The organism is Paenibacillus diazotrophicus, assembly GCF_042610465.1.
In genome coordinates this window covers 1-53,089 of sequence record NZ_JBGJZN010000015.1, presented here as the reverse complement: position 1 = coordinate 53,089, position 53,089 = coordinate 1, and the positions used below count along the sequence as shown (strand labels likewise).

Below are 53,089 nucleotides of genomic sequence, written 5' to 3'. Positions count from 1 at the left end.
CCTTCAGCATGGGATCGGCGAATGCCACCCTCTATGCGAAGTGGACAGCGAATCCGACCTACACCGTAACGTATAACGGAAACGGCAGCACCGGCGGTACGGTTCCGACCGACAGCAACAGCTATCAGCAAGGGAACACAGTGACGATACTGGGGAATACCGGAACGCTGGTGAAGACGGGTTATACGTTCGCAGGCTGGAATACGAAGGCGGACGGAAGCGGCACCGACTACGCGTCGAATGCCACCTTCAGCATGGGATCGGCGAACGCCATTCTCTATGCGAAATGGATCTCATCAAATGCACTGTTGTCCAGCTTGTCAGTGGATCAAGGGACATTGACACCAGCATTTACAGCAGCAACTATGAAATATAACGTGAATGGTGTAGCTAATTCCGTTTCAAGCAGCAATCTTTCTTTTACCACAGCGGATTCTCATGCGACGTTTACCGTTTCGGGAGCCGTATACAGTTCCGTAACCGGCAATATGTATACGTATAGAGCCAACAATTTACAGGTAGGCGCGAACCTGATTCAGATTAGCGTAACGGCCCCAGACGGGACTGGCAATACGTATATGGTAACTGTGAATCGGGAGGATGTATCCTGGCAGCCATCACCGGGTGGTACGCCGGCGGACAGTATAACGCCAACAGTGACACCACCTGGATCTACGAAACCAGCAGTTGATGTATTTAATAGCAGCATTGTTAATGTAATAAACTTAGTTAATGCTTTCGAGTCCAAGGTAGAGGAAGCTAAGAAATCTAATGTTAAGGTTGAATTTGCTGATACGAAAGGACACTGGGCCGAAAAAACTATCGATACTTTCGTGAAGCTACATGTGATTGAAGGTTACAAGGATGGTACGTTCAAGCCGGATGGTGAGATCACACGCGCTGAATTTGCAGTGATTCTGAGTCGGGTATTCGATATCAAAGGCGGCAGCAATACTGGTGTTGTTTTTAAGGACGTCGGTAACCACTGGGCTAAAGGCGCCATCGAGAAGCTCGCAGAGGCAGGAGTTATCAGCGGCTACGAGGATGTTACGTTCAAGCCAAATAAAACAATCACCCGCGAGGAAATGGTTGTCCTTTTGTCCCGCGTCATAAACCTTGGCAACCTAACAAAGGACACCACCAAAGGCAATTTCGATGACCTGAAGGGCTCCTATGCAGCAAACGAGATCAAAGCTGAAGCACAAGCTGGTATCATAAGCGGCAAAGCGGATGGGAAATTTTATACTAAGAGCAATGCCACACGCGCAGAAGCAATGCAGATCATCCTGAATGCGTTGAAGCTCAACCCACAATTAAAGACGCTGTTGGATTCACTTAACTAATGCCGGTTCTCCGGGAAAAAGAGACAAGTGTAATTTGGGGCTGTTAACGGAAGGCAGTTTTATTCATTCTTAAAACCACAAAAAGTGAGCAGAGCAGCGATTCTCCAGTTATTGAAGGATCGCTGCTCTGCATTTTTGATCATGGGTGGCTTGCTTTAGCGGAGAGGACGGACAGATTGCGGAAAAGCGGCAGCTATCAGCTTTGTTTCCGGATTTCGACCCGGCTGTCAACACCGTAAGCGCCTAAGGTGTATAGTGCGTGTGCCTTGGCTTCGGTCATTGGGAGAGCTTGCGAGAAATGGAGCAAAAAGGAGCAAATCATCGGCCGCTTAAGAGCGAAACCAAAGAATGCGCATTCATACGTGAAGGGGCGGCATTTTTGGTTTCTTTTGTCATCCGCCATGTTTTACAATAAATGGCCACAGGCGTAAGATTCAAATCAACAACCGAATGTAATATAACTGTTCTCAAATGGCTGAATTCCGGCAACGGGAACGGGGGAACCAATGGTGAATACGGCTTTTGCTCAGATAGCAGCCGCTCACCCTGGGGTGAATCCTTGCTGCATACTGAATAACACAGTACCAGCAGGGTAGGGCAATCTCGCTGCCCGAATCCGTCAGCTAACCCCGTAAGCCTCGAAGAGAGAGGATGAGCGCCATGATCGATTAACCGACCACGGAGAGCCCTGCCGCTTCTGTGGTCTTTTTGTTGCGCATACAGAGAGGAAAGGCGGTCTGTATAAGGAACTTAAAATCTTATAACAACGGGAATTAGAGCGATTGAGCGTTATTTTAAATGCTTTAAAGGGGGTGTTATTATCGTTACTGTGTTTATCGTGTGCTTCTGGGTTGGACTATTGCTCCTCCTCAGCGGAGGATTTCATGGGCATGGCTTGGCGGGTCATCTTCATGCGGGAGGCGCCGATGCTGGCGGTCCAGGCTTTGTGCCCATACTCCCTCTGATGGTGTTCGTCACGGTCTGGGGCGGGACTGGTTATGTGCTTACCCGGTTTACAGGAATGAATCTACTTGCAGTGGTACTGATCTGCACCGTGGTTGCCTTGCTGCTCGGCAGTTTGATGTATGCGGTGCTGGCCCGGGTGATGACCCGGTATGACAGCAGCATGAATGAAATGGATTATGAGCAGGTTGGGCAACTCGGGTACATCAGCATACCTGCGGTGGATGAAGCCGTTGGAGAAATGAAATATGTACTGCACGGGACGATGCGCTCTATTGGAGTGCGGGCAGAAACCGGCCAGCAGCTTGCCAAGGGCGACAGGGTGATTATTTTGAAGGTGGATAAGGGAATGGCGACAGTAACTCTCTTCGAGAGTGAAATCGAACAATTATAATTAATGGGGAGTGTCGGACATAATGGTTATTCTTTATTTAATCTCGGGAATCGTTGTTGTAATTCTGCTGGCTTTGTTCAGTATCGTGAACGCTTATAAAAAGGTTCCGCCCAATCAGGCAATGATTGTGTACGGCCTTGGCGGAAAAAGAGTAGTTCAGGGCGGCGGGACGTTCGTTATCCCCGGTTTCCAGAACAATAAGACCATCTCAATGATGCTGATGAGCTTCGATGTTATCCCGGCGCAGGCGATGTTCTCCAAGCAAGGCATCAAGCTTAACCTGGAGGCGGTAGCCCAGATAAAGATTAAGAGCGATCCTACGGCTATTCTGACTGCCAGTGAGCAGTTTATCGACCGGCCGGAGGAAGACCGCGAGACGATTATTCTACATTCGGTGGAAGGTCATTTGCGCGGCTTGATCGGACAATTAACGGTGGAATCTATTCTAAAAACTCCTGACGAGATCAACAGCAAAATGCGGGAGACCTGTTCGGAAGACCTCGACAAGATGGGGCTTGAGGTAGTCAGCTTCACCATTAAGAAGATTACTGATGACAAAGGATATATTGACAATATGGGGGTTCCGGAGATTGAGCGCATCCGCCGCGATGCCAGCATCGCCAAAGCCGAAGCGGAACGCGACATTCAGATCAAGCAAGCCGAGGCGGAGAAAGAATCCTCCATTGCCAAAGCCAATGCACATCAGGCTACCATTGAAGCAGGAACTGCCGCACGCGCCAAGGAATCCCAGTTCGAGAAGGAATTGAACATTAAGCAGGCAGACTTTAAGCTGGAGACAGAAGTGAAGAAAGCGCAGGCGGATCTTGCGTACGAATTGCAGCAGAACAAGATCAAACAGTCGCTGGTTACCGAGCAGGTCAAGATCACGCAGATGGAAGCAGAGGCTAACCGGACCGTCCGGGAAATCGAAGTTGAGTTGAGACAGAAAGAACTGGAGGCGACGGTGATCAAGCCTGCTGAGGCCGAGAACCAGGCTACGATCATGAGAGCGGAAGCCGCCAAGCAGCGGCAGATTCTTGAGGCGGAAGCAGAGGCAGCCACCATGACCAAGCGGGGGCTGGCGACCGCGGAAGCAGAACTGGCAAAGGGGAGAGCCAACGCGGAAATTGTTCAACTGGCTGGAGCGGCAGAAGCGGGGGCGCTGGAGAAGAAAGCTGAAGCGTACAAACAGTTCACGCAAGCCGCGCTTACAGTGGAATTCTTAAAGGTTCTGCCAGAGTTGGCTGAAAAGATCGCTTCTCCGCTGGCCAAGGTGGATAAGATTACAGTGATTTCCCAGGATGGAACATCATCCGGCGTGAACAAAATTACCGGTGATATCGCCAAAATCATGGCCCAGGTTCCTGAATTAACTCAGACCCTTACCGGTATGAACGTGACAGAGGCTCTCAGTGGGCTGCTCGGCCGGAACAAAGAGCAGTAATTTCACGGCTTTGTATTTCTATACTACAAGCGTTCCTACTCATAATACTGCTGGGGTGTCCCACTTACGGGACATCCCTTATTTTACTGCTGCCGAAAACGTTACCATTGGACAATGTACTATCTCATCTATGACCGTTATACTAAAACTACTATGTGATTAGATTGAATAGGTACTTAATATAGGGAGGCTAAATAATGATTAGAGCTACAGAAGACAATGAATATGTTGAATTGACGAGCCCCACTCAGCTCCCCAAAGCTTCAGGGTTTCTATGGAACGAGAAGATGATGATTCACGTCAATTGCCGCGGGTATGCGGTCGCGCAGTTTATGCAGCCTGAGCCTGCCAAGTATTCCTATGCGCCGAATCTGGAAGCGAAGACCTTTATGCAGCCGGAGCAGCCTTACTATGCCCATCATCCCGGCCGGTTTCTCTATGTGAAGGATGAAGAGACGGGTGAGATTTTCTCGGCGCCATATGAGCCTGTTCGCGTTCTGCCGGATCAGTATACTTTTGCGGTTGGAAAACACCATATTGTCTGGAAGCTTGAACATCTTGGCATTGCTGTAGAAATGACGCTTAGTCTTCCCAAAGACGAGGCCATGGAGCTATGGCGTGTAAAGGTGAAGAATCTCTCGGACCGGAAACGGAAGCTGAGTATCTATCCATATTTTACGGTGGGCTATATGTCTTGGATGAATCAGTCGGCGGAGTACCACGAGGAGCTGCAAGCGATGGTCTGCTCCGCAATTACCCCGTATCAGAAATATCAGGACTATGCGAAGATCAAGCAACTTAAGGATAAAACTTTTCTTCTTGCCGACCAGCCGCCGCGCGCCTGGGAAGCCAGCCAGGAAGCCTTTGAAGGGGAGGGCGGGATTGGTATGCCATCGGCCGTTCAGCAGGAAGAGCTCTCCAAAGGGGATGCCCGCTATGAGATGCCGCTGTGTGTTCTGCAATACAGTCCTGAACTTGCGCCAGGTGAAGACAAGCTTTACCGCTTTATTTTTGGTCCAGCCAAGACGGAAGAAGAGGTCGCGCAGATCCGCCAGCGGTATTTCCTGAATGCGGAGTTCGGCGGTGAGGACGGATTTGCTGTGGCGGAGCGGGAATATGCCGGGTACATACAGGAGGGCAAAGGCTGCATTGAGATTAAGACGCCTGATCCTGATCTGGACAACTTCGTAAATCACTGGCTGCCGCGGCAAATGTATTATCATGGCCAGACCAACCGTCTGACCACCGATCCCCAGACCCGGAACTACCTCCAGGACAATATGGGAATGAGCTACATCAAGCCGCAGATGGCAAGAAATGCGTTTCTTACGGCATTAAGCCAGCAAAAGGCAAACGGAGCTATGCCGGATGGAATTATTCTGCATGAAGCGGCTGAGCTGAAGTATATCAATCAGGTTCCGCATATGGATCACTGTGTCTGGCTGCCGATTTGCCTCAGCACCTACCTGGATGAAACGAATGATTACACCATTCTAGAGGAAGAGGTTGCTTTTGCGGGCGGAGAAGAAACGGCTACTGTATTGGAACATATTAACCGGGCGATGTTCTGGCTGATGGAGGCAACGGATGAGCGCGGTTTGAACTATATCGACCAGGGCGACTGGTGTGATCCGATGAATATGGTGGGCTACAAAGGTAAAGGTGTCTCCGGCTGGCTGACCATGGCATCCGCTTATGCCTTCTTGATCTGGGCGGACATCTGCAGCAAAAGCGGAGAGCCGGATCTTGGCAGAACACTAGTTGCGGCGGCGGACAAGGCGAATGAGGCCATTAACCAATATCTGTGGGACGGCAACTGGTATGCCCGGGGAATCACTGATGATAATGTGGTGTTCGGTATCAGCAAGGATACGGAGGGACGGATTTTTATTAACCCTCAGGGCTGGGCTCTGCTGTGCGGGGCTGCGGATGCCTCGAAGCAGGAGAAGCTGATGCAGGCGGTCAAGGAGCAGCTGGAAACACCTTATGGTCTGGAAAAGCTGGCGCCGTCCTACACCGCCATGCGCGAGGATGTGGGCAGAGTCACACAGAAGCATCCGGGAACCGCCGAGAATGGCGCGGTATATAACCATGCGGCAGCTTTTTACATCTATGCGCTTTACGCTGTGGGAGAACAAGAGGATGCCTACCGCCTGCTGCGCAAAATGATCCCCGGACCGGATACTGAGGATCTGGTCAGACGCGGCCAGTTGCCTGTGTTCATCCCTAACTATTATCGGGGGGCTTACAGACAATTCCCGCGTACCGCCGGGCGCTCCAGTCATTTGTTCAATACAGGGACAGTGCCATGGGTATACCGCTGCCTGATTGACGGCCTGTTTGGAGTGCAGGGGAATGAGGCAGGAATCCGTATCCACCCTCAGCTTCCTGCGCACTGGGAAGAGGCGTCGGTCAAACGGAGCTTTAGAGGAGCGGAGCTGCATATCGTGATGAAACGGGAAGCTGGTGTGAGTGCTGCGGAAGTGTACGTGAACGGCAATCGCATCGAAGATGGCATAATCAAAGATGTGGAAGCTGGAAGGGAATATGACGTTGTGGTGAAGCTGCCGCCTCAATAAACCGATATAATAGGAAGCCACAGAAATACTCCATGAAGGGAATTATTGAGCTTGAGAACGACGATTACAGCTTTCTTTTCCAGAGCCATACCCTTTTTTCTTCTTGCAGCAGCCTACTTTTTGTCTGTCCAAATGAATACTTTGTCTGATTCGCAGCTTGGGGTGTTAAGGCTCTCTCCTTATGTTATTTTTGGGGTGGGAGCCATATTATCCTGGAAATTTAACCGGAGCCGGGAATTCTACATTCTGGTTATTCTGGCGGTTTGTCTGGCCTCAACAACCTATTTACCGGAAATCCCAGGCATTGCAGTGCGGCCGGAGGATATTTACTCCATCATCTGCCTGGTGATTCCGCTGAATATTGCGTTGTTCTCGTTTTTTAAAGAACGGGGCATTATCAGTTTATGGGGAACTCTTCGGATCGCTCTGATCCTGGCAGAATGCCTGTTTTTCTTTTGGCAGATAAAATCAGGAGAGAGAGAATGGTTAAATCTATTAAATACTGAGGTAGTGCCGGTTAATCTTCACAATATGACACCCATACCGCAGCTGGCGGTTATTGCGTTTGTGGTCACTTTTGCCATCCTGATGGTTAGATTCATCATTCACCGGTCCTCCACACAGGAAATTTCATTCATTAGTGTCCTGCTAGCCATGTTCTACGTCCTGCACCAAAGCAGCAGTCCGCTACTGTATTCGATATTTTTTGCCATTTCAGGGATTGTTCTTATACTATCAATCATTCAGGACTCGTATTCGATGGCTTTTTCTGATGAGCTTACCGGATTACCCTCGCGGCGGGCCCTTAAGCAGGACATGATGAAGCTGGGGTTTAACTATGCTATTGCGATGCTGGATATCGATTTCTTCAAAAAATTCAATGATACCTACGGACATGACACAGGAGATGAAGTGTTAAAACTGGTGGCATCCACCTTACAGGACGTTTCAGGCGGAGGGAGGGCCTTCCGCTATGGCGGGGAGGAATTCACGATTCTTTTTCCGGGTAAAAACATCAATGATGTGCTGCCCCATCTCGAAGAGCTACGGGAAAAGATATCCAAACGGGCCTTCACCCTGCGCGCCAAAGGCCGATCCAAAAGCAAATCCAAAAAAAGATCCTCCGGCACAAAAGCCGCAAAGCAAATCTACATAACTGTAAGCATCGGGGTCTCCCAGAAGAACGAGAAGAACAAAACCACGGAAAGTGTAATGAAATCAGCGGACACCGCCCTATACCGCGCGAAGAAAAAAGGTAGAAATTGTGTGAGCAAGTAAAGGGGCAACTACATACTCGACTGGTTGACGGATATCGATCCAACAATCCGTATATTAAAAAGCGAACAGCGAAGAGGTGGACGGCCTCTTAACAGCGTTCGCTTCTTTTTTTTGTATGAAAATGTATATTCATAAATGAAAATCTTACATAATGTTTACATTGATAAGGTAACACTTGGCCTATCTATTTGTTTTCCTTAACTATTAGTGGAATTAATAACTTGCACAGGAAATATAATGGATGAATAAGGAGATCAAATACATTATATAGAAATAATACAAGGTAAAAAACGGGTAAAAAAGATATTGACGTAAGAAAATTTAACATGTAATATAAACCATAATTTATACGGGAAAGCTTAGCTTCCCTATAGGTGCTGTCCTGTAGCTAATTGACCTTCGGTCTATTCCAGCGGATAGCGGCTTAAGGAGTAAAAGATTCCTTGTAAGGTATTGTTACATACCTTGATGACACATGGCAAAAACGTTTGACTTACACAAGGGAGGTTGAACAAAGGTTTAGGACAGAGAGTGCGTTGCAACGGTATTGGCAGTTCAGATGTTACACGGATCTAACAAAAGGAGGAGTAAACAGGATGGCGAAAAAGAGAAAATGGTGGTCTGGCTTACTGGTTCTATCCCTTGTAGGGGTTCTATTCACAGGGTGCAGTACAAATAACACCGCAACTAATTCACCAAGTGCTACGGCAGAGAGTTCTGCTCCAGCCGCAAGTGAAGCTCCCGCTGCTTCTGAACCGGCTGCAGATGCCCCGGTGGATGGCGGTACGATGGTAATGAGCACATTTTCCGATATCGTAAATATTAATCCTCTTATGATTAACGACACCTCTTCGGGTGATCTGGCAGAATTCGTATTTGCCAAGCTTTATGATCTGGACCGTCAAGGAAACGTACAGGCAGAACCTTGGTCTCTGGCAGCGTCTTTGCCGGAAATCTCCGCAGACGGACTGACGTACACGATTAAATTGAAAGATACCATTAAATGGAGTGATGGTCAGCCGATTGTAGCCGATGATGTGGTATATACCATAGAAACTGCTAAGAATCCGGAAACCGGCTCACCACTTACGAGTGCTTTTGACAAAGTGAAGACCGTAGAGAAAGTGGATGACCACACAGTAAAAGTTACAATGTCCAAGATTTATGCGCCTTTCCTCTACGCGCTTTGCCAGGCTATTGTACCATCGCATATTTTGAAGGATGTTGCACCGAAAGAAATGCAAACCAATGCTTATGGTACTGACCCGGCCAAGACCGTCACAAGCGGACCTTGGAAATGGACTTCCTGGAAACAGGGTGACAGCCATACTCTTGATGCTGATCCCAACTACTGGGGCGAAGTTAAACCTCATATCGCACAGTTGGTATACAAAATCTATGCTGATCAGAATACCGAGGTTCAAGCTCTCCTGAAGGGCGACACGGATCATATCAGTGCTATTCCGGTTACACAGGTTGAGGCCGTTAAGGCCAACGACTCGATTCATATCATTCAGAAGCCGGGCGCTCAGTACGAATATGTAATGTTCAACTTCGATGCCAAGAACTTCAAAGACAAATACGGTTTATTCACGGGACAGAAGACCAGACAGGCCATTGCACACGCATTGAACCGCCAAGGGATGGTCGATAACATTCTGAAGGGTGTCGGAGCCCTAATGAACGCACCGTTCCTGCCGGATACTTGGGCTGATCCGGGGGATGCAGCTGTCAACTATGACTACAATGCGGAAACAGCGAAGAAGCTGCTGGCAGAAGACGGATGGGTTGCCGGTAAGGATGGCATTCTCACCAAAGACGGACACCGTTTCTCCTTCGAACTGCAGTATAACGCGGGCAACAGCCGTCGTGAGCAGGTCGCAGCAGTCATCCAGCAGAATCTTAAGGAAGTCGGTATTGAAGTAACGCCGAAAGCCATTGACTTTGCAGCCTGGATTGACCAGAACGTAACACCGGGTAAATTCCAAGCGTTGCTGCTGGCATGGTCTCTGAACACTCCGGATCCGGATGCAGAGAGCATCTTCTCCTCCAAGTACTTCCCGCCTGCTGGACAGAACAGCGGCTGGTATAAGAATGAGAAGCTGGATCAGCTGTGGGTAGATGGTTATTCTACGGTTGACCAAGAGAAGCGTAAAGAAATTTATAAAGAAGTAGGTAAAGAAATCTCTACTGACCTGCCTTACGTATTCCTGTATCAATACGGGCAAGCCATTGGTACGGGGCCTAGAGTTCACTGGGCAGAGGAAGATGCTCCTGAGCCGTCACTGGGCTATGGACAGTACTTCCATGCTCTCAAATGGTGGGTTACCGACTAAACGAGCAGACACAGGAAATAGAATTACGGGGAGGAAAGAGAATTCTCTTTCCTCTTCTCCTTTTGTCTTGGGGGAACGTGATTCTGTGCCTTACCATCTCTAGGAGGACATTAGATGACAGAATATCTGATCCGTCGCGTACTGCAATCGGTACTGGTGATCTTTTTGATTACGATACTTACCTTTCTTCTCATTCATGCGGCTCCCGGAGGGCCGACCCAGATGATGCTGTCTCCTGGACTTTCACCGGAAGTCTTCAAGCAGCAAGCACATAATCTTGGCCTGGATAAACCTGTCCCTGTACAGTATGTGCGCTGGATTAGCGGCTTGCTGCAGGGCGACTTGGGCTATACGTTTAAGAATCATCTGCCGGTTGCGGACTTGCTCTGGCCCCGTATAGGCAACACCTTCATTCTCATGGGAGCTGCGTGGCTGTTGTCTCTAATCATTGCAATTCCCTGGGGGATATATAACAGTACCAAAGTATATGGATTGTCCGATCAGTCGGCCTCCTTCATCTCGTATCTTGGTTTTGCTATGCCGACCTTCTGGTTCGGGATATTGCTGCAGCAGTGGTTCTCCTTGAAGCTCAATTGGTTTCCTCTGTCTGATATGCATACAAGGGGAAAAGAAGGAGACATCAGTGACCTGTTCATGCACCTTGTGCTGCCGGTAACCGTGTTGTCACTAGGATTTTTGGCCTCCTATATGAAGTATGCACGGGCAAGCATGCTTGAAGTGCTAGACCAGGATTATATCCGGACAGCACGCGCCAAGGGTGTCAAGGAACGCAAGGTAGTCTTCCACCATGCGCTGCGCAATGCACTTATTCCGATCATTACCATTCTGGGGTTGGATCTTCCTATCCTGGTGGCAGGGGCTGCCTTAACGGAGAGTGTGTTCAACTGGCCGGGCATGGGACGCTGGTTCGTGCAAATGGCGACCCAGCGCGAATATTCAGTGCTTATGGCTATAACCATTGTAACGGCGGTCATGGTTGTACTGGGCAATTTGCTGGCGGATATTTTATACGCAATAGTAGATCCCCGAGTCAAGCTCGGTAAGCAGGGAGGCAAAACAGCATGAGTACTGAGCCCTCACAATTGCCTGCTGATGCAATGCCTACTTTGGATCTGGAACAAGCGGCCAAATTCAAAAAGCCTCCCGGACCTTGGGTCATCCTATGGAAAAAGTTCTCACATAACCCATACGCGATGAGCGGACTTGTCGTGTTGCTCTTTTTCATAGTGATTGCAATGCTTGCTCCTCTTCTCACTAAGTATAAACCGGATGGCATTGACTTGATGTTCGCCAACCTGAAGCCCGGAGCTGAGGGGCATTTGCTTGGGACAGACGAGCTCGGCCGTGACATTCTCACCCGGCTGCTGTACAGTGCAAGAATCTCATTGATTATCGGGTTTTCAGTAGCCTTTGCTTCCGTAGCCATCGGTTCGATTATCGGGGCGATTTCAGGTTATTTCGGCGGCTGGGTGGATACCGTCTTCATGCGTATTGTGGACGTGATGAACTCGGTCCCTACGCTGTTCCTTAATATTCTCGTGCTGGCGATATTCGGCTCCCGGATCGAGTATATGATCCTGATTCTGGCATTGACCAGCTGGATGAGTATCGCACGGCTAGTCCGGGGGAACTTCCTGCAGCTTAGAGAAATGCAGTATGTGGAGGCCGCCAAGGCAATCGGGGTGTCAAGCTGGGGGATTATATTCCGCCACCTGCTCCGCAATGCGAGCTTCCCGATAATCGTAAATGCGACTCTAATGGTCGGAGGTGCGATTCTGAGTGAGTCGGCCCTGTCCTATTTGGGTCTTGGTATTCAGGCTCCGGCTACCAGCTGGGGACTTATGCTCAGTAATGCGCAGGAATTCATGCTGGTGGATCCGCTGCAGGCGGTTTATCCGGGGTTGTGCATCCTGCTTGTGGTACTGGCGGTTAACTTTATCGGCGATGGAATTCGGGATGGACTGGATCCCAGACAGCAAGTGACCAAATCCCGGAGGAGGCTGGACAAATGGCGGAAAAATTACTCGAAATCCGGAAACTGACCACCGGCTTTATTACAGAAAAAGGGATGGTTAAGGCAACCGACCAAATCTCCATTGCAGTGGATAAAGGTCAGACGGTGTGTCTGGTGGGTGAGTCCGGCAGCGGCAAAAGTGTCACTTCGCTTGCGATTATGCGGCTGATCGATTACGCAGGCGGAATGATTCTTGAAGGCAATATTAATTTCCACGGCAAGGATCTCGCAGCCAAGTCGCAGGAAGAGATGCGAAGAATCCGCGGCAATCAGATCGCTATGATCTTTCAGGATCCGATGTCCACACTGAATCCGGTGTTCACGATAGGCGATCAGATTGCCGAAAGCCTGCAGTTGCATCAGAATAAGAACGCCCAGGAAGCTGCCGAAATGGCTGTCGACCTGCTGAAGCTGGTTGGCATTCCGGCACCGGAAATCCGGGCAAAGCAGTATCCGCATGAGCTGTCAGGCGGGATGAGCCAGCGGGTGGTTATCGCGATTGCCCTCGCTTGTAATCCTGAGCTGCTGATCGCAGATGAGCCGACAACCGCCCTGGATGTTACGGTTCAGGCTCAGATTCTCGATTTGCTGCGCAAGCTTCAAGCTGAGCTTGGTATGTCCATTCTGCTGATCACCCATGATATGGGGGTAGCGGCTGAAATGGCGGACCGTATTGCTGTTATGTATGCGGGGGCGATTGTAGAAGAGGGTACTGTAGAAGAAATCTTTGATCATCCTAGTCATCCTTATACGATTGGTCTGCTGCAATCCATTCCCGGATTTGAGGGGGGACGCGGCGGAGAGCTGTATACGATAAAAGGAACCATTCCGCCAATCGGCCAGCTTCCGGCAGGCTGCCGCTTTCATCCGCGTTGTCCGCATGCGATGGAGGTCTGCACTATGAAGGAGCCGCCGGATTTCATGATCACGGATGATCACCGTACGGCCTGTTGGCTGTTTCAGGATAAGCCGGTTCAAGCTGACAACAAAGATGAGGTGAGACACGCATGACGAATGAGACAGCAGTCGAACCGATGATGGAGACAACCTCCACGGCTGAAGTTCTAGTGGATGTGAAGAACATCAAGAAATATTTTCCGATCACTAAAGGTCTTTTGAACCGGACCGTTGGGCAGGTAAAGGCGGTAGACGGTGTCTCCTTGTCTATCCGCAAAGGGGAAACCTTTGGGCTGGTTGGTGAATCCGGATGCGGCAAGTCCACCTTTGGGCGGGTATTGCTCAGACTGCAGAGTGCCACTGAGGGAGAAGTGCTGTTTGGTGGCCGGGATATCCACTCTTTGAGTCATCAGGATATGCGAAAACTGCGGGAGAAGATGCAGATTATTTTTCAGGACCCGTTCGGATCGTTGAATCCGAGGTTCCTGGTCAAGGATATCATAGGCGAGCCGCTGCGGATTCACCGGAGCATGTCAGCCAAGGAGATCGATGCCAGAGTCGTGGAGCTGATGGAACTGGTGGGTCTGGACGCATCGCGGAGAAACCGTTATCCGCATGAATTCTCGGGCGGGCAACGCCAGCGGATCGGGATTGCACGTGCGATTGCGCTGAATCCGCAGTTCATTGTAGCCGATGAAGCGGTATCTGCGCTTGACGTGTCGGTGCAGTCCCAGGTGATCAACCTGCTGATGAAGCTGCAGAAGGAGCTTGGATTGACCTTTTTGTTCATTGCGCATGGACTGAATGTGGTCCGTCACATCTCGGATCGTGTAGGCGTTATGTATTTGGGTAAACTGGTCGAGGTTGCAGAGACCGAGACGTTATTCGCTGCTCCGCTGCATCCCTATACGGCAGCACTGCTCTCGGCCATTCCCAAACCAACGCCAAGACGGAAGCAAGACCGGATTGTGCTGCAGGGCGACGTTCCTTCACCAGCTAATCCGCCTTCAGGCTGCCGATTTCATACCCGTTGTCCGATGGCCCAGGAGAAATGCCGCCAGCAGGAGCCGGCGCTTGAGGAATTGCTTCCAGGTCGAATGGTGGCCTGCCACTTTCCCCTGGTAAAGTCATGAGATCTGAACCGATGTAATCATAGATAAGGTACGATAAGAAGGGCATGTTCCAGAAGCCGGCAAGCGGCTGCGGGAACATGCCCTTTCTGGTCATTCTTATAAGGGATGGTTATTCGGACAGCGGGAGCTGGTCGTTTTTGGAGTCATATTCATTTCTGGCCTGTTCGACAAGTGCATAATGTTTGTTGCTCCACTGCTTCATTTGGTGCAAGTGCGGGAGCAGTGTATGCGCTAACGGGGTTAGGGTATATTCGACGAACGGAGGGACGGAAGGATGAACCTCGCGTGTGACGAATCCGTCTCTCTCCAGCTGGCGAAGCGTTTGGGTCAGCATTTTTTGCGATATGCCGGAAATGCGGTGCCTCACTTCACCGTAACGTTTGGTCCCATCCTCCAAGGCATAAATAACAAGCACTGCCCACTTGTTCGATATGATCTCAAGCATCCGCCGATAAGCACATGCTGTGAGCGAGATATCTGGCTTGACTGCTGCCTTTCTGGTCATCATAACACACCTCCTATGCACTTTTGAGTACCTAGCGAACGTATAAGTGCCTACTTACCTAAGTCTAGTATTTAGATTATTGTATGTCTAGACCAATAAGGAGGGCTTTATGATGAGCAAGGAAGTATGGAGAGTGGGAATAATCGGTGCGAGTATGAATGGAAGCTGGGGGACTGCGGCGCATCTTCCTGCCTTGCAGGCTTTGCCTAACTTCAAGGTGACCGCGATCAGCACGACCCGCCAAGCCAGTGCGGATGAGACCGCGGAGCGGTATGGCATTCCGAATGCTTTTACTGACCCCAATGAGCTGGCACGGCATCCTGACGTGGACCTAGTGACGGTTGCTGTAAAGGTTCCCGAGCATGATAAGCTGGTAAGAATCGCTCTTGAGGCCGGAAAACATGTGTTTTGTGAATTTCCGCTCGGACGGACTACGGCTGAGACGGCCAATCTGCTTCAAGCGGCGGAGAGTCAGGGAGTCCGTCATTTTGTCGGGTTGCAGGCCCGGGCCAATCCGGCGGTTAACTACGTGAAGGATCTGATTGCTGATGGTTATGTTGGAGATATTAGGGCTGTACATTGCAATTACTCGGTACCAGTCTACCCGACACGTTCCAAACAAATAGATCTAGCTCATCAATATCTCTTGGAAGATACCCATGGGGCCAATGTGTTAACTATTACTGCGGGGCATTTGCTGGATGGCCTGATGCATATACTGGGGCCCTTCTCCGAGCTGTCTGCCATCTTGAGAACCCATGCGGCACAGGTACAGGTAATGGAAACTGGAGCATTTATTCATCCCACATCACCAGATCATGTAGCTGTGCAGGGTATTCTGGCGAACGGAGCCGTGATGAGCAGCCAAATCCGCAATACGTATCAGGGTAACCTGCTACTTGAGATTAACGGTACCGAAGGAGACCTGCTGCTGGTATCCGAGGACAATTTCATGTTCCAAATCGATTCCTTAGTAGTTAAGGGGGCACAGGACGGAGATAAGAGCTTTAAGGTATTAGCTGTTCCGGCAAAATATGACCGGGTGCCTCAAGGGTTGAGCACTGGTCCTGCCTATAATGTTGCTCAGCTTTATCAGGGGATTAACAGAGACTTGCGGGAGAATACCCGCAACGCGCCGGATTTTTATACCGCTATGGCAATCCATAAGCTGTTTGATCAGATTCGCGCAGCAGCCGAAACCGGAACCCGGCAGAAGCTGTAGGTGTGTAATTCCGAGACAGTTTTACGGAATGAACGACAACCTGCACTGGACCCCGCCCGTGGAAATTGCTTGATATTTCCACGGAGTGGGATTTTATCGAAATCAATAGTGCATTCATGTTAAGCTTAAGAAAATGTCTAACTTACAGAAACGATGGTGGCTATGCAGATTCAACTCGGAGATCAGACCTTGCAGCTTCATGTTCAGTATTCAAAACGGAAGAAAATTTCCCTACAGATTGATATGGTGGGGCTTATTATAGTTAAGGTGCCTACGGGCACCAAGGAAGAGACCATCCGTGATGCAGTGCAGCGGCATGAAGAATGGATTCTGGAGAGTCTGCAGAGGAATGCAGCGGCCAGGCAGCTTCCGGCTCCCAAGGAGTATCAGCAGGAAGGGCGGTTCCTCTACCTCGGGAAGGAGGTTCTGCTGCACGAATTGATTGAAACCGGTGAGCGGGATGAGGAGAAGCTGAAGCTAGAGCTGAAGAAGTTCTATTCGGCCAGCCTCAAAAAAATCGTCGCCGAGCGGATTATCCAATATCAGACAGTGCTGAAGGTGAAGCCCAGATCCATTGAAATCGTAGAGTCACGGACCAAGTGGGGGAGCTGCAGCTCGGATAAAAAGCTGACCTTCAATTATAGGCTCGCTATGGCTCCGCTAGAAGTCATCGATTATGTTATCATCCATGAGCTATGCCATCTGCTGCATATGAACCATGACCGCTCCTTTTGGCGCCGCCTTGGGAGTGTAATGCCGGATTACAAAGAAAAGGAAGCCTTTCTTGCGCGGCAGGGGCAGTTCATGACGCTGTAAGGCAGTCTAAGAGAAATTTCTCATTCTGCATTTGAGCCGTTGAACGCATCCTCCAGCGTATCATTTGCCTACCCCTGCCATTCTCTCCGCTAGCATATGATTGTCCTCCCCAATAGTTGACGACGAAAGTACTCTTTAGAATCGGACCTATACCTGTAGGTCCTATGGTCTCTACTCCCAGAGAATGGTGCTGAATAACATACAATGCGCGAAGTGTCAATACGCTAAAGGATACCTAAAAGTACCCGCTGGTGTTATTCACAATTAATGGGATGGGCGTTATCTTATATATAACGAAATGTTCTTTATTAAGAACCAGTGAAAAAGCTCCAATCCGTGCTTTCAGGAAGCACAGGTGGAGGCTTTTGAACCAGGTGGGGGCCTTACCATGAGCGCGATCGCCGGAATCTATCATTTGCAGCATGAACCTCTGGACCCGGAACAGGGACCAGCCCTAATGCAACAGCTTAACCGCTATCCTGCTGATGAGGCGGGGATGTGGCAGAGCAAAGACGTTTTCCTGGGCTGTCTGACACAGTGGATCACGCCGCAATCCCTCGGAGAGACGCTTCCATTTTACGATACTGAGCGGAGACTGGCTATTACGGCTGACGCCATTATTGATAACCGGGAAGAGTTGTTCGAACGGCTTCAAGTGCCGCAGGGGGATAGAAGCTCCATGCCGGACAGTCTGCTTATTCTGCTCGCATATGAGAAATGGGGCGATCAGGCACCGGTTTATCTTGTCGGTGACTTTGCCTTTATGATATGGGATGAACGGAAACGGGCATTGTTCGGGGCCAGAGATTTCTCCGGAAACCGGACGCTCTACTTCCTTCGTTCCAGAGGGTTGTTTTCTTTTTGTACCGTCATTCATCCGCTCCTGTCGATGCCGGGCGCGGACCGGACACTGAATGAGGGATGGGCCTCCGAGTTCCTGGCCATCCATGCACGGACCGATGTTTCGGACCTTTACTCCACCGTCTATCAATCCATTGAACAACTGCCGCCATCCCATTCGATTTCCGTCAGCGGCGGGAATATCCTGTTCTCCCGCTACTGCACACTGCAGGCTCCAGCCGAGCTGCGGTTACGGTCGGACCGGGAGTACGAGGAAGCTTTCCGTGAGGTGTTTGGGCAAGCAGTCCGGGACAGGCTACGGACACATAGAGCGGTTGGAGCCAATCTGAGCGGGGGTCTAGATTCCGGCTCTGTAGTCAGTTTCGCAGCTAGAGAGCTTCGCCGCCAGGGCCGGCCGCTGCATACCTTCAGTTCCTATCCGGTAGACAACTTTGTCGATTTCAATATCGGCAGACGTGTCGCCGACGAGCGTCCCTATATTCAGGAAACCATCAATCATGTGGGGAATATTCAGCCTAACTTTTTGAATTTTCCCGATCTGAGTCCTTACAATGACATGGATGAGTGGCTGGATATTATGGAGATGCCTTATAAATTTATCGAGAATTCCTACTGGCTAAAAGGGATCTTTGAACAGGCGCAAATGAAGAACATTGGCGTACTGCTTAGCGGCCAGAGAGGCAACTGGAGTGTATCCTGGGGGCCGGCGCTGGATTATCAGGCCAAGCTGATTCGTGAATTCCGCTGGATATCCTTTTACCGGGAAAACCGGAAGTACAATGAGTCAATGGAAGCCAACCGCAAGAAGGTATTTCAGATTGTCGGCAAAAAAGCCTTTCCGTCCCTGGCTGGGCTGTTGCCAGCGAAGCAACACCAAGCTCTTCCTGATCTGATTCACCCTGAGTTCGCCAAGCGGACGGAAGTGGGGGTACGGCTAAAGGCGCTGGGGATTAACAGTGGATCTTCCCAGACCGCCTATGATATCCGGCGCAAGCATTTTGAACAGCCGCATGTCTGGAACACGAATGGTACGGTAGCCACGAAGCTGTCGCTGAAATACCGGGTGTGGGACCGTGACCCCACGAATGATCTGCGCGTGATCCGCTTTTGTCTCTCCGTGCCGGAAAGCCAGTACGTACAGAATGGGGTGGACCGCTCGCTGATCCGCAGGGCGATGGACGGACTGCTGCCGGATGAAGTGCGGCTGAACCGGAAACGGCGCGGCGTTCAGGGTGCGGATGGGATCTACCGGATGCTTCCGAGGTGGGATGCTTTTATAGAAGAGCTTCACGAAATGATCAAAGATCCCCGCACCTCAGCTTATCTGAATAGTCCCGGGCTCGCCGGATGTTTGAACCGGCTGGGTAGTGAGCCCGAACCCCATTTGATTTTCAATTCGGATTTTCGCCTTCTGACACGGGGATTGGTATTCCATCGTTTCTTGAAGCGTCTATCCTGATGAAAGAATGTTTGAAAGGAGGTGACAACTATGAAAAAGGAATACAGCAAGCCTGCATTGGAAGTGCTTGACGTAAAAATGACTATGGCTGGAGCGGGTCTCGCTCTCGTCGACTCCTTCCAAGATGATCCGGATGAGGTTGTACATTACTCCTAAGATACTTTTGATTCGCGAGGCCCTCATCCCCCTGAGCTTGCTGGAGGGGGATAAGGGCTATCTTTACAATATCCACCCAAAAGCGGGTGAACTCAAAGATATGGAGTGAATCGTATGGCAAGTACCGCTCAAGGTGTGGCTTACAAAGCATTTGGTCTGCAAATCAACAGCGAAATCTCTTTGCCGGAGCTTCCTTTTACCAGTGAGCCGGGGATGATGGGCAACGTCTCGGTTATTCAGGAAGATCTGAATGAGCGCTGGGAAGTTATACCGAAGATCACGCCGAGCCTTGGGGTATCCGGGCATGAGGTCATGTTCGAGGCGAAGGGTACAGCCATCTTTGCCATTCAGAATGGAAATACGATTACAGTATCGCCGGCTCCAGGAGCAGATCCGGATTGTATCCGACTCTTCATTCTGGGCAGCTGCATGGGGATTCTGCTAATGCAGAAACAGATTCTTCCGCTTCATGGAAGCGCGCTTGTTATTGAGGGCAAAGCATACGCATTCGTTGGGCGTTCAGGGGCAGGCAAATCAACGCTGGCCTCCTATCTCATGGATCAGGGATGTCCGCTGATCAGTGACGACGTTATTCCCGTTATGGTGCAAAATGGATATCCATTAGCCGTTCCAGGTTATCCTCAGCAGAAGCTGTGGCAGCAGAGCCTGGACTATTTGGGAATGAATTCGTCTCTCTACCGCCCGCTGTTTGAGAGGGAGACCAAGTATGCAGTACCTGTACATGACCGCTTTTATAGTGAGCCTTTGCAGCTTGCGGGCCTGTTTGAATTATCTGCTGCGCCGGAGGCTCCGGTCAGCCTGCAGGTGATTAACGGGATGGAGCGATTCCACACCCTGTACAATCATACCTATCAAAAGGCAATTGTCGACCGGATCGGTATCCGTGAATGGCATTTCGGAATGCTGGCTTCTTTTGTGGGGCGGCTGCCGATGTATCGGATGACCCGGCCTGAACAGGGTTTCAGTGCTCCGCAGCAAACCGCACTTATTCTTGAAGCGTTGCAGCAGCAACAGATAAAGGAGAGGAATCCATGAATATGAATACTACAGGTGTACTGTCCCCCGAATCCGTGCTAGTACAGCGTGAGGGGAATATTGCCAGTGATATGGACGGCGAGAAGGTCATGCTGAATGTTAAGAATGGCAAGTATTATAATCTGGGTGAAGTTGGCGGAGAAATCTGGACAGCGCTCGCGTCACCTATAACTGCAGCACGGGTGGTAGAAGTGATTCAGGAGAGCTTCGAGGTTCCGGAAGAGACCGCCCGCCAGGATGTGTTTGCTTTTTTGCAGAGCCTGCTGAATGAGGATCTCGCGGCTATTGTAAGTCAGCCATGATTACCATGCGGCGTCTACGCTTACTGCTGACGGTGGACAAAGCCGCCTTGGCCCTCATTCCTGAGGCGCTTTGGAGGCTTTTTCTCGTTCGGATCCAGCTGTTGTTTCCCTTTGCCAAAACGGCTCCCCGGCTGGGTATACAGTCTCATGAGACTCCTGTGGTATCCAAAGAAAGCGATATCGCCCGTATTCAGCATATAACCAAAGCGATACGAGTCATGAGCCGTTATACACCCTGGAAAAGCACTTGTATGGTCCGGGCGGTAGCAGGACTCAAAATGCTCGAAAAACGCGGGATCGAGAGCACGTTGTACATGGGGGTCGCCAAGGACAAGCAGGGACAGATGATTGCTCACGCCTGGCTGCGCAGCGGCTCTTATTACGTCTCTGGCGATGATGCCATGAAGGGCTTTGTGGTGGTAGAGAAATTCGCCAAAGTGTTACATACCGAGTGATCGAGGTGGGTTCATGCAAGCGATAATGTATTACATCCGGCAGCTTCAGCGCTTGTCCGGAATCACACTGTATCTGAATCTGCTTGGCATGGTGATCAGCGGCCTACTGGAGAGTTCTGCTGTTCTACTGCTGGTGCCCATGCTAGGTATGGCTGGCATTCAGCTCGGGGGAAAAGCGGCGGGTCTCGATCTGCCTATGCTCGATTTCCTATCAGACCTGCCGCAGACCGAAGCGCTTGCACTGGTGCTTGGCGCTTATGTATTCATTGTACTCTTCCAGAATCTGATCACCCGTTTTGTATCCATAAGGAATGTCGAAATCCAGCAGAACTACGGCCGGAAGCTGCGATATGAGGTGTATGGTGCACTGCTGCGGGCGGAGTGGTCTTTTTTTCTGAAAAAGCGCACCTCCGACCTTATTAATGTAATGACGACTGAGCTCGCGAGGGTGCTTGCAGGGATCAGCGGTTTTCTGCAGTTCCTGACTTCGCTGCTGTTCACGCTGGTGCAGATTGGATTCGCATTCTGGCTGTCTCCCCGGATGACTCTTGCCGTGCTCGTCTGCGCGGTTCTGCTATCCATATTCTCCCGTCGGTTTATCCGTAAAGCGAAGAGGCTGGGCAGCCGGAGTTCGGAGCTAGGCAAGCAGTATCTGGCCGGGATTACGGATCAATTGAACGGCATCAAGGATATCAAGAGCAACAACCTGGAAGACTCCCGGCTAGGCTGGATGCATGAATTCACCGGCGAGGTCAAAAAAGAGCAGCTGGATTATACGCGGCTGCGCACGAACTCCCAGCTGCTGTACAAAATGTCTTCGACGCTGCTGATTGCGTTATTTATCTTCGTCTCCTTCCGTTTCCTGCATGTGGAAGGACCTTATCTGCTGCTGGTGATTCTGGTGTTTGCCCGGCTGTGGCCGACCTTTTCCACGCTGCAGAGTCTGCTGGAGCAGCTGGCTTCCGTGCTGCCTTCCTTTAGGCAGTTGCAGCTGCTGCAGGAGGAATGTCTGCAGGCTGTGGAGCATGGTGCACAGGGTGAATCCGGAGATGCGGTTGCAGGACTGACGCTTAAGTATAGCCTGGAGGCGCGTAATGTAGACTTCCGCTATAATCCGCAAGAGCAGGAGTACTCTCTGCGCGGTGTGAATGTGCGGGTTCCGGCAAACCAAATGACTGCTATTGTTGGACGCTCCGGTGCGGGGAAAAGCACGCTAGTGGACTTGCTTATGGGACTGATGCAGCCGGAATCGGGAGAAATACTGGCGGACGGGAAACCGGTTACCGGGGAGAGGCTGCTGCCCTACCGGCGTTCTATCGGCTATGTGGCGCAGGACCCTTTTCTATATAATGCGACGATCCGGGATAATCTGACGATGATCAAGCCGGATGCAACTGAGGAAGATCTGTGGGAGGCACTGGAATTTGCCTCGTCGGCTGACTTTGTCCGCAAGCTGCCCCAGGGGCTCGATACGCTGCTTGGTGACCGCGGGGTCCGTCTATCCGGCGGAGAGCGGCAACGGCTTGTACTGGCACGGGCAATCATCCGCAAGCCTTCCATCCTGGTGCTGGACGAAGCGACGAGTGCGCTGGATACCGAGAATGAGAAGCGGATTCAGGAGGCACTGGAGCGTTTGAAGTCGTCTGTTACAGTTATCGTCATTGCACACCGGCTGTCGACCATCCGGGGAGCAGATCAGATCCTGGTCATTGACCAGGGTAGGGTGATCCAGCAGGGAGTGTTCAGCGGCCTGGCCTCGGAAAAAGGCGGTATGTTCAGCCGCCTGCTCAGCAGCCAGGAAGAGGCAATGTAGGTCCTGCGGGTGAGTCTCTGCCGAGTCTCTGATTGCATTCTCTGCAATAGATTCTTCTCCAGAGGAGGAGACCCTATCAAGGGACAAAAGTAAAGGATTCTGCTGCAGAAAGTGCAGCAGAATCCTTTTTTTGAGTGCAGAAAGCTGTAATCTGCATTACTTTCTGCAGTAGAAGCATATTGTGCGTGTCTGACTGGTTGTACTCCGCTATGCGAAGCGGTGGTAGGAGGCCGATTAGTCAATATTAGCCTCCTATTTCTCCTGGCCGCTCACCTTGCGCCAAGTCCACAAGAAAGGACGTAAAGGAAAGTAGAGCACGTGCAGCTTCTTTGGCAGAGGCAGAGTCTTGGCATCTACCGCATAGGGGTACAAGAAGCTGGTGATGTACAGAAACTGATGCCAGCGCGACAGGATCGCCGGCTGATAGTATTTATAATGCCGCTCTGCGTCCGGCTCCAGAGGAGGGTTGTGCAGATTGATCATGCGCGCCACGTAGAAAAGCGCCAGACGGGCGATCCGCCGCGCCTTGGGCCGCTCTGCGAGGCTGGCCAGTGCAGGCTCGACCGGGGCGGCCAGCAGATCGGCAGCAAGCAGAAGCGCCTGACCGGCGACATCCTTGTAATTGTACCGCTGCAGCAGTGCGGTCAGTTTGCCGGTGTCGGGCTTATGCAGCAGAAGCTGACGGATATCCAGCAGCCATCTTAATCTCGACCAGCCATGGCGGGCCCCATGGGCTGCCAGAAAAAGAAACAAGTCTTCGCTGCCCAGATAATAGACATTCTTCCCGAAGTGGCTGCTCGTCCGGGCACGCGTCCACAACTCGTCGAATCCGGGTTCCTTGGAAGGGCCGGGACTTAGACGCCAGTGCACCTCGACCTTAATGCCTTTGTCCGGATGATTGAATGTGGTATGATGCTCCCGCCATTTCCAGTCTCCCAATATACTTTCGAAGTCTTCCTCCTTCACATAACCAAGACGGACGAGCAGGGACTCCGTTTCAGCCAGCTGTGCCATCGGCACGATAAAATCTAGGTCGCGCGAGGTGCGCAGCGAGATATCGCCATACAGCTCCTGGGCAAGCACCGGCCCTTTTAGGAACAAGGAACGAATCTGCAGCTTCGCAAGCTCCTCTCCGATATACCCCATCTCCCCGCTGAGCTGTAACATTTGAACAGTGTTTCTGCGGAATTCCCATTTCAATCGCCGGGTAACCTCTGTGGGCACATGCTCTTCCCTCATACGGCTGAGCTTGGGATAAATATAAGGAAATACTCGATGATGCAGGGACAACTGTACCCATAGCCCCCAGTCGATATCCATGAACAACTGCCGGTTCTGTCTGGCGATGTCATCGATGTCGTCTGTATTAAGGACTGCTAAAAGAAGCTGGAGCTCTCTGGAAAAGCTTGTTGTATCCAGGCCATACCCGTCACTCATAGAATATCTCCTTACTTGGATTTGTAATGCTTTGTTCTAGGAATCCGTTCGGTTTAAAGAACACTCGTTGAGCGTACCACCGAAACCAGAAAATTGTCAATTTACTGGACACTGCCCGCTTGATGCTACTACGGATCTGAATTTCTTCAGAATTCCTTAGAATGTATATAACATGAAGATAGACTATTGACGCAGTTAAGGTAGTTGTTAGACTAGGGAGAGTACTTGGATTCATTAAATATGCAGCTGTTCATTTTTTCCTTGGGAAGAAATCAAGCGGGAAGTGTGGAGGAAGAGCAAAAAGAATGGTACTACTAGGCGCTATAGTTAACGGGATTGCGATTGTTGCAGGAACACTGCTGGGCAAGCTGCTGCAGCGGATTCCAGAGAGTATGAAAAACACAGTCATGCAGGGGATTGGCCTTGCCATTATTGTTCTGGGTATTCAAATGGGCTTCAAAAGCGGAAACTTTCTCATTGTCATTCTCAGTCTCGTCATCGGAGCCGTGGCAGGCGAACTGATAGATCTTGATGAGAAATTTAACCGGGTAGGCGAATGGCTGGAGCGTAAGATAGGTTCAGGCGAGCAAGGAAGCCTGTCGCTTGGTTTTGTCACCGCAAGTCTGGTGTTCGTGGTCGGTGCAATGGCCATTCTGGGCGCACTGGACAGCGGGATGAAGGGGGATCATCAGATTCTGTATACCAAGTCCATCATGGACGGATTTATATCGATAATACTGACCTCTACTATGGGCATGGGCGTATTATTCTCCGCAATCCCCGTTTTCCTCTATGAAGGAGCCATTGCTCTGTGCGCTACACAGATAACCCGTTTTGTTCCAGATGCCTTGATGAGCAGCATGATAACCGAGATGACCGCAGCCGGTGGGGTAATGATTATGGCTATAGGCCTCAATCTGCTGGGGATTACTAAGATCAAGGTGGCTAATCTGCTGCCGGGCATTCTTGTGGCGGTGCTGCTGGTGGCGATCATTTACGGGTACGGACAGTATATTTGAAAAGAAAGCGGAACACTGCTCAGAGATCCTTTTTCAGATAATAGTGGTTGTAACCTCAGGCATTGGGAAGGGTGCCATACACCACAAAACCATGTTTCAGGTAAAAATCCAGCGCTTGGAAGCTCAGGGTGTCGAGCTTGATGAAATCGCAGCCTTTGCTGCGGGCAAGTTGCTCCGCTTCAGCGATCAATAGGCTACCATAGCCGGTTTTGCGGCAGGATTCTTCCACGAACAGGTAGCGCACCTCCAGCCAGTTCCAGCAGATTTCACCGGTAAGACCGCCGTAATTAACCCCCTCCGCATTTTTAAGCAACAGATGTATTTCCTGGTATTTGCCTTTTAAGGAGTCAGGAAGATGGCTCCAGTTAAAATCTCTTATTTTGTCTGATACATAGGTATCGTCGGCTGGAATTGATGCCTGAGAAATAAAAAGCTCCATATCGAGTTACTTCCTTTCAGTGTGGATTGAGCCTGTGCAAATGCAATAACATAACCTTATCATATAGCTACCCTGCATTGGGGATAAAATCCAATTTGAGTTGTTTTTTACTCCTGTTCGGACATGCTACCTGTTAAGCGGCCATGCATGAATAAACGGGGATGATATGAGGAAATGATAGGAGCTATATGCGGGATACCGAGGGCGGGTCGTGGATAACAGTAGAACTTGCGCTAAAAGGCTGGTCGGGTGACCGGAATTTATATGTCGAGGATCTGGCGGGGCGCAGGCTGCTGCTGAGGCTTTCCCGGGTGGATAATCTGCTACACCTCCTGGCAGCAGAAGATTAATATTTTGCCCAAAAGATTGAAATAAACGGCTGCAGTACGGTAGAATTGCACTATATAGGCTTGTTTAGGAAAGTTCAGAATATCAAGCCTGGTATACGAACAGCAGATTTAACCAAGAAGGGGATTGTAACGTTTGAATAATGAAGATATGAACAACGGGCTGCCGGAGAATTACGAGGAATTGAAGAAGGCTGCCGGGCGCTCTGCCGATTGGAGAGCACGTCTTGAGGCCGTGGAGGAGCTTGGCCGCTATAACCATAAACAAATTATCGATATTCTGAATCGTCTGATGATCAGCGATCCTGTATATACCGTCCAAGAAGCTGCATACGAGAAGCTGAAGACCTTCGGTGAAGAGGTCAAAGTCCCGTCCAAGAACAAACCTGAGCTGTTCAGAGGTGTATCCAAGATTGTGCTGCGCATCAAGAAGAGTCTTCCGCGGGATCATTCGTATGAAGAGTTCAAGGAGAAGCTGAAGAAGATGAGGATCGATGTCTACGATGCATATGAAGGCGAGAAGGGCGAGGATTTTGACGCCTGGCTGCAGAAAATGTGGGTTTCGGCCACTAAATAAGTAAAGCCATAGAGCGGAGAGACGGGGAGGATTCCCTATCGCTCCGCTTTTTGACGGTTCTCAAATACGAATCAAGTAAAGGATGACAACATGCTTAACAATTCATCGAATGAATCATTAACACGCCTATTTCAAGAGTTTCTCCAGTTGTCCGCTGGACTGCGTCCCGGCTATATTGACAGCTTAGGGAGCGGGGGAGCGGCAGGAGGCCCGGCGATCAGCGGCATCGTACCGGACGCGCCGAAGCTTCTGGAGGCAATCTACAGCCAGGTTTCCGGTACCAGCAGCGAAGAAGAGGAGCCCAGTCTGGTCGAATTCATTCCGGGCTACCGGCTGATTCATATTCAGGAATATGCGCAGGAAGTTCAGGTGCTGCGAAGTATTCTGGAAGAAAAGGGCTACAGCGGCGGAGGTACTGTGCTGCCTATCCTGACCAACTACGGAAGTGATTTCATCTGTTATCTGCAAAGTGAGGACGGAACCGAGCGGATCTGCGACCTGCTGCATGATTACGGCGACCTGGTCGTGATGTGCGATTCCCCGGAGAAGTTTCTGGAGACCCTTTGCGAATTCTACAAGCAGGACGTTTATTTTCTGGATGAGGAAGGTTATCTGGACTGCGATCTGGTTCTCGAAGGGGAAGTTGGCGCAGCGCTGAATCCATCGGCAAACTATTGGTCAGAATAACTTCCTGCATTCTTGCAGTGTTCCCTCTCATTACTCTGTCTAATAGACAGAGTATACAGAGAGGGTGAATTGTGGTGCGCTACATATTCAGAAATCAAACACGCCAGCTGCGGGCCGGATGGGAACTCCTTCTTGTTGCCGCAACCATTTTTCTTCTGGTCATGGTGATGACTTTTGGTTTATCTCTACGGGTGAATTCCAGGCAGCTGTTTGATCCGGACGGCTGGGTGCGGGTATTCAAATCAAGCGGCCTCTATACGCTGATCGTAGTTCGTTTTACGGTCCGGTTCATCCGCAGGCGTCCGCTCAGTTCCATAGGCTTGTCGAGGCCGGATATGAAAAGATTCACCCAAGGTTTCCTGAGCGGGACAGTATTATTGACTATGGTCATTACCGTTCTATGGTCGCTTGGAAATGCTGCTTTTCAGAATGCGGGATTGTGGCCTCATTTCAGTCAATTAGATCTGCCCGGACTGATCGTCACTGCTTGCATCGCCGGAATCTGCGAAGAGGTTCTGTTCAGGGGATACATTCAGCATCTGCTGGCTAGCCGTCTGGGAACGGTGTGGGCTATAGCCATCACCTCTGTTTTGTTCTCGGCGGCCCATATGGCCAACCCCGGCTATAATGCAATTAGTGCACTGAATATTGTGTTGATTGCCTGTGTTTTTTCCTGGGCGACCCTTCGGACGGGGAATTTGTATTTTGCTATGGCGCTGCATTTCTCATGGAATCTGGTTCAGGGGTATGTGTTTGGAGTCTCGGTCAGCGGGAAAATACCACAAGGCCTATATCCGGTGACGCTGGAAGGCCCTGCCTGGATGACTGGCGGAAGCTTCGGCCTGGAGGCGAGTATTCTGACTACAATCGTGTTTGGTCTGGTCTGTACAAGCCTGCTGCTGGTGACTTTGATGAAGCAGCGCGGGAGAACTTATTAAAAATGTTCATATCTCCACGGCTACCAAAACGGGTGTCTCCCATATTGAGGGAGACACCCGTTTGATTATCTATAGAGGAAACTTACCGTGTTTAGATTATTTCCAGTGGAGCAGCTATTCCTGAGCAGCCTTCTTTTCCTGCTCCCGCAATTCCACGCGCCGGATTTTACCGGAGGCGGTTTTTGGGAGATCCGCGATAAATTCAATTTTGCGCGGATATTTGTAAGGGGCTGTCCATTCTTTAACATGGGACTGCAGTTCTTTGACCAATTCCGGTGTACCCGCGCCGTTGTCCTTCAGTACTACAAAGGCTTTGACAATTGAACCGCGGATCTCGTCAGGACTTGCCACTACGGCACATTCCTTGACCATTGCATGCTTCATCAGGGCTTCTTCCACTTCAAACGGTCCAATGGTATATCCCGAGCTGATGATGATGTCGTCGCCACGGCCTTCGAACCAGAAGTAGCCGTCCTCATCCTTGTGGGCCCGGTCTCCGGTAACAAAATATTCGCCATGCGAGCAGTTCACCTTGCGTTCAGGGTCCTTATAATAATTCTGGAACAAGGCAGGCATGCTTAAATGCACGGCAATATCTCCCACGACTCCTGCAGGCATCGGGTTCCCCTCTTCGTCAATTACTTCAACAATGCCGGGAGCAATGGATTTCCCCATGGAGCCGACACGGATCGGTTCATCCTTGAGTGCCGCAATAATCAGCGTACTCTCCGTCTGTCCGTAGCCGTCGCGGATGGTAATATTGAAATGCTCCTGGAAGGTATTGATGACCTCCTGATTGAGCGGTTCACCAGCGGATACGGCACAGCGCAGCTTGGACAGGTCATAGTGTGGCAGACCTTCGGTTTTGGCCATTAAGCGGTATTCGGTTGGTGTGCAGCACAATACCTGAATCTCCTGATCCTGTAGCAGTTGTAAATACCGGTCCGGATGGAAAGGTCCGTTATAGACAAAGCCAGTTGCTCCGTTGCCAAGAACAGTGAGGAAAGGACTCCAGATCCATTTCTGCCAACCCGGTGCGGCTGTAGCCCAGACGGTATCGGATTCACGGATATCGAACCAGAGAGAAGAGACGATTCTCAGGTGTGCGTACCCCCAGCCATGCGTATGAACGACAGCTTTGGGATTGCCGGTTGTGCCCGAGGTATAAGCCAGAATAGCAATGTCATCGCGGCGGCTGGCTACAGTTGGGAACGTCTCCGGCTGGCCGTCCATCAGTCCCTCCAGGTCAGTCCATCCGCTGCCAAGCGTGTCTTCACTTCCGCCAACCGAGAGGCGGTAATCAAGTGCAGGCATATCTTCGGTGATCTTATTAACTTCTCCGGTCACTTCAGACCAGACAATAACTCCTCTGGCTTCGGAATGACGCAGCCGGTAGGCCAGATCCTTGGCCCGGAGCATTTCGGAAGAAGGAATAACGGCAAGCCCGAGCTTCAGGCAGGCCAGATAAATGACGTAAGCGATAATGCGGCGCGGGACCATGACGAGCACACGGTCACCTTGCTTAAAGCCTAGACCGGATAGTCCGCCGGCAAGGCGGCTCGCCTGCTTCATAAGCTCACCATAGGTGATTTCTTCGTAATTTCCGTTCTCTTGCAGCCACTTGAGTGCAATCTTATCGGCTGGATGGTGCTCCATTTCCGAAGTGAGATTGTAGAATTCAGGTGCAATCCAATGTTGATTGTCCAAAATGAATCTCTCCTAATATAAACGTGATGTTTTTTCAATAGATATAGTATAGCACGTTCTCCTAGTACCAGATGCTAAATGAGGGGATAACAGCAGAATGTTCTGTGACTATTTCCACCGTTGTACCAGTTAGCCCTAATACCTGGTAATGCTAATGCAGGCTATACTAATGAGGTATATGTATATCTTTTACGGTGATCCCCGAGCAATTAAGGGTAAATTATTAAAGGAATCTTTTGCCGCTGACCGGCAACTATCAAGAAAGCAGGACAAAGACGATGAATATGAACCCTACAGCTTTTGATGAAATTTACGCCATTATGGAAGCCTCCTTTCCTGACACTGAGATAAGAACCTTCATGGGGCAAAAAGCACTGCTAGACCATCCCTGCTACCAGCTCCATACCGAACTGGATACGGAGAAGCGCCTTCAGGCCTTCCTGGCCGCATGGGAATTCCCGGAGCTGAGCTTTGTTGAGCATCTTGCGGTTCATCCGAAGGTTCGCGGGAGCGGCATTGGCAAGAAGCTGATGCAGACCTATCTCTCCGGATCAGACAAGCCGGTTGTGCTGGAGGTGGAGCTTCCTGAAAGTGAGATTGCAGCACGCAGGATCGGCTTTTATGAGCGGCTGGGCTTTTATCTGAATCCGTATGATTACGTGCAGCCTCCGCTGCGTGAAGGGCAGGCTGATCTTCCGCTGCGCTTAATGACTTATCCCCGGCCGGCAACGAAGCAGGAATTCCTGAAGTTTAGAGAAATCCTGTACACCGAAGTATATAATGTCCCGGTTCCTGGCCGGCGGATTTGAATTATTTCTTTACAATCACGATACAAGTTGGAAACAAGTTGATGATTAAATGTATCTATAGCAACGAACACCACAAACGAATTCACAAGGAGACGATAATAATGAAAAGCAAAAAAATGATCATAGCAACCATGGTATTCGGAATGGCCGTTACAGGCTCGGCGGGCGTATATGCAGGAACCAACCTGCAGAAGATCAGCGCGTATCTTAATCACAGCATCGGGTTCCAAGTCAATGGTGCCAAGTATACGCCGGTAGACAACAATGGCAGAACGCTTGCGCCAATCACTTATAATGACACAACTTACCTGCCTGTGCGTGCGGTGGCGGATGCGCTCAAGGTGCCGGTTACCTTCAATCCTTCGACCAATCAGGTCATATTGGGTTCGGCGGGAACAACCACTCCAGGTAACGGATCGGCCGTTACACTAGCTACTGTTCAATACAGTGCTGCACAAAAAGAAGCCATCACCAAGGCATTTGCTGCTTTCCAGGGCTTCGAGACAGCCTATGCACCCATGCAAATGGTCAATGGAGACGCCTTCCAGAAGGTAGCCGAAGGCTCCGATGGTGTGAGATTTCTCTTCAGCCACATGAACGTGGATATCTCCCCCCGGGATTACTCTTACGAATATGACGGCACCCCAGTGAAGCTGTCGACCGGAGCAGAAGGCAAATGGTATACGCCTTCGGATATCCCGATGCTGAACTTCAAACTGGATGACCGCTACATCACCCTGAGCTCGCCGGATAAAGCGCTGAGCAAAACCCAGCTTGAGAAAGTGGCTTCAAGTGTTGCCAAATTGAGCAAATAACCTATAGAACCGTGTGAAAAGGGGATGTCCGTCAAAGCCAACCGGCTGAGCGGGCATCCCCTTTGTTTGATGTTATTTATTCGTGCCGTGCTGCTTAGTTGCCAGTCTGGCTTCCGGTGAACCTTTGCCGCGGCGCTTGTTTTTCTCCGCTTTTTTCATATTCTCCTGAAACTTCTCCACGAACTCGTGCGTGTCCATTGGTATCCTCCTAGAGATTTGTGAGCACTGCTTTCTTTGTTAAGCCAAATATACATCGGAAGCAACAGCCAAGTGATGTGAACGTTGCCTCCTAGACCTGATGTTACTGTATCCACTATCGCGGAAGATCATACCTCGCAGGGCAGACAAGTGAACATTAGCCTTCGTTCAGGGCTAGCGCCTTCATAGCAAAGTCATACAACGTTTTTTAATCAAGTTCATTCAATCATACATTCGCCAGCGGGTATGCTTGAAAGAGTTAACTTTTATTTTGTACAGTAAACCTTTAGAATTTACCCTGTTTGCACATTTGTCCGTAGCTTATTGTTGAATTAGAACTATGGTGTGTGAGCAACTGACAGCGATGTGATTAGCGGCAAAAATGCCGTTGTTGGAGTGGCAGCGGCGGCCTCCGCCACACTCACGCCCCGCGCACAGAGCGCCCGCATTCGTGATATAAGCTAGGCCTTCTATTACTGCTGAACCGACCCTCCCTGGGATGGGATCTCAGCAGCCGTTTCCTCTTGCGTGATATAATGTGGCAATCAACCTGCACGAATAGGAGGGAGAGGGACCTTATGCTGCTCCCCGGCAAATGGTACAAAAAGCATTTCAAGAATAATCTGTTCATGAAGATCATCCTGATCTTCTCTATTATAGCGGTGGTAACCACGATTACATTCTCCTATCTGATGTTCTTGCTGATGTCACAATCCGTAGTGCAGAGACAGCTGGAGATCCAGAAGCGGACCGTGGAGAGCGTGAACAACTATATGCAGCATAAATACGATGCCGTGCAGACGATGATGCGCGATGTCTACCGGGACAGCGAACTTACAGCCAATACGTCCTACTTGCTGGAGCATCCTTATCAGGATTATGTCACCTACAGGCTTGACCGCTATCTCAATGAGAGCAGCACCACCACGGACAGTGTACAGTTCTTCCGCAACCAGATGGAGGATGATCCGGATATCCGCAGTCTGTTGCTCTACAGTTCTGCCAAACAGCAGCTGTACGTATTCAACGAACGGGAGAATTTCAATATTATTTCTACTAATGCAGCACATTCATTTGTGCCGGATGCCTTGTATCTGGAAGAAGCCAGCAGTGTAACGACTCCAAATATTTGGGTCCGCAAAACGATATCCCTCGCAGATTCGCCCATGTTCTCCATCCGTGTACCGATCAATGATAAGCAGTCGCTGCGGAATATCGGGCAGCTTCTGGTATTCTATGATGCAGACCATATCTGGTCGAGCATGGGGGACTACAAGGATGACTTCAAAGGCGATATTATCGTGCTGTCGGCTGACAATGATGTATTGTTTGACAGCTCCGGGACATTTTATGGCAAGAAGTATCCTTATCCTGAGCAGATTGAAGCGATCTATGCCGACGGCGAGGAAGTGAACGGCATGCTGATCACGAAGCTGACGCATACCCAGGGCGGCTTTACTGTACTGAGTGCGGTGCCGGAAAAGGAGCTGGCGGCCACTTACAGCGGTCTTCGCAACATGATTATTACCATTTGCCTGATCTGCATACTGTTTGCGGTTATCACGCCCACGCTGTTTATCAGTAATTTTGCCACCCGGGCGCATAACATTATCCGCTTTACCCGCAAGGTGAAGAATGGGGATCTGGATGCCCGCATCACGGATGTGAAGGAAGACGAGCTGGGCCAGATCTCCAAAAGCTTCAATGATATGCTGGACGAGCTGAATCTTTACATCGACCGGGTATTCAAGGCGGAGATCAAGCAGAAGCATAGCGAGATTGCTGCGCTGGAAGCGAGGGTCAACCCGCATTTTCTCTATAACACACTGGAAGTCATCCGCATGCGCGCTATTTCGCAGGGGGCGGGAGATGTCGGAGAGATGATCTACAGTCTTTCTGTTCTGTTCAAAAGCTATGTCCATCCCAAGGCAAAGCATACCCTGAAGGACGAACTGGAAGCCTGCCGGCTCTATCTGGAGCTGTTCCGCATCCGGTATAAGGATAAATTCTCCTATGAGCTCCATTGCCCCAAGGATCTTGAAGGGCGGGTCGTGCTGAAGATGTCCCTGCAGCCCATCGTCGAGAATTATATCCTCCACGGGATGCGGACCGACCGCAGCGATAACCATATCGGGGTTCATCTGGTCAAGGAAGGCAGTATACTCCGGGCAGTGATTAAGGATAATGGCCGTGGTATTAAGCAGGAGCGGCTTGCACAGATTCAGCAGAATCTACTGGATACAGACAGTTCTTCTCAGTCTTTCGGACTGCGGAGCATTCACGAACGGATGAAACTGTTGTATGGGGAGCCCCACGGGTTAGCCATAGCGAGCGAGGAAGGTGCGGGAACCACCGTGACCTTGTGTTTTCCAGATCTGGGAGAGGAGGAACCGACCTATGTATAAGGTGTTTATCGTCGATGATGAGCCTTTTATCATTGAAGGACTGTATGATATTGTCGATTGGGCCGGAATGGGGATGGAGATTGTCGGAAGGGCGGAGAATGGCCAGGAGGCCCTAGAGGCGCTCACTTCGCTCCGTGCCGATATTCTGATTACCGATATTTCCATGCCGCTGATGAATGGACTGGATCTGATTCGTGAAGTCCGCGTCCTCCAGCCGGCGCTGAAGGTCATTATTCTCAGCGGGTATGATGAGTTCGGTTATCTCAAGGAAGGTATGACACTCGGCATTGAGAATTATCTGCTGAAGCCGATTAATCTGGAGGAGTTCAAGGCTACACTGAACAATACGGTGGAGAAGCTTCATATGAGCAGAGTGGAAGATGAATTGAACGCGCAGAGCTTCTCTATATTAAGAGATAATATTATGCACCGCTGGCTCCGGGAACAGATTGGAAGCAGCGAATTCCGGGAGCGCTCGGAACTGCTGGGTATTCAGCTGAACAAGCCGCTATTGCTGGCTGCATTGCTGCGGCCGGGAAGAGGGGCAGGCGATACGGAATTTATGAAGGCAGTTGCGAATGCGCTTGGGGACAGCAGCTCTACTATTATTTTTCAGGATATGGATGGGGATGCCGTGCTTCTGCATGGTTTAAGTGAATACCAGCGCGGGAAGGAAGAGGTTGAGCATTGTCATGAGCAACTGGAGAAGCGGTTGTCATCCTATCAGCCGCTTTGCTTCTCGCTGGGGTCTGTTGTGGAGACAGAAGGAGGAGCAGCCCTAAGCTACGCGCAGGCGAAGAAAGCCCGGGAATATTTCATATTGTTTCCGGAACGGACAGTGATCCGCTATGAGGAGATCGCCGGCCGAAGTGAGGCGGACGGGCGTGAGGTCACCCAGAACTGGGAGCAGGTGCAGAAGCTTATTCTCGCCAAGGATAAGGAGGCGCTGCTGCAGCGGATTGATGAGCGGTTCGAGCAGCTGCGGCATATGGAAGGCGTAACTCCGGAGGTCCTCCAGGATTTCTCCATGGAATGGCTGATCCGCTTAAAAATGCAATTGAAGGAAATCAGGCATTGTGAAGATCCCGAACTGTTCCAGGAGGGCTTCCGCAGACTTCGCGAAACCACCTCGATTCACGAATGGATTCAGATTCTAAAGGACGCCGCATCGTTCACGATTGATCTGCTGATCCGTGATGTGAAGAGTCCGGTCGTGCAGCAGGTGCTTAAATTTATTCAGGAGTCCTATGCGGAGGATATTTCGCTGAAGACACTTGGGGCACAGTTCAATATCCACCCGGTCTACCTGGGACAGCTGTTCAGCAAGGAAGTAGGGGATACGTTCACTGAATATATTAACCGCTACCGGATTGAGAAAGCCAAGGAACAGCTGCGCGAAACCTCATCCAAGGTGCATGAAATCGCCAGGAATGTCGGCTACTGGGAGACCGGTTATTTCTATAAGCAATTCAAAAAATATGTGGGAATTTCCCCCACCGAATATAAAGGACTTGTGTAACGGCTGTCTGCCGGGCAAGTTCTTTTCTTTATTTTCTACATGATTTATTTAGTTTAGCTTCTGTCTGAGAATGCTTACATCAACTAAAGTTAAGATAATCCTTGAGAGGACAGAGGCCGAACAGACCTTCATATGGTCCTGCAGTATCGAGGTGAATAAAGGGGAGGTTATAAAGAATGAGCAAGAAAAGCAAACGGTTGGCCCTGTTACTGACATCGATGATGGCATTCTCAGTACTGCTTAGCGCATGTGGCGGTGGTTCGAACAATGCAAGCTCTAGTGATTCTGCTTCGGGATCCAAAGGCAATTCGGAGAAGCCGGTCGAGCTGATCTGGTACACCATCGGTGCGCCGCAGAAGGATCTGGACATGGTCGTGGCTGAAATCAACAAATACACCAAAGAGAAAATTAACGCAACTCTCAAAATCAATATGCTTGACTACGGCGACTATTCGCAAAAAATGCAGGTTAAGGTAGCCTCCGGTGAACCTATGGACATTATGTTTACCAGTTCATGGGCCTTGGATTATGTGCAGAATGCCCGCAAAGGCGCATTCATGGAACTGGACAGCCTGATTGATGAGTACGGTAAAGACATCAAGTCTACCATTGACCCGGCATTCCTGGAAGGGTCCAAGGTTGACGGACACAACTATGCAATCCCGGCCAACAAAGAGCTTCCGGCACAGGAAGTATGGCGCTTCAACAAAGAGCTTGTAGACAAATATAAGTTCGATATCAGCAGTGCAACCACACTGGACAGCATTGAACCTATGCTCAAGACCATTAAGGAAAACGAACCGGGCGTCACACCATATGCGATGGTAAAGGACTACATGCCGGTACTGCCTTTCGATTATATTATTGAAAAAATGCCAATGGCCGTATATCTGGATACCAAGGACTATAAAATCGTCAACATTCTGGAAAGTCCAGAGCTGAAATCCAGTCTTGAAACCGTACACAAATATTACAAGGCAGGTTATGTATCATCTGAAGTAGCAACAACCTCCTCTGTGGATGATCTGTATAAAGCCGGCAAATGGTTCATGGACCGTGCTACTACACAGCCTATGGCTGATAATCTGTGGACGGCCAGCTATGGCTACCCTGTTGTCTCCAGCCCTGCAGGCGAATCTTACATCTATAACTGGTCCGTAATGGGTTCAATGCAGGCGATCTCAGCTAACTCCGAGCATCCGGAAAAGGCTATGGAATTCCTGAACCTGCTGAACACCGATCCTTATCTGCGCAACCTGATCGACTCGGGTATCGAAGGCGTACATTACGAGAAAATCAATGATAACACCATCAAGAACCTGCCGGAAGCGCAAAACTATGATATGCCGTCCTTCTCTCTGGGCAATATCATGATCAATTATCTGAACGAAGGCGACCCTGCGGACAAATGGGAGCAGTTCAAGAAGTTTAACGAAGCAGGCGTCAATGCTCCTCTGCTCGGCTTCAACTTTGATACCTCCAAGGTAACGAATGAAATTGCCGCTGTACAGAACGTGAAGGAAGAGTTCTGGGCGCCGCTCATGACAGGAACCGTAGATCCTGACGAATATCTGCCAAAAGCGATTGAGAAATTCAAAGCTGCCGGACTCGACAAAATCATCGCAGAAGCACAGACCCAAATCGACGCCTGGAAAGCCGCGAACAATAAATAATTCATTCCCTTAAGGAAGATCGGGCGGGTGCCAAGCCTCTAGCCCGGTCTTTTCTTTTACAGTTTAGGAGGGCTCAACGTGAAAATGATTGGCGGATTCATCCGAAATGTCATCAAAGATAAAGTTATGCTGCTCATGGTCCTACCGGGCGCGCTGTGGTTTCTCTTTTTTTCCTATCTGCCGATGGTGGGGACGGTTATCGCTTTTAAAGAGTACCGGTACAGCCGGGAAGGGTTCTGGGCCAGCATTATCAACAGCAAGTGGGTAGGCTGGGACAACTTCAAGTTTCTGTTCACCACGAATGACGCATATATCATCACCCGTAATACCCTTTTATATAATGCAGTCTTCATTCTGCTGGGATTGGTGCTGTCGGTCGTGATGGCGATTGTGCTCGCAGAGATTGCCAACAAAAAACTGGCCAAGGTCTACCAGACCGGCATGTTCCTGCCGTATTTTCTGTCCTGGGTCGTAGTCGGCTACTTTGCCTTCAGCTTTCTCAGTTCAGAGAGCGGTGTGCTGAATCAGATCCTGAGTTATTTTGGAGCAGAACCTATCAACTGGTATTCCGAGAAAAAATACTGGCCGGTTATCCTCGTGCTCGTGTATCTGTGGAAGGCGCTTGGTTATAACAGCGTAGTCTATTTGGCAGCTATTATGGGCATCGACAAATCGCTGTACGAAGCGGCGATGATCGACGGTGCAGGTAAATTTCAGCAGATCAGGAACATCACGCTGCCGCTGCTCAGCCCGATTATTACGATCATGACCCTGCTGGCCATCGGAAAAATCTTTTACGCCGACTTCGGCCTGTTCTATCAGGTGCCCCGCAATTCCGGGACGCTCTACAGTGTTACGAACGTTATCGATACCTATGTCTATCAAGGCCTCAAGTCTACTGGTGAGATTGGCATGAGTACTGCGGCGGGGCTTTACCAATCCGTTGTCGGCTTCGTGCTTGTCATTACCTCGAACTATATCGTGCGTAAATTCAACAAGGACAGCGCCTTATTCTAGTCAGGGCGAAAGGAGTGAACCAGATGTCCACGATTATCAGAAAAGAACGTGATTTTCATAAGCTCTCCAAAACCTGGAACGTGCTGTTTAATTTGTTTGCCGGTGTGTTTGCCTTGCTTTGTGTCTTTCCTTTTATCTTCGTAGTGATTATTTCCTTCACAGATGAGGGCGCGCTGGCCAGAGACGGCTACAGTCTGTTCCCAGCCAAATGGAGTCTGGGTGCGTACAAATATGTATTCCAGTCGGGAGATATGCTGTTGCGCTCTTATGGGGTGACTATCCTCGTGACGGTGCTCGGCACGCTGATCAGCTTGCTGTTTATTTCGTTTTATGCCTATGCCATTTCGCGTAAAAGCTTCAGATACCGCAATTTCTTTGCTTTCTTTGCCTTTTTCACCATGCTCTTCAACGGCGGACTCGTTCCGACTTATATCATTGTTACGCAGTTTCTGGGTCTGAAGGATACGATCTGGGCGCTCGTGATGCCGCTGGCGGTCAATGCCTTTTACATTATGATCCTACGTACTTTTTACAGCACCAGCGTTCCCGATGCCATTCTCGAATCCGGTAAAATCGACGGCGCAGGCGAATTCCGTATCTTCCTTACGCTGGTACTGCCGCTCTCCTTACCCGGTCTGGCGACCATTGCCCTGTTCAGTACCCTGGGTTACTGGAATGACTGGTTTAATGCGCTGCTCTACATTGATGATCCGAATCTCGTACCGCTGCAGTCTATGCTGATGCGGATCGAGACCAGCATGCAGTTCATTATGCAGAATTCCACCAACAGCTCACTCAGCATGGAGGCGCTTCGCTCTATGCCGCAGGATACCTCGCGTATGGCGATGGTGGTGCTGGCGACGGGGCCGATTATTTTTGCCTATCCATTCTTCCAACGTTATTTCATCCAGGGTCTTACGGTAGGCGCCGTGAAGGAATGAGACCGTAAGCAGAGAGGGAGTGGGGAGTATGAAATATAAAGAGCCAGGCAGACCGGCTCAAGAACGGGCGGAGCAACTGCTCGGACTGATGACCTTGGAAGAAAAGGCCGCACAACTGGTTCAGTCTTTTGGCTGGCAGGCCTATGAACATACAGAGGGAGCGATTACGCTCACGGAAGATTTTAAACGCCAAGTGGCGGATTCGGGCGTCGGTTCGCTCTACGGCATGCTTCGTGCGGATCCCTGGACCGGAGTGACGCTGGCAAGCGGATTGTCCCCGCGTCAGGGTGCGGAGGCAGTGAATGCCATTCAGCGCTATGCCATCGAGAACTCACGCCTCGGCATTCCGATCCTGATTGGGGAAGAATGCTCACATGGCCATATGGCGATTGGGGCAACGGTATTTCCGGTTCCGCTGTCGCTCGGAAGCTCATGGAATGTGGACCTGTACCGTGAGATGTGCCGGGCAGTGGCACTGGAGACCCGGAGCCAGGGCGGAACAGTTACCTATTCCCCTGTGCTGGATGTGGTGCGCGACCCCCGCTGGGGCCGGACGGAGGAATGCTTTGGGGAAGATGCCTATCTGATCAGCGAACTGGCGGTTGCCTCCGTCGAGGGACTGCAGGGAGAATCGCTGAGCAGTCCGGAAAGCGTTGGCGCTACACTGAAGCACTTCGCCGGCTATGGCAGCTCCGAGGGCGGCCGCAATGCGGGCCCCGTGCACATGGGCTGGCGCGAGCTGCTTGAAGTGGATCTGCTGCCGTTCAAGAAGGCGGTGGAAGCGGGTGCTGTTTCTATTATGCCCGCCTACCATGAAATTGACGGCGTGCCCTGTACGACGAATACCGCACTTCTGGAGGATATTCTCCGGGGGGCCTGGGGCTTTGACGGCCTTGTGATTACCGATTGCGGAGCGATCGAAATGCTGGCCGACGGCCATGATGTGGCAGAAGATGGACGGGATGCAGCGGTGCAGGCCATCAATGCGGGCATCGATATGGAGATGTCCGGCGTCATGTTCGGAGAACATCTCGCCGGCGCCGTCCGCAGCGGCAAGCTTGCGGTGGAGGTTCTGGACCGTGCCGTTCAGCGCGTGCTGGAGCTGAAGTTCAAGCTGGGCCTGTTCGAACAGCCGTATGCCGATCCGGATGCGGCGGAGAAGTTCATCGGCAGCGAGAAACACCGGGAGCTTGCCCGGAAGCTGGCTGCGGAGAGCATTATTCTGCTGAAGAATGAAGGCGGTACACTGCCGCTGGCTGGTGACGGGGGCGCTAACGGTGGCGTTGGCGGTGACAGCGGCAGGAAAGGCAGCGTCAGTGCGAGTGGCGCCGGCAAGATTGCCGTCATCGGCCCGAACGCCGATGCGCCGTATAATCAGCTGGGCGATTATACCTCGCCGCAGCAGCGATCCGGCATTGTAACCGTGCTGGACGGTATCCGCAGCAAGCTGGGAGCGGAGCGGGTGCTATACGCGCCCGGCTGCCGGATCAAAGGCAACGACAGAGAAGGCTTCGAAGCCGCGCTGGCCTGTGCCGCGCAGGCTGAGACTGTGGTGATGGTGCTCGGCGGCTCAAGCGCCCGTGACTTCGGCGAAGGTAGCATCGACCTGAAGACCGGGGCATCCAAGGTAACGGAGCATGCCTGGAGCGATATGGACTGCGGTGAAGGGATTGACCGGATCTCGCTGGCTCTATCGGGTGTGCAGCTGGAGCTGGTGAAGGAGATCCATAAGCTGGGCAAGCCGGTGGTCGTAGTCTATATCAACGGCCGTCCGGTGAGTGAGCCCTGGATTGAAGAACATGCTGATGCCATTCTGGAGGCCTGGTATCCCGGGCAGGAGGGTGGCCATGCGGTGGCTGACATTCTGTTCGGAGATGTGAATCCTTCCGGACGGCTGACGATCTCCTGGCCGAAGGATGCAGGACAGCTTCCGGTGTACTATAACGGCAAGCGTTCACGCGGCAAAAAATATCTGGAAGCCGATTCGCAGCCCCGATATCCGTTCGGATACGGACTGAGCTATACGAGCTTCAGCTACTCTGAACTCCAGGTGGAGCCGCAAATGATCACTGCAGAGGGAACCGCAACGACACGTATTACGGTTACCAACACGGGAGAACGGGAAGGTGCCGAGGTCGTTCAGCTCTACATCTCCGATGTGGCAAGCAAGGTATCCAGACCTGCGAAGGAACTGAAGGGCTTCCGCAAGATCACACTGGCTCCGGGAGAATCGCGAATTGTAGAATTTGAAGTCGGCGCGGAGCAACTGCAATATATCGGCCAGGATTATCAGCCTGTCGTGGAGCCGGGAGCTTTCAAGGTGCTGGTGGGCCGTCATGTCAATGATGTGCAGGAAGCCGCACTCGAAGTCATGGAGGGGTCACATGGAACGGATTAGAAGATTTATCCGCGAGCTGTCGGAACGGCAATGGCTGGAGCAGCATGTGCTGGAAGGATGGGATATTCAGGCTTCTGTATATACCGTGCCGGGTCAATATGAGGGGATGCGGCCTTATACCGAAGGCGGAGATTTCGAACTGTTTCCCAGTGTTCAGGGAATCACATACTTTTTTCGCCGCACGCTTGCGATTCCAGCGGAATGGACCGGGAAGCGTGCAGGTCTGATCTTTGAGTCAGGAGGGGAAGGTTTGTTGCGTATAAACGGGGAATCCCGCCAAGGCCTTGACCGGAATCACACCTTTGTAGCCCTGGAAGCCTCTCCGGACGGCAGACCGCTGGAGCTGGAAATCGAATTGTTCGATCCCATCCCTGAGCCGGTGGATCCGCTGAATCAGCAGGCGGTCATCCAGCCGCCGATCCGGGCCATCCGTACCTGGCTGGTACAGGTCAATGAGCCGGTACAGAGCCTGATGTATACCGCTGTTATTGTACGTGATGCAGCTATACTGCTGCCGGAAGAGGATATGCGCCGCACTCGGATGCTTGAAGCCTTGTATCGTATTATGGATAGTTTTTTGAAGCTGAGTGAGTCTGACGTCCATGAAGGAAGGGCTACGGCTGCCCTGGAAGAGATGCTGCGCGCAGACATTGCCAAGATCGGCGCCAATGCGGAAGGCACCATCCATATGGTCGGCCAGTCACATATCGACATTGCCTGGCTGTGGCCGGTGCGGGAGACCGTGCGGAAGACCAGCCGCACCTTTTCCACCGTGAATGCCTTAATGGACGAATACCCGGAATATCAATTTGCCCAGAGCCAGCCTCAGCTGTTCGAATATCTCAAGGAGAACGACCCGGTCCTGTTCGCGAAGGTCAAAGAGAGAGTTAAGGAAGGCCGCTGGGAGCTGGTAGGCGGCATGTGGGTAGAGCCGGATCTGAATATTCCAAGCGGAGAATCGCTGATGCGCCAGATGCTCTACGGTCAGCGCTTCTACCTGGAGGAATTCGGGCAGACCTCGGACATAGAATGGCTGCCGGATACCTTCGGTTACTGTGCTTCACTCCCGCAGATTATGCGGCATGGGGGTGTGAACTATTTCATGACCACGAAGCTCGGCTGGAATGACACCAATGTGTTCCCGTATGATCTGTTCCATTGGGTCGGCATTGACGGCACCCCGATGCTCTCTTATCTCAACCATGGAGTGAACGAGAATACGTTGCCGAAGGATGTGCATGACCATTGGCAATCTTTCCGCGAAAAGCGAATACACAACGAGCAGATGCTGCTCTACGGGCATGGCGACGGCGGCGGGGGCGTAACCCGCGAGATGCTGGAATACATCCGTCGTGCGGACCTGATGATAGGCCAGCCGGCTAGTACCTTCAGCAGTGCCGCAGATTTCTTCGCAGGCATTGAAGAACGGCAGCCAAAACTGCCGGAATGGCGCGGTGATCTGTATCTGGAGCTGCACCGCGGCACCTATACTACGCATGGCCGCAACAAACGGAACAACCGCAAGGCGGAGATTCTCTACCGCGAGGCAGAACTGTGGCAGACGCTGGCAGCCCCTTTTATGAAGCCGGAGCTGTTCAGTCTCGGCACAGAGCAACTGCATCAAGGCTGGAAGCTGGTGCTGCTGAACCAGTTCCATGACATTATTCCAGGCTCGGCCATCACCGAAGCCTATGAGACCTCGGAGAAGGAATACCGCGAGGTGTTCGGCCTGGGTCAGGCAGCACTGCAGCCGGGACTTGAAGTCTTGGCCGCACAGGTGGCAACAGAAGGAGAAGGCCAGCCCCACGTGGTGTTCAATAGCCTCAGCTGGGTTCGTGATGCAGTAGTTGCAATTCAATTGGCTAATCCAGAATCAACAGATACAGAACTATCAGATTCAGAAGGGGTATTGGCGGCTTTTGATGAGTCAGGAAACGTACTACCGCTAGATCTTGTGACCGGTTTGTCAGCTGAGGATGAGGCTTCGCACCAGACAACGGATCCATGGACCGCATATATACACGTCCCGGCAATCCCGGCTTTGGGGTATAAGACGATATGGTTGAGACGCGAAGAACGTATAGCGCCGGAGAGCAGAGAAGCCCGGAATGGGCTGGATAGCATGACAGCAGCGAAAATGTCAGCGGCCGAAACACCGGTGAGAATTCCAGACGTAGCGGCCATACTTGCGGGTGCATCCTCTGCACTGCCTGAACGTGCAGTCCTGCATGACCGCTGGGATACACCGCACTACCGCCTGACGTTCAACGAACGGGGTGAAATCACCAGTCTGTTCGACAAGGCGGCAGGTCGGGAAATTGTGCAGAAGGGCGGCCGCGCCAACCAATTCCACTTCTTCCATGACCGGCCGACCTTGTGGGATGCCTGGGACATTGACAGCCGTTATGAAGCCCAGCCTGCTGGCGAAGTAGAGCTGGTAGAGAAATACGTGCTGCACTCCGGCACAGTCCGGGATGTGCTGAGATTCCGCTGGAAGCTGGGCAAGTCGCTGATCACCCAGGATTTGATTCTGTATGCCCATGACCGGCGGATGGATTTCAAGACACATGTGGATTGGAATGAAGCCCACAAGCTGCTGAAAGTGGGCTTTCCGGTCGATGTGGTTGCAGACAAAGCAACCTATGAGATTCCATTTGGCGCGCTGGAGCGTCCGACGCATCGCAATACCAGCTGGGAACAGGCACAATACGAGGTCTGTGGCCACCGTTTTGTGGACGTATCCGAACATGGATACGGCGTCAGTCTGCTGAATGACTGCAAATACGGCTACGATATTCAGGGCAGCACCATCCGCCTGTCTTTACTGCGGGCGCCGAAATGGCCTGATGCCACTGCGGACCTTGGCTCTCATGACTTTACCTACTCGCTCTATCCCCACCAAGGGGATTGGCGGACTGCCCACACACTGCGCAAGGCTGCGGAGCTGAATCATGAAGTGCAGACGGCCGCAGCCGGCGGGAAGGCGGGGCAGCTATCACCCGCCGGAGCCTTTATCAGCTTTACAGGGCAGCATGTTGTGCTGGATACGGTGAAGCCTTCCGAGGATGGACAGGGAAGCATTCTGCGTCTATATGAATCCTCTGGAGGGCGTGAAACTGTGAAGCTGGCCTGGAATCAGCCGTTTAGTGAAATTTATATATCGAATGCTCTCGAAGAGCAATTGGAGCCTATAGTCCATCACCAGGGTGAATTTGAACTGCACTTCGCTCCTTTTGAGATTAAGACGGTTTACATGAAATAAACTTCTTTAAATATATGCTGGACTTAAATGAAGGACAGCTAATTAGTGTGCAAGATCCCGACAAAACCTTCTCTAGCAGAATTCCAGCCCATTTAGTTCCACTTATTCCACTTCGCTTCAACCTAAGGAATCTAATGGCGATCATATCGAAAAATAAACTACCTATTGAATAGAAGGAGTGTACCTTCCTTGGAACAATTCAGACTACCCAAAATCCCGATGCCAAAGCTCGGGCTGCCACAAGCCGTACAGGAGGTGCTGGCAGAGGCTGAAGAGAAGCTGGCTCACCGTCCCAAGCTGCTGCAGCTGTTTAAAAACTGTTTTCCCAATACACTGGAGACGACTACGAAGCTAATGGAGGATGGCACTACATTTGTCATAACGGGAGATATCCCGGCCTCCTGGCTCCGCGACTCTGTGGAACAGGTCATTCATTATGTGCCTTTGGCTGCCAACGACCCGGACCTGCAGCGCGTCATCGGCGGTCTGATCAAACGTCATATTCAGTACATCCACATCGATCCTTACGCTAATGCTTTTAATGAGTCGGCTAACGATTGGCACTGGAACACCACCGATGTTACCGAGATGTCCCCGTGGGTCTGGGAGCGGAAGTTTGAAATTGACTCCCTTTGCTTTGTTGTGCGGCTGGCCTATACCTACTGGAAGGAAACCGGACTTACCGATTTCTTCAATTCGGAGTTCAAGTCTGCCTTGCGGATCATCATCGATTTGTTCAAAAGAGAGCAGCGCCACTACGAGCAGTCACCGTACCGCTTTTCCCGCAATAACGGCATTCCTGAGGACTCCCTGCGTAACAGCGGTCTCGGCATGCCGGTGAACTTTACAGGGATGATCTGGTCCGGATTCCGGTCCAGTGACGATGCCTGCGATTTCCATTACAACATTCCCGGCAATATGTTTGCCGTTGTAGCCTTGCGGCAAATGCAGGAATTCGCCGAGTGGGTATTCCGTGACATGGATCTGCTGGCTGAGCTCAAAGAGCTGGAATTCGAGGTCGATTACGGCATCAAGCTGTACGGCATTTACCGTCATCCGGAATTCGGGCCGATTTATGCCTACGAGACAGACGGCTTCGGTAATTACTGCCTGATGGATGATGCCGGAACCCCAGGGCTGATCTCCATCCCGTATCTCGGCTATACCACGACGGATGATCCTATCTACCAGAACACCAGACGTTTTGCACTCAGTACAGAGAATCCTTTCTATTATGAAGGAACAGCAGCCAAAGGTATTGGCAGCCCGCATACACCGAAGAACTATATCTGGCACATGGCCTTGTCTATGCAGGGAATTACCGCACAGTCTGTAGAGGAAAAGCTGGAACTGATCGCTATCCTTGAGAGTACGGACGCAGATACCGGATTTATGCACGAAGGCTTCCACGCTGACGATCCCTCCGTGTTCACCCGCAGCTGGTTCGCCTGGTCGAACAGTCTGTTCTCCCAGCTTGTGTACCGGATGATGAAGGAAGGCCAGCTGTGAGTGCTGGTGCTGCAATTCTGTTTGTTGACCCGTTATTCCCGGGCTACACGGACGCCGCAGGACTGCTCCGGGAACAGGTGGAGCAGCAGGGGGGATTATATCATGCCGCCCATTACGCCCATCCTGTTCACATTGTTGATGCGGAGCAGCTGGCAGCAGCACTGGATGCCGCTGAGCCTGGCACATGCTTCATCAACCTTCACGCCCCTTACTTCCCCAAGGAAGCCTGGGGCTCCATCCTCGCCTACCTGAAGCACGGCGGCGGGCTGCTGAACATCGGCGGCGCACCGTTCAAATATCCGGTACGTGCGCAGAATGGTACCTGGCAGGCGGAAGCGGAGCAGACCGCCTACCACCGGCAGCTTCATATTCATGAAGCGCTTCGTGTGGACGGCGGCCGTGTGCAGTCGCTTGCTGCCCTCACGGACATCCCTTTGTTCGCAGGCTGCGAGGGCCTGCTGAACCCGGCGGACACCTGGAATCTGGTGCCGCATGTGACCAAGAGCAGCGATCTGCCGGAGCAGATGGGCGCAAGCGGCCCCATGGATACCCGGATTTATCCGCTGCTGAAGGGCATCTCTGCTGAAGGCCGCGAGGTATCTGCTCCCGTTGTACTATGGGAGCATGTCGGCGGTCCCTTCACAGGCGGCCGCTGGATCTTCATCGGCCAGCCGCTTACACCTGATTTCAGCGGTGAAGCAGGCTTGAAGCTGCTCGCAGACTGTACGGACTTCGCCGCCAAAGGCGTCACCGAATTATGGATCAAGCCGAATTACGCCTCTTATGAACAGGGAGAGCGACCAGTAATCAGCCTGCAGAGCCAGCGGCTCAGCCGTACCCGGACCGGGGGCGGTCAAGACAACTGGAGGCTTATCATCAGCCTGCATAAGCAAGGATCAGTTTCACCTTGTTTTGAACACAGCTGCACGATTGCCATCAGCACTGAAATGAACTTCCTCCGGATTCCTATCCCCGTAGAGCTTGAGCCGGGCCTGTACATTCTGATCTGCCGTGCCGAAGCGGAAGACGGCGAGCAGCGCGTGCTGCGCCAGGGCTTCTGGGGCTATGACGCTGCACTGCTGTCGGAGGGCAAGCCAATCACGGCCGGCCGTGATTATTTTCAGAAGAATGGTCGTCCGCTGCCGGTTGTAGGGATGACCTATATGACCTCGGATGTGGCGCGGAAGTTTCTTTTTCTGCCCAATGCTGCTGTATGGGACCGGGACATGGCGCAGATGAAAAAGGCAGGGATCAACTGGATCCGCACGGGCATCTGGACAGCTTACCGCAATATCATGCAGGTCGATGGCCATGCCTCTGAAGAGGTGATGCGGGCGATTGATGCTTTTCTGCTGACCGCAGGGAAGCATGACCTTCAGGTGACCTTTACATTCTTCTCCTTTACACCGGAGACGTGGGAAGGCAGCAATCCCTATCTGGACCCGCGCAGCGTAGAGGCACAAAAGCGGTTTATCCGCTCTATTGTTTCCAGACATGTTCACACAGCCCATGTGGATTGGGATCTGATCAACGAGCCATCGATGTTTGACCCGCCTCGTATCTTTTCGGACGGACCGAGCAGCGCAGGCGATATCCATGAACAGCAGGCGTTCTCCGCCTGGCTTGCGGAGCGCCATGGCAGCATTGCCGTTCTTCAGGAGCGCTGGAACATGACGCCGCTGGAGCTTCCAGATTTTGTGTCGGCACGTCCTCCCGAACAAGCGGAGATCAACTTCAGCATTCAGGACATTCACTCCGGCAAACGCGGAACCCGCTGGCTGGACTACTGCCTGTTCTCTATGGAGATGCACAATGTGTGGGCCAAGGAGCTGTATGATTCTATCAAGGAGCTGAACCCGGCGCATCTCGTAACTGTAGGTCAGGACGAAGCGCTAGGCGCACAGAGGCCTTCACCGTTCTTTTACGAACAGGCTGTAGACTACACAACCGTTCACACCTGGTGGCTGAACGACAATCTGCTTTGGAGCGGAATTTTTGCCAAAACAGAGAACAAGCCTAACCTGGTGCAGGAAACAGGAATTATGTATGTCGAAACCCCGGACGGGCGTGCCAAGCGATCTGAGGAAGAGCTTCGATCTATGCTTGAACGTAAGTATGCCTATGCGTTTGCAGCGGGCGGAGCAGGTGCTGTCCAGTGGATTTGGAACACCAACTTCTATATGGATAATGCTAACGAATCGCAGATTGGTGCACTGCGCGCAGACGGGACAGAGAAGCCAGAGGCCGATGTATCCTATGATTTTGGGCGTTTCATTGCAGAAAGCGGGTATCTTTTTGACGGACGTAAGCTTGAGGATATCGCGGTTATTTTCCCTTATTCCAATGATTTCTCCAACCGCAAGCTCGCTTATGATGCCACCACCCGGCTGACCCGCATCTTGTCCTATCAGCTGCGCCTGCCATTCCGTGCGGTTTCGGAGTATGGCCTGCAAGCACTGGAGGCTCAGCCGCCAAAGCTGATTCTCCTGCCTAGTGCACACAACCTGGATGATAGCGCCATGGAACAGCTGATTGGGTTTGTGGAACGGACTGGAGCGGTGCTTGTTGTAACAGGAGCATTGGGACTGAACTCCTACTGGCAGCCTTCGGGCCGGCTTGAGTCAGCCCTCGGTAAGCGTGAGCTAAGCAACGTGCGGCGTGAGGAGCGGATGAAGCTTGACGAGCGAACCTTTGCCGTATCTTACGGACAGCGCCGGATTGCTGAATTGGTCAAAGAAGTGCAAATCAGGGATGCAGAGCAAGCTACTCTGCCGACACAAGATGGCGATGCCGTAGTCGATCTCCCGCTTGGCAAGGGGCGTCTGATCTGGTGCCCGCTCCCGCTTGAGCTGAATGACCGCGATGAACCAATCGCCGAATTGTACCGCTATGCGGTGGAACGTTCATCTGTTCCTGCGGAGCTGGAGTGGACCCGCGGCGGTGATTTGCCGGGTATCTACGGACGGAAGCTCGAATTTGACGAAGGAGCACTTTATATTTTCGTATCCGAATATGCCTGGGATGCCGACGTTGAAGTTAAAGACCTGCAGACCGGTGTGAGCTACAGCTTCCGGCTGGAGAAGGAACGTTCTGTCCTATTTTCGGCAGATAAGCAGGGGCAGCTGATCTCTGTATACAGAGCGGGAGAAACTGCGATTACAATACACTGAGCAAGATTTAAGGGAGAGATGGGACTCATGACGAAGAAAAAAACTGCACATATCGTTTCCCACACCCACTGGGACCGGGAATGGTATTTGCCCTACGAGAAGCATCATGTCCGTCTGGTTCAGCTGGTGGATGCGTTGCTTGATAAATTGGACAGCAGTACAGCCTTCCGCAGCTTTTATCTGGATGGTCAGACAATTATTCTGGAGGATTATCTGCAGGTCCGCCCGGAGAATAAAGAAAGGCTGGAGCAGTATATCCGCGGTGGCCGGATTCTGATAGGTCCTTGGTACATTCTGCAGGATGCTTTTCTTACAAGCGGTGAGGCCAATGTGCGAAATATGCAGATCGGCCATCAGGATGCGTTGAAGTATGGTGAACCTTCCAAAATCGGCTATTTTCCCGATACCTTTGGTCTTGTCGGCCAGACGCCGCAGCTCATGCTCCAGTCCGGCATTAAGAATGCTTTCTTTGGCAGAGGGGTCAAACCTACCGGCTTCAACAACACCGTATCGGATGGCGGGTATGAGTCTTCTTTCTCTGAGCTGATCTGGGAAGGGCCTGACGGTTCCCGCATTCTCGGCATCCTCTTCGCCAACTGGTATTCCAACGGGAATGAAGTCCCGGCGGACGGGGCTGCTGCACGTGAATTCTGGGACCGCAAGCTGGCCGATGCCGAGAAATATGCTTCCACTGGTGAGCTGCTGTTCATGAATGGCTGTGACCATCAGCCGTTGCAGCTGGATTTGCCTGAGGCTATCGCCACCGCGCAGGCGCTTTATCCGGAGATGGAGTTCGTTCATTCGAACTTTCCGGATTACCTGGATGCACTGAATGCGGATTTGGAGCAAGTCGGACGTGAGCTTTCATCCGTTACAGGGGAACTGCGAAGCCAACGGACCGACGGCTGGGGTACACTCGTCAATACTGCTTCGGCACGTGTGTACTTGAAACAGATGAACCAGAAAGGCCAGACTCTTCTCGAAAAAGTAGCCGAGCCACTGGCTTCCATTGCGGCGCTCACTGGCAAGGAGTATCCGCATCACCTGTTTACCTACGCCTGGAAGACGCTCATGCAGAACCATCCGCACGACAGCATCTGCGGCTGCAGTGTAGATGAGGTGCACCGCGAAATGGTTACCCGTTTTGATAAAAGCCGCCACGTAGCAGAAAGTATCATTGAAGACAGCGCCAGATTTATTGCAGAGGCTGTGGATACTTCTGTTTTTGCAGGCACCCCTGAAGGTGAGCAAGCTGTTCCTTTTGTGGTGATGAACACTACAGGCTGGATTCGCACGGGCGCTGTGAGCATCGAGCTCGACGCGGCCCGCTTATACCTTCGTGAAGGTCTTGGCCTCGAGGAAACCTCACGAAGAATGAAGGAGTTTGATCTCTCCGGCCGGATATTGTTAGACGACAGCGGCAAAGTGCTGATCTGCTCCGTAGAAGATCTGGGTCTGGAATTCGGCTATGACCTGCCGGACGATCAGTTCCGTCAGCCATACATGTGCCGCCGTATAAAACTCACCTTCGAAGCCTCAGAGGTGCCTGCGCTCGGACTGCGTGCTTATGCCTGGGTTGCCGGGCAGGCAGCAGCTGATCCGGAGAAGGTCTCACTTATCCGTGGCGGCCATGTGCTGGAGAACGAGACAATCCGTGTTGAAGTTTCCCCAGACGGCTCTTTCAGTCTGAGTCACAAGCCGAGTGGAGCTATATACCGTGATCTTGGCATCTATGAAAATACCGGAGACATTGGCAATGAATACATGTACAGACAGCCAGATGGCGAGATTCCTTTGACTACCAAAGGACTCGATGCAGCTATCACTGTGCTAGAGGATACAGCTTACCGGGCGTCCCTGGAGATCAAGCATGCCTGGGAGATTCCTGCTTCAGCTGATGCTACCTTGAAAGAGGAACAGTTTGCACTTGTGTACTATCCGGAGCGTAAAGCTCAGCGCAGCAGTGAGACTGTGACACTGGAACTTCGTACTGTCATCTCACTGGAGCGTGAAGCCGAAGGGCTGCACATTGAGTCTACGATTAACAATACTGCGAAGGATCACCGGGTGCGGATGCTGTTCCCTACAGATATTCACACTCCAGTGCACCATGCCGATTCCATGTTTGAGATTGCCAGACGGGATAATGAGCCAGCGGAAGAATGGCAGAATCCGAGCAACACCCAGCACCAACAATCCTTTGTGGATGTGAGCGGCACAGAAATTGGCTTGACTGTAGCCAATCTTGGTCTGAACGAATATGAAGTACTGCGGGACGGACGTAATACGATTGCTGTTACTCTGCTGCGTAGTGTAGGGGAGCTGGGCGACTGGGGCTGGTTTCCGACACCTGAGGCACAATGTCTTGGCGAGCATACCGCGCAGTTAATGCTGATTCCGCATAGTGGGGACGGTATTACTTCTGGTACATATGCCAAAGCATACCAGTTCCAGGTTCCATGGACCGTTTTCCAGACGGGCGTCCATAACGGTGCGATTCCTTCCGGGTATTCACCTTTAAGCTGGAAAGGTACAGAAGCCGCATTTTCCTCCATGAAAATGAATGAAACTACCGGTGACCTCCTGCTGCGCTGGTACAACATGAGTGAGTTGCAGGCTCAGCTAGAAGTAGGGCTAGAGCTCCCACATGAACATTTGTACTGCACAGGGATATTAGAAGAGAGAACGGCTCCGCTGCCTCATTCGGAAGATACCCAGTATCAGCTGGAACTCGGGCCTTGCGAAATTGCCACATTCGGTATCCACTTAAGAGCTTAAATGTTTTTGTCCAAAATATCCCCCGGCGCTTCCCTGCCGGGGGATATTTAATAGTTCACTGGGATCCTCGGTATTCACCTTCTTGAATCGTAGGTCGTCTTATTTACCATAGGAGCTATAACAATGTACAGCGGACAGATTTGTTCGTATGTCACTCAGCCGCCTAGACCCTAGACCTGAAGAGAGATACGATCTGGGACATAAGAATAGGATTTGAAAAAAAACTAAAAGTAAAGCTTGCATTCAAAACTTGTACATGGTATATTCTTATTCCGGCCAAGAAATAGTAACGCCGAGCTCGAAATGAAGTTGAAAAAAAGAGCTTGCATTCATCGGTCGGACATGATATATTATAAGAGTTGCTGGTGACGAGATAAACGGCGCCGACAACGAGCTT

The 53,089-nt window shown here is 51.3% G+C and carries 40 protein-coding genes and 1 riboswitch; of the genes, 35 read left to right on the top strand and 5 right to left on the bottom strand.

The genetic code is table 11. The features are described from left to right. The 10 genes from ACAN54_RS29365 to ACAN54_RS29320 all read left to right on the top strand — a co-directional run. On the top strand, positions 1-1,343 hold a 1,343-nt coding region (locus ACAN54_RS29365), incomplete at its 5' end, for an S-layer homology domain-containing protein (RefSeq protein WP_379164198.1). Positions 1,344-1,806: 463 nt separating this feature from the next. Further along, positions 1,807-1,996: riboswitch (cyclic di-AMP (ydaO/yuaA leader) on the top strand. Positions 1,997-2,172: 176 nt separating this feature from the next. Continuing rightward, entirely contained in the window at positions 2,173-2,700 is a 528-nt protein-coding gene (locus tag ACAN54_RS29360; RefSeq protein ID WP_379164196.1) for an NfeD family membrane protein, read from the top strand. Positions 2,701-2,722: 22 nt separating this feature from the next. Further along, complete coding sequence (locus ACAN54_RS29355; RefSeq protein WP_379164193.1) at positions 2,723-4,144, top strand: flotillin family protein; 1,422 nt, start codon at positions 2,723-2,725, stop codon at positions 4,142-4,144. Positions 4,145-4,341: 197 nt separating this feature from the next. Further along, positions 4,342-6,723 carry a GH36-type glycosyl hydrolase domain-containing protein gene (locus ACAN54_RS29350; protein ID WP_379164190.1) on the top strand — a complete coding sequence of 794 codons (2,382 nt, stop codon included), beginning with the start codon at positions 4,342-4,344 and terminating at the stop codon, positions 6,721-6,723. Positions 6,724-6,855: 132 nt separating this feature from the next. After that, positions 6,856-8,001 carry a GGDEF domain-containing protein gene (locus ACAN54_RS29345; RefSeq protein ID WP_379164187.1) on the top strand — a complete coding sequence of 382 codons (1,146 nt, stop codon included), beginning with the start codon at positions 6,856-6,858 and terminating at the stop codon, positions 7,999-8,001. Positions 8,002-8,597: 596 nt separating this feature from the next. After that, positions 8,598-10,337 carry a peptide-binding protein gene (locus ACAN54_RS29340; RefSeq protein WP_379164184.1) on the top strand — a complete coding sequence of 580 codons (1,740 nt, stop codon included), beginning with the start codon at positions 8,598-8,600 and terminating at the stop codon, positions 10,335-10,337. 114 nt (positions 10,338-10,451) lie between these two features. Continuing rightward, positions 10,452-11,423: an ABC transporter permease gene (locus ACAN54_RS29335; protein WP_379164182.1), complete on the top strand. Its 972-nt coding sequence runs from the start codon at positions 10,452-10,454 to the stop codon at positions 11,421-11,423. Continuing rightward, a complete protein-coding gene (locus ACAN54_RS29330) occupies positions 11,420-12,400 on the top strand; it encodes an ABC transporter permease (RefSeq protein ID WP_379164179.1) in 981 nt (326 codons plus the stop codon). Before ACAN54_RS29335 ends, ACAN54_RS29330 begins: the two co-directional genes overlap by 4 nt. Continuing rightward, positions 12,367-13,383, top strand: coding sequence for an ABC transporter ATP-binding protein (locus ACAN54_RS29325; RefSeq protein WP_379164176.1), 1,017 nt, complete (start codon positions 12,367-12,369; stop codon positions 13,381-13,383). Before ACAN54_RS29330 ends, ACAN54_RS29325 begins: the two co-directional genes overlap by 34 nt. Beyond that, entirely contained in the window at positions 13,380-14,402 is a 1,023-nt protein-coding gene (locus tag ACAN54_RS29320; protein WP_379164173.1) for an ABC transporter ATP-binding protein, read from the top strand. The genes ACAN54_RS29325 and ACAN54_RS29320 overlap by 4 nt, the downstream gene beginning before the upstream one ends. Positions 14,403-14,511: 109 nt before the next feature. Here ACAN54_RS29320 and ACAN54_RS29315 read toward each other — a convergent pair whose 3' ends face one another. Then, a complete protein-coding gene (locus ACAN54_RS29315; RefSeq protein ID WP_379164170.1) occupies positions 14,512-14,910 on the bottom strand; it encodes a winged helix-turn-helix transcriptional regulator in 399 nt (132 codons plus the stop codon). A gap of 109 nt (positions 14,911-15,019) precedes the next feature. Here ACAN54_RS29315 and ACAN54_RS29310 point away from each other — a divergent pair, with 109 nt between their 5' ends. The 8 genes from ACAN54_RS29310 (at position 15,020) to ACAN54_RS29275 (ending at position 23,047) form a co-directional block, all read left to right on the top strand. Continuing rightward, positions 15,020-16,129: a Gfo/Idh/MocA family protein gene (locus ACAN54_RS29310; RefSeq protein ID WP_379164167.1), complete on the top strand. Its 1,110-nt coding sequence runs from the start codon at positions 15,020-15,022 to the stop codon at positions 16,127-16,129. A 162-nt stretch (positions 16,130-16,291) separates the two neighbouring features. Further along, the gene (locus ACAN54_RS29305) at positions 16,292-16,945 is read left to right on the top strand and encodes a M48 family metallopeptidase (protein WP_379164164.1); all 654 of its coding nucleotides are present in this window, start codon (positions 16,292-16,294) and stop codon (positions 16,943-16,945) included. Positions 16,946-17,333: 388 nt separating this feature from the next. Continuing rightward, a complete protein-coding gene (locus ACAN54_RS29300) occupies positions 17,334-19,265 on the top strand; it encodes an asparagine synthase-related protein (protein ID WP_379164161.1) in 1,932 nt (643 codons plus the stop codon). 30 nt (positions 19,266-19,295) lie between these two features. Further along, positions 19,296-19,421 carry a paeninodin family lasso peptide gene (locus ACAN54_RS29295; RefSeq protein ID WP_379164158.1) on the top strand — a complete coding sequence of 42 codons (126 nt, stop codon included), beginning with the start codon at positions 19,296-19,298 and terminating at the stop codon, positions 19,419-19,421. Positions 19,422-19,535: 114 nt separating this feature from the next. After that, positions 19,536-20,477, top strand: coding sequence for an aldolase (locus tag ACAN54_RS29290; RefSeq protein WP_379164155.1), 942 nt, complete (start codon positions 19,536-19,538; stop codon positions 20,475-20,477). Next, complete coding sequence (locus tag ACAN54_RS29285) at positions 20,474-20,779, top strand: lasso peptide biosynthesis PqqD family chaperone (protein WP_379164152.1); 306 nt, start codon at positions 20,474-20,476, stop codon at positions 20,777-20,779. The genes ACAN54_RS29290 and ACAN54_RS29285 overlap by 4 nt, the downstream gene beginning before the upstream one ends. Further along, entirely contained in the window at positions 20,776-21,234 is a 459-nt protein-coding gene (locus ACAN54_RS29280) for a lasso peptide biosynthesis B2 protein (protein WP_379164149.1), read from the top strand. The genes ACAN54_RS29285 and ACAN54_RS29280 overlap by 4 nt, the downstream gene beginning before the upstream one ends. A gap of 13 nt (positions 21,235-21,247) precedes the next feature. Further along, the gene (locus tag ACAN54_RS29275; protein WP_379164146.1) at positions 21,248-23,047 is read left to right on the top strand and encodes an ABC transporter ATP-binding protein; all 1,800 of its coding nucleotides are present in this window, start codon (positions 21,248-21,250) and stop codon (positions 23,045-23,047) included. A 252-nt stretch (positions 23,048-23,299) separates the two neighbouring features. On the opposite strand, the gene ACAN54_RS29270 is transcribed toward ACAN54_RS29275, so the two are convergent. Next, positions 23,300-24,484, bottom strand: coding sequence for a nucleotidyltransferase domain-containing protein (locus ACAN54_RS29270; protein ID WP_379164143.1), 1,185 nt, complete (start codon positions 24,482-24,484; stop codon positions 23,300-23,302). A gap of 305 nt (positions 24,485-24,789) precedes the next feature. Between ACAN54_RS29270 and ACAN54_RS29265 the strand changes: the two genes are divergently transcribed. Next, the gene (locus ACAN54_RS29265) at positions 24,790-25,503 is read left to right on the top strand and encodes a DUF554 domain-containing protein (protein WP_379164140.1); all 714 of its coding nucleotides are present in this window, start codon (positions 24,790-24,792) and stop codon (positions 25,501-25,503) included. A 55-nt stretch (positions 25,504-25,558) separates the two neighbouring features. Here the strand turns inward: ACAN54_RS29265 and ACAN54_RS29260 are convergent, their stop codons facing one another. After that, on the bottom strand, positions 25,559-25,942 hold the full coding sequence (locus ACAN54_RS29260) for a GNAT family N-acetyltransferase (protein ID WP_379164136.1): 384 nt from the start codon (positions 25,940-25,942) through the stop codon (positions 25,559-25,561). Between the two features lie 188 nt (positions 25,943-26,130). Here ACAN54_RS29260 and ACAN54_RS29255 point away from each other — a divergent pair, with 188 nt between their 5' ends. From ACAN54_RS29255 to ACAN54_RS29240, 4 genes are all read left to right on the top strand, one after another. Continuing rightward, positions 26,131-26,292 carry a hypothetical protein gene (locus ACAN54_RS29255; protein ID WP_379164133.1) on the top strand — a complete coding sequence of 54 codons (162 nt, stop codon included), beginning with the start codon at positions 26,131-26,133 and terminating at the stop codon, positions 26,290-26,292. A gap of 133 nt (positions 26,293-26,425) precedes the next feature. Continuing rightward, the gene (locus tag ACAN54_RS29250) at positions 26,426-26,866 is read left to right on the top strand and encodes a HEAT repeat domain-containing protein (protein ID WP_379164130.1); all 441 of its coding nucleotides are present in this window, start codon (positions 26,426-26,428) and stop codon (positions 26,864-26,866) included. Between the two features lie 90 nt (positions 26,867-26,956). Beyond that, positions 26,957-27,553 carry a hypothetical protein gene (locus tag ACAN54_RS29245; protein ID WP_379164127.1) on the top strand — a complete coding sequence of 199 codons (597 nt, stop codon included), beginning with the start codon at positions 26,957-26,959 and terminating at the stop codon, positions 27,551-27,553. Between the two features lie 74 nt (positions 27,554-27,627). After that, positions 27,628-28,491: a CPBP family glutamic-type intramembrane protease gene (locus ACAN54_RS29240; protein WP_379164124.1), complete on the top strand. Its 864-nt coding sequence runs from the start codon at positions 27,628-27,630 to the stop codon at positions 28,489-28,491. Between the two features lie 114 nt (positions 28,492-28,605). On the opposite strand, the gene ACAN54_RS29235 is transcribed toward ACAN54_RS29240, so the two are convergent. After that, complete coding sequence (locus ACAN54_RS29235) at positions 28,606-30,201, bottom strand: acetate--CoA ligase (protein WP_379164207.1); 1,596 nt, start codon at positions 30,199-30,201, stop codon at positions 28,606-28,608. A gap of 281 nt (positions 30,202-30,482) precedes the next feature. Here ACAN54_RS29235 and ACAN54_RS29230 point away from each other — a divergent pair, with 281 nt between their 5' ends. After that, entirely contained in the window at positions 30,483-31,007 is a 525-nt protein-coding gene (locus tag ACAN54_RS29230) for a GNAT family N-acetyltransferase (protein WP_379164204.1), read from the top strand. Positions 31,008-31,108: 101 nt separating this feature from the next. Beyond that, the gene (locus ACAN54_RS29225) at positions 31,109-31,822 is read left to right on the top strand and encodes a stalk domain-containing protein (protein ID WP_379164121.1); all 714 of its coding nucleotides are present in this window, start codon (positions 31,109-31,111) and stop codon (positions 31,820-31,822) included. A 72-nt stretch (positions 31,823-31,894) separates the two neighbouring features. Here the strand turns inward: ACAN54_RS29225 and ACAN54_RS29220 are convergent, their stop codons facing one another. Continuing rightward, the gene (locus tag ACAN54_RS29220; RefSeq protein WP_074084383.1) at positions 31,895-32,020 is read right to left on the bottom strand and encodes a DUF4023 family protein; all 126 of its coding nucleotides are present in this window, start codon (positions 32,018-32,020) and stop codon (positions 31,895-31,897) included. A gap of 578 nt (positions 32,021-32,598) precedes the next feature. Between ACAN54_RS29220 and ACAN54_RS29215 the strand changes: the two genes are divergently transcribed. The 10 genes from ACAN54_RS29215 to ACAN54_RS29170 all read left to right on the top strand — a co-directional run bounded on the left by ACAN54_RS29215 (position 32,599) and on the right by ACAN54_RS29170 (position 52,692). Then, positions 32,599-34,425 (top strand): cache domain-containing sensor histidine kinase, encoded by a 1,827-nt coding sequence (locus ACAN54_RS29215; RefSeq protein ID WP_379164115.1) that lies wholly within the window; start codon positions 32,599-32,601, stop codon positions 34,423-34,425. Continuing rightward, positions 34,418-35,944, top strand: coding sequence for a response regulator (locus ACAN54_RS29210; protein WP_379164112.1), 1,527 nt, complete (start codon positions 34,418-34,420; stop codon positions 35,942-35,944). The genes ACAN54_RS29215 and ACAN54_RS29210 overlap by 8 nt, the downstream gene beginning before the upstream one ends. Positions 35,945-36,120: 176 nt before the next feature. Continuing rightward, positions 36,121-37,617, top strand: coding sequence for an ABC transporter substrate-binding protein (locus ACAN54_RS29205; RefSeq protein WP_379164109.1), 1,497 nt, complete (start codon positions 36,121-36,123; stop codon positions 37,615-37,617). Between the two features lie 84 nt (positions 37,618-37,701). Then, entirely contained in the window at positions 37,702-38,634 is a 933-nt protein-coding gene (locus ACAN54_RS29200) for an ABC transporter permease (RefSeq protein ID WP_379164200.1), read from the top strand. A gap of 23 nt (positions 38,635-38,657) precedes the next feature. Continuing rightward, a complete protein-coding gene (locus ACAN54_RS29195; protein ID WP_379164107.1) occupies positions 38,658-39,575 on the top strand; it encodes a carbohydrate ABC transporter permease in 918 nt (305 codons plus the stop codon). 28 nt (positions 39,576-39,603) lie between these two features. Then, positions 39,604-41,973 carry a glycoside hydrolase family 3 N-terminal domain-containing protein gene (locus tag ACAN54_RS29190; protein ID WP_379164104.1) on the top strand — a complete coding sequence of 790 codons (2,370 nt, stop codon included), beginning with the start codon at positions 39,604-39,606 and terminating at the stop codon, positions 41,971-41,973. Further along, the gene (locus ACAN54_RS29185) at positions 41,960-45,235 is read left to right on the top strand and encodes an alpha-mannosidase (protein WP_379164101.1); all 3,276 of its coding nucleotides are present in this window, start codon (positions 41,960-41,962) and stop codon (positions 45,233-45,235) included. The genes ACAN54_RS29190 and ACAN54_RS29185 overlap by 14 nt, the downstream gene beginning before the upstream one ends. Before the next feature lie 189 nt (positions 45,236-45,424). Next, entirely contained in the window at positions 45,425-46,744 is a 1,320-nt protein-coding gene (locus tag ACAN54_RS29180) for a glycoside hydrolase family 125 protein (protein ID WP_379164098.1), read from the top strand. Next, positions 46,741-49,914, top strand: coding sequence for a beta-galactosidase (locus ACAN54_RS29175; protein WP_379164095.1), 3,174 nt, complete (start codon positions 46,741-46,743; stop codon positions 49,912-49,914). Before ACAN54_RS29180 ends, ACAN54_RS29175 begins: the two co-directional genes overlap by 4 nt. A 27-nt stretch (positions 49,915-49,941) precedes the next feature. Further along, complete coding sequence (locus ACAN54_RS29170) at positions 49,942-52,692, top strand: alpha-mannosidase (RefSeq protein ID WP_379164092.1); 2,751 nt, start codon at positions 49,942-49,944, stop codon at positions 52,690-52,692. Positions 52,693-53,089: the final 397 nt, after the last annotated feature.

Coding starts and splice junctions, on each gene's coding strand:
- ACAN54_RS29355 (WP_379164193.1), top strand. CDS start 2,723: ATGGTTATTCTTTATTTAATCTCGGGAATCGTTGTTGTAATTCTGCTG.
- ACAN54_RS29350 (WP_379164190.1), top strand. CDS start 4,342: ATGATTAGAGCTACAGAAGACAATGAATATGTTGAATTGACGAGCCCC.
- ACAN54_RS29345 (WP_379164187.1), top strand. CDS start 6,856: ATGAATACTTTGTCTGATTCGCAGCTTGGGGTGTTAAGGCTCTCTCCT.
- ACAN54_RS29340 (WP_379164184.1), top strand. CDS start 8,598: ATGGCGAAAAAGAGAAAATGGTGGTCTGGCTTACTGGTTCTATCCCTT.
- ACAN54_RS29335 (WP_379164182.1), top strand. CDS start 10,452: ATGACAGAATATCTGATCCGTCGCGTACTGCAATCGGTACTGGTGATC.
- ACAN54_RS29330 (WP_379164179.1), top strand. CDS start 11,420: ATGAGTACTGAGCCCTCACAATTGCCTGCTGATGCAATGCCTACTTTG.
- ACAN54_RS29325 (WP_379164176.1), top strand. CDS start 12,367: ATGGCGGAAAAATTACTCGAAATCCGGAAACTGACCACCGGCTTTATT.
- ACAN54_RS29320 (WP_379164173.1), top strand. CDS start 13,380: ATGACGAATGAGACAGCAGTCGAACCGATGATGGAGACAACCTCCACG.
- ACAN54_RS29315 (WP_379164170.1), bottom strand. CDS start 14,910: ATGATGACCAGAAAGGCAGCAGTCAAGCCAGATATCTCGCTCACAGCA.
- ACAN54_RS29310 (WP_379164167.1), top strand. CDS start 15,020: ATGAGCAAGGAAGTATGGAGAGTGGGAATAATCGGTGCGAGTATGAAT.
- ACAN54_RS29305 (WP_379164164.1), top strand. CDS start 16,292: ATGCAGATTCAACTCGGAGATCAGACCTTGCAGCTTCATGTTCAGTAT.
- ACAN54_RS29300 (WP_379164161.1), top strand. CDS start 17,334: ATGAGCGCGATCGCCGGAATCTATCATTTGCAGCATGAACCTCTGGAC.
- ACAN54_RS29295 (WP_379164158.1), top strand. CDS start 19,296: ATGAAAAAGGAATACAGCAAGCCTGCATTGGAAGTGCTTGACGTAAAA.
- ACAN54_RS29290 (WP_379164155.1), top strand. CDS start 19,536: ATGGCAAGTACCGCTCAAGGTGTGGCTTACAAAGCATTTGGTCTGCAA.
- ACAN54_RS29285 (WP_379164152.1), top strand. CDS start 20,474: ATGAATATGAATACTACAGGTGTACTGTCCCCCGAATCCGTGCTAGTA.
- ACAN54_RS29280 (WP_379164149.1), top strand. CDS start 20,776: ATGATTACCATGCGGCGTCTACGCTTACTGCTGACGGTGGACAAAGCC.
- ACAN54_RS29275 (WP_379164146.1), top strand. CDS start 21,248: ATGCAAGCGATAATGTATTACATCCGGCAGCTTCAGCGCTTGTCCGGA.
- ACAN54_RS29270 (WP_379164143.1), bottom strand. CDS start 24,484: ATGAGTGACGGGTATGGCCTGGATACAACAAGCTTTTCCAGAGAGCTC.
- ACAN54_RS29265 (WP_379164140.1), top strand. CDS start 24,790: ATGGTACTACTAGGCGCTATAGTTAACGGGATTGCGATTGTTGCAGGA.
- ACAN54_RS29260 (WP_379164136.1), bottom strand. CDS start 25,942: ATGGAGCTTTTTATTTCTCAGGCATCAATTCCAGCCGACGATACCTAT.
- ACAN54_RS29255 (WP_379164133.1), top strand. CDS start 26,131: ATGCGGGATACCGAGGGCGGGTCGTGGATAACAGTAGAACTTGCGCTA.
- ACAN54_RS29245 (WP_379164127.1), top strand. CDS start 26,957: ATGCTTAACAATTCATCGAATGAATCATTAACACGCCTATTTCAAGAG.
- ACAN54_RS29230 (WP_379164204.1), top strand. CDS start 30,483: ATGAACCCTACAGCTTTTGATGAAATTTACGCCATTATGGAAGCCTCC.
- ACAN54_RS29225 (WP_379164121.1), top strand. CDS start 31,109: ATGAAAAGCAAAAAAATGATCATAGCAACCATGGTATTCGGAATGGCC.
- ACAN54_RS29220 (WP_074084383.1), bottom strand. CDS start 32,020: ATGGACACGCACGAGTTCGTGGAGAAGTTTCAGGAGAATATGAAAAAA.
- ACAN54_RS29215 (WP_379164115.1), top strand. CDS start 32,599: ATGCTGCTCCCCGGCAAATGGTACAAAAAGCATTTCAAGAATAATCTG.
- ACAN54_RS29210 (WP_379164112.1), top strand. CDS start 34,418: ATGTATAAGGTGTTTATCGTCGATGATGAGCCTTTTATCATTGAAGGA.
- ACAN54_RS29205 (WP_379164109.1), top strand. CDS start 36,121: ATGAGCAAGAAAAGCAAACGGTTGGCCCTGTTACTGACATCGATGATG.
- ACAN54_RS29200 (WP_379164200.1), top strand. CDS start 37,702: ATGATTGGCGGATTCATCCGAAATGTCATCAAAGATAAAGTTATGCTG.
- ACAN54_RS29195 (WP_379164107.1), top strand. CDS start 38,658: ATGTCCACGATTATCAGAAAAGAACGTGATTTTCATAAGCTCTCCAAA.
- ACAN54_RS29190 (WP_379164104.1), top strand. CDS start 39,604: ATGAAATATAAAGAGCCAGGCAGACCGGCTCAAGAACGGGCGGAGCAA.
- ACAN54_RS29185 (WP_379164101.1), top strand. CDS start 41,960: ATGGAACGGATTAGAAGATTTATCCGCGAGCTGTCGGAACGGCAATGG.
- ACAN54_RS29170 (WP_379164092.1), top strand. CDS start 49,942: ATGACGAAGAAAAAAACTGCACATATCGTTTCCCACACCCACTGGGAC.